The organism is Propionibacterium ruminifibrarum (assembly GCF_900289195.1).
Taxonomy (GTDB): domain Bacteria; phylum Actinomycetota; class Actinomycetes; order Propionibacteriales; family Propionibacteriaceae; genus Propionibacterium; species Propionibacterium ruminifibrarum.
The window spans coordinates 292,464-350,134 of sequence record NZ_OMOH01000003.1 but is presented as its reverse complement, the minus strand read 5'-3'; the positions used below and the strand labels follow the sequence as shown (position 1 = coordinate 350,134).

Below are 57,671 nucleotides of genomic sequence, written 5' to 3'. Positions count from 1 at the left end.
CGGCTGCCGGTGAATCTATCGTTGCTCCACACGACGGAGTGCGCTGTGGCTTCGTCAGGTGCGGGTCCTATGCCCGCCCTCGTACAGCAGAGGAGTTCTTCAGTGATCGTGCTGTTCGCCGCCCTGGTCACCTTCATCGGTGTGGTCCTCCCCCTTTTCCGCACGGACATACTCAGCGGCACGGCTCCCGGCGGACCGGAACTGACGACCGCCGCTTGAGGCGTCGCGCCGCAGTCCGGCCCGCGGACTCGTAATGAGTTGGGTTCTGGCCAGCGCGGAATCGTGGGCAACAGTCCGGGCACAGCGCGCAGACAGCTTGGTTCCTGAACAGCTGGATATGATCCGGCCCATGAGCAGCAGCCCCGACCTAGAGATGCCCCAGCTGAGGCCCATCCGGCCGCGAGGATTACGCGACGACGTCTACGACGCTCTGCTGGACATGCTCACGTCAGGGTCCTTCGAACCGAACTCGCCGCTCACGATCGATGGACTGGCGCGCTATCTCGCGGTGTCGCAGACACCAGTGAGGGAGGCCTTGGCCAGGCTCGAGGACACGGGACTGGTGCGGCGCATGGCGAACCGCGGTTATCGGGTCGCCCCGCCGATGTCAGCGGCGCAGATGTCCGAGCTGATTGAGGCCAGGCTCATCATGGAGACGAGCGCGCTCGACCGTGCGATGAGCAGAAATCTCCCAGGACTGGTCGCAGACCTCGAAACATCTTTTGCCGCCAACATTGAAGCAGCAGACAGGCTCGATGCGGAAGGCGCAATGAGTGACCGAGCGGCGATCTGGAACTATTACCATCGCGACTGGGACTTCCACCAGACGATCCTGAATCACTGCGGCAACAGGTACATCAACAGATCTGTGAACTCCTTGGGTTTCAGCGTTCATTTGATGCGGCAGACGAGTGGGACGGGCAAGGTCGATGCCCCCACGGCGATCGGGGAACACCAGACGATCTTCGATGCCGTGCGTTCAGGCGACAAGGCTGCAGCCATACATGCCATGACCCACCATCTGGCGATGGTCTCACGCCGAATGATCCCCCAGGACACCTGATAGTAGCTCTTCCCAGCATTCACATCAGCCCTTCTCGCTTTTATTTCCTGAGCCAGCTCGACGTGAATCACGAGTCGTGGTGACATCGGCAAATCTGCTCTTGCAGTCATCAAGGGAGTGCACAAGCAAATCAGTGTCAGAAGCAATCGCAAGAAGATTTGCCCCGGCTTCAAGGTAAGTGCGCGCCGTGGCCTCCTCCAACGCGATCGATCCCGCGATGAGACCAGCCCTGCGGATCTTGGACAGACATTCGCAGACGATGGAGTTGAGCTCCTCGATGGGGGGACTCCCCAGCGCGGCGCCGAGGTCAGCAGGGCCGATGAAGACACCGTCAACACCCTCAACCTGCACTATCTCATCAAGGTGGGCCAGTCCCTCGCGAGTTTCCACTTGAAGAATCACACAGAGCTGATCTTCGGTCTCCATCATGTAATTCTTGATCCTGCCCCACTGGCCTGCTCGGGCAATGGACGCTCCCACTCCCCTCGTCCCCCGGGGCGGATACCTAGTACTCGCGACAGCCATCTCGGCGTCTTCTCGGGAGTCAACCATCGGCAGCAGCAGGTTCTGTGCCCCAATGTCGAGAATCTGCTTGATAAGTACCCGGCTCGTCTCAGCGGGGCGTACAATCGGCGCCGTTCGATGAGGAGCGATAGCACGGAGTTGGGCAAGGAGACTTTCGATCCCGTTGGGCCCGTGCTCGCCGTCGATGAGCCCCCAGTCAAAATCAGCACCCGCAGCGATCTCCGTCATTGCCGGTGAGCCACTGCTCAGCCACAACCCCAGCTGAGGTTCATCGCCAACCCGAAGGCGTTCTTTCAATCGGTTAAGGGGAACGTGACTCGTTTCAGTTGACATCAGCTTCTCCATGGTCAGTGCACAAATGGCCTTTCAAGCGGGCATGCGCGATTGAGGTCCACTCCGAAGCCAGGTTTCGTGAGTTCCGCTTTGCTGATCCGCCCGTCAACTGGAACGGGTTCATTGACGAGGAGGGGATCGAACTGGGGCCTGATCTCATCGGCACCCGGGCTCGTCATCAAAAATTCACTGAACGGAGTGTTCACGAACGTGATCACGGCATGGTGGGAGTAGACGGAGGAACCGTGCGGCACCACAAGTTGCCCTTTTGATTTCGCAATCGCCGCGATCTCCACGAGCGAGGTGAGACCACCGCACCATCCCACATCAGGCTGCAGGACGTCGATACCTGTTTCACTCAACGTTCGGAACGCGACAAGGTTTCCAGTGTGTTCACCAGAGGTGACCATCATCCCTGGTGGCATCTGCCGTTTCAAAGCAGCATAACTCTCATATTGCGCAGCCGGGAACGATTCTTCCAGCCACTTCACGCCGAACGGAGCCACTGCATGGGCAAGTTTGACAGCATAATTGACATCCTGACTCATCCAGCAGTCAAACATGAGCCAGAAATCTGGCCCCACCAGACCCCTGAACCTCTTGACCCGCTCCACCTCTGCCCGAATTCCCGCATCCCCGTCATGCGGTCCGTAGTGCGTGGGTATCTTGCCACCAATGAAGCCCATCTCGCGTGCCAAGTCCGGACGGGAACCAGTAGCATAGAACTGAATCTCATCTCGCACCGCACCGCCCAGCAGGCTGTACACGGGCTGCTGCACAACCTTGCCGAACAAATCCCACAGCGCCAAGTCGATGCATGAGATCGTGTTGATGACAACGCCACCACCACCGGAATAGAAATGCGTGGCGTTGGTCATCTGATCGTGAATCAATTTGATGTCATCAACGCGCCGACCGATGAGGAACCTGGATAGATGATGCTCGGCTATGAAACAGCCTATCAAGCCCGCCGTAGAAATAGCGAACCCAATCGTCCCATCACTTGCCTCGACCTCAACCACAAGCGTACCAAGCACGTTTATGCCAAATGATTGACGAGACTGTTCGTATTGCGGATACTTGCTCATCGGAGTGGCGATGTGATCGTCAATCCAGTGCCCAGATCCTTGATCGTGATAATCACCACCTCCTTGGCCGCCACTCGAAGAACTCGCTCCGCCCATGAAATAAGCACGGATATCCGTGATCGTCGGAAGTGTCATGATCCCTCCTCCTGTTTCTCAGGTACCCCGGGTGGCGGGCACTATTGAGGCAAGACCCGCCACCCAGATACCACTCAGTGCATCTGCTTACCACCGTCAACATTCAGCGAGACGCCATTGACGAACGAGGCGTCAGCAGAAAGGAGGAAGGACACCACGGCAGCAATCTCCTCGGGCTGGCCGACACGACCCACTGGAATGTTCGAGGACATCTGCTTCTTGCGCTCGTCCGTGAGCTTACCGCCCATGATGTCGGTGTCGATCGGACCGGGCAGAACCGCATTGGTTGTAATGCCGTAGGGTCCGAGTTCTCGAGCACCACCCTTGGTAATGCCAAGAACCCCAGCCTTTGCCGCCGCATATGCGAATTTCGAGAAAGTGCCTCCGCCATCCAGAGCAGTAATGGACGAGAAGTTGACGATACGTCCGATCCCATATTCTTTCATATGCTCAGCCGCGTACTTCATCATCAACATCGTGCCGCGGCAGTTGACCGCCAGAACCTTGTCGAAGAGCGCGGCGTCCAGTTCGAGCAACGGCACAGGACAGGCAATTCCCGCGATATTTGCAAGACCAACCACGGGCGGCATCTCCGATTTGATCCGAGCGAAGGCATTTTTCACCTGATTCTCGTCAGAGATGTCGAGCTGGATTGCCAGGGAGTCTTGCTCAGGATATTCCCGGGCAAGTTCATCCCCGAACTCCAACACCTTGTCGGAAAGATCGACAACCACGATGTCCCAGCCCTCGGCGGCTAGCCTGTGGGCAGTCTTGCGGGCGATCCCTCGAGGTGCTCCCGCACCACTCACAACGGCCGTGTGACGATCTGGGAATACAGCCTTCTGATACTCTTTCATCTTTCCAATCCTCCTTGTCAGATATTCTCCATGATTCACTTGTCCAAGGATTCCCCGCTCTGCAGGGAAAGAGCTTCACGTTCTTCTACTGATTTCTTGAAGAAATTGAGTCCGGTGACGAGCAGAACACCGACGACACCCGCCATGCCGAGCACCACGAGACCAGCCGCTTCATTTGGGCTGTCTGCGGTGCCGAATGCGCTCTGAGTCGCCCAAGTACGCAGCAGCGGAGCAGCCCAACCGCCCAGGTTTCCGACGGCATTGATCAAGCCAGTGGCACCGGCGAGTGCCGCACCACTGAGGTACCTGGTCGGGAGCTGCCAGAAGATGGGTTGCGCACAGGTGAAGCCGATCGCCGCAATGGACAGCAGCGCCAGCGCCGGCACGAGCTGATGAAGAAACAGTGCGGATCCCATGATCCCCATTCCAGAGAAGGCCAGCATGAGCCCCGACAGCAAACGGTGGTTCTGTCGCCGGTCAGCGACTTTGGGGACAATGAGGACTCCGATGAGAGCAACCACCCATGGGATCGCGGTGACAAGTGATGCTTTGAAACCTGCCGTCGTGCCAGTCATCGAGGTGACCTGTTTCGGCAAGAAGAACGTAAGTCCATAGACAGAGGCCTGGATGCAGAAGTAGATCAGGCAGAAATAGAGGATGCGTGGATCTGCCAGTGCCCTTCCCCAACTGATCGGCTTGGCCTTTTGCTTTGCCGCTTCCTCGAGTTCGATTTGCTGGGTGAGGTCCCGCTGCTCCTCTTCAGTCAACCATGACGCCTTGCTGGGACGATCGACGAGAACCCACGGGCAGATAATGCCGACGACCACGGCCAATGCTCCTTCGACCAGAAACATCCAGTGGATGCCGTCCATACCCAGAACACCGTCGAGCTCCAGCAGGCTCCCGGACAGGGGATTCCCGAACATATTGGCGATGGGTAGCCCCATGTAGAACAGCCCGGTCGCCCATGCCCTGCGGGCAGCAGGGTACCAGTAAGTCAGGTACAACATCACACCGGGGAAGAAGCCGGCTTCGGCGACACCCAGCAGGAATCGAAGGGCATAAAAAGTCTTGGGTCCTTGGACGAACATGAAGCATGCCGCCACGATGCCCCATGTGATCATGATCCTGGTCATCCACCAGCGCGCCCCGACCTTGTGCATGATCAGGTTCGAAGGCACCTCGAAGACGGCGTAGCCCACGAAGAACAAAGTGGCGCCGAATGTGTAGGCAGCGGTGGATATCCCATAGTTAGCCTCCCATTCCTGTTGCGCCCAGCCAAGATTTGTCCGGTCAACGAACGCAATCACGTACATGAGTAACAGGAATGGGATGAGATGCTTGGTCACCTTGCCAAGGGCACTGTTCACGGTCGCTTCATCTGGCGCCACACGAGAAGTCAGTTCTCCCGCCATGATGGACCTCCTTGTCACATAGCTGAACTAAAACTTGGTGAACCCGCCGCCCGTTTCGGCGACTGGTGTGAACGAGGCCATGGCGCTTCAGAGCGCATGGCCCCATCTTTTCTGAGACGCGGAGCACACCACGGTGTCTGCCTCGCCGAGCCCGACTCGCGTGCTGCGATTCAGCAGGTGGGGCCCAGGACCAAGAACCATCCGGTCAGCAACCTGGCCATCCCCAGCGTGCGCATGGGGCGATGTCGTGCACCCGATGCGCCATGCATCCGTCGTGTGCATATGTCCCTCCGATCAGGACGTCATCGTCGATCAGATATGCCACATCATAGATCATATAGGACGCTAACGCCAGTAATTCCTCATCTGTCTACAGCCCCTCGCGCATCCATGGGGCACAAGGCGACACCTATCGGCGATCGACCAGAGGCCTGCCGTTGCGATCCATCCGGCAGCAGACCCGCGACCACCACGGTTGGCTCCGGACACCGAACCGCCTGATCACGATCCTGCCCAGCCACATCCATCGCGCACGGGCGCCTCCTCCACCGGCTTCGCTTCACCGATGGAGGAGGCGCCCGTGCTCCAGTTGCGGTCCCGCGTCAGGCCTGATGATCGGCCAGGTACTCAGCAATCCTCGTCATGTGGCGGGCGAAGGAGATCGCCCCCGGGTCGGGATGGCCGAGTGAGGCGTCGCCGTGCGTCGTGGCGCGGCCCTTGCGGGCCACGAGGTCCTTGGTCGCCTCTGCCCCGTCAGTGGCGGCCCTGGCCGCGGTGGCGAAGGCGCCCGGCAGGTCATCACCGGCATCGCGCAGCGCAACGGCGAACGGAGTAGTGGCGTCGACCATCGTCTTGTCGCCTGGCACGGCGCCGCCGCTGGCAGCCACGGATTCGGCACCGGCTGCGACAGCGGCGATCACTGTGGCCGCATCGGCCGCCGCGTCATCGGACAGGCCCGCACCCACGGCCTCGAGCGCGCGACCCCACAACGCCCCCGAGGTGCCTCCTGCGCCTTCCGCCCATGCCAGACCCGCCTGCTTCAGGACTGTCGCGGCACCGGCCCCCGCATCCGAGGCGACAGCAGCAGCCTTCGCCGCGGCACGCGAACCGAGCACCATGCCCTGCCCGTGATCGCCGTCGCCGGCGATGGAGTCGAGCCTGCCGAGGAAGTCGGCATCGGCTACGGCCGTCTCGGCCATGAGGGCCACGATCGTGGCGAGTCTGGCGCCCTGCGCCGCCGACTCCGGCGAACCGGCCGCCAGCTCGGCGCTCTCCTCGGTGGAGACCTCGCGCCGAGGACCGCCGTGTTCAACGGCGCCACGGGTGTAGGCCGGTGTCAGAGCCGGGGCGAGCAGGAGCTTCTCGAGCTCGTCGTCGAGGAAGCAGACCGACAGGGAGACACCGGCCATGTCAAGACTGGTGACCTGTTCGTCGACGATCGGGACGACGATCTGCAAGCCGGCGGCCTCGAGCAGCCGAGCCACTCGCCCGTACAGGACGAACATCTCCTCGTACTTGGTGCAGCCCAGGCCGTTGACCAGGACGCCGACTCGTCGCGCATCGGCAGGCTTCTCGGCGAGGAGGCCCTCGACGAGGGTCTTGGCGATATCATCGACCCCGCTCAGCGGGTGCGAGGACAGGCCGGGTTCGCCGTGGATGCCCAGACCGAGTTCGTAGTGCCCCTCGGGCACGGTGAACAGGGGCTCGGCAGCACCGGGCAGGGTCGGGGCGTCGAAGGCGATGCCCAGGGTCTTGGTGGCTGCGTTCGCGCGACGGGTGGCCTCTACGAGACCGTCGAGGTCGTAGCCCGCCGCGGCGGCAGCGCCGGCAATCTTGACGACAAAGAAGTCACCGGCGATGCCCCGGCGCTCGGCCCACTGCTCGACGGGGCGCGAGGCCACGTCATCGGTGATCGTCTCGATGCGTGTGGCGATGCCCTCGGCGTTGAGCACCTCGGCACCCTTGCCGAACTGAAGGCAGTCACCGGCGTAGTTGCCGAACAGCAGCAGGACGCCCCCGCCGTTGTCGGCCGCCCTCGAGACCGACACGACCTGCGAGTCCGACGGCGAGGCGAAGATGTTGCCGCAGACGGCAGCGTGGGCCATGCCCGGGCCAACCCAGCCCGCGAACGCCGGGTAATGACCGGAACCCCCGCCGACGACGACGGCCACCTCGCCCTGCGGTGAGGCGTCGGCGCGGACCACGCCACCGTGAACCGCCTGGACCAGATCAGAGTGCGCGGCCACGAAGCCCGCAAGACTGTCAGCCGCGAAATCCAGCGGCTCGCCAACCAGGTACGTCATTGTCTCTCCCATCTCATGGTTGTGCTCATCGTTGAGGGCCCAGCGGCCCGAACCATAGGGTTAGTTCCTACAGGATATAGGGATGGTGGCCTCCTTGACGAGACCACCATCCCTCTTTCTTCGCCGATCCGACAGTCGGTCAGTGCCTGACCTTGTCGAGCTTGAGCATCTTGGCGATGACGATGTCGAGGTCGTCATCGTTGAAGATGCGTTCCCAATCGTCCTTGATGATGGCCTCGCGGCCGTAGTCCATGGCCAGCAGGCAGGCGTCCGAGAACGGGTTCGAGCCGCGCAGGGCATTGGTCAGGGCGATCCAGATGTGGCCATGGATCATGGCTGTCACGGTCGCCTCGTCCATGTCGGTGTGGCATACCGTGGCGTCGATGGCGTCCTTGAGGAACTGGCCGATCATGCAGCCGATGGTCTCGTTGAGGGTGGGTTCGAGCACGGCCAGGTCGTGCACCGAGGTCCAGTAGACCTTGATGACCGGACCGTACATGGTCGAGATGATCTTCTCGGCGAGCGGCTTGATCGACTCGTCGCCCTGCTGCAGCGCCGCGACCGAGTTCTGCGGGGCGGCAACACCACCGAAGGTGTCGGCGTACTCCTCCGGCGTGTGGCGCTCGAGGAACACCGACGGATGCGTGGGGTGGGCCACGACATAGTCGAGATCATCGCGCATGGTCAGCAGGCCGGCATAGGCCGCCGCCGGGTCGAGGGTCAGCACCATGGCGCCGGACTTCATCTTGGGGACGACGTCGGCGGTGACGGGCTCAAGGGCCACGTCGGGCACGGCCAGGATCGCGACGTCGACGTCACCGATGACATCGTCGGTCGGCACGACCTCGCGGCCCGCCTCCTGCACGCGCTGCCTCCCGGCCTCACCGTTCTCGCAGTAGAACACGGTCCAGTCGGTGCGCTGCAGGTTGTTGGACACGCGCATGCCCATCTTGCCGCCGGCGCCGACGACTGCGATCTTCAGGTTCTCACTCATGGTTCAGTTCTCCTTGGTTTCGATGTAGTTGCGGATGTAGTCGAGGCTCCGGCGTGTCCACTGCCGCTCCAGCGCGACGGTGGACTTCGGGTCGCCCTGCCAGGTGAGCCAGTGCTCGACGATCATGTTGATGCCCCGTTCGAGGGGACGGACCGCCTTCATCTCGGCGTCGAAGTCGAGCAGCCCCTCCCCCATCGCCGCCCCCGCGTAGGTGAACCCCACCCAGCCCGCCTGGCGGGTGAAGGCGAAGTCCTTCACGTGCAGGTTGAGCGTGTACGGCGCACAGCGACCGATCACGTCACCGGGCAGTTCGAGCCCGGCGACGCAGTTGGCGGGGTCGAGGCAGATGCCGACGTGCGGATCGTTGACATCGGTCACGAACTGCACGAGACGCTCGCTGGGCAGCTGTTCATAGGTCTCGAAGGCGATCGAGACGCCGTTCTCGTGGAGCCGCGCCAGCAGTCCCCGGACCGAGGCGAGGGACTCGTCGAGTGTGGGTTCGCCGGCGCCCACGCGCACCATGGAGCGCAGCATGTGGGCGCCCAGCGTCTCGGCGATGTCCAGGTACCTGTTCAGGTGCTCGGAGCGTGTGCCACGGGTGCCCAGCTCGAGCTCCAGGCCCAGCCCACGAGCCTGGGCGGCGATGTCGTTCAGCTGATGGACGTCCATCGTCTCGATGAGCGGGTAGTCGCAGATCTGAAAGACATCGCAGTCGAGTTCGGCCGCCACGTCGAGCATGCCCGTCAGGTCGATGGGATGCTCGACCGCCTCAGACCACTCCCAGAACAGGGCGTAGGTGCCGATCCCCAGGCCCATTGTCCTCACTTCCTTTCCAGTTTCCCGGCCCCTGACGATCAGGAGGCGTCGGCGACCCTCACCTGGCCGCGACGGGCCAGCAGGACCATGAGCGTCGCGGACACGATCATGAAGCCGCCGACGACGAACATCGGGACGGTGTAGCCGCCGGTCCAGTCATGGATCGCGCCGGTGATGTATCCGGCCGAGAACCCGGCGATGTTGCCGATCGTGTTGATGAGGGCGACGCCGGCAGCCGCGGGGGCTCCTGTGAGGAACTGCGTGGGAAGCGTCCAGAAGTTCGGCAGCACGGCGAAGATCGACATGGCGGTGATCGAGATGACCCCGATGGCGATGACCGGCGAACCGACGAACAGGGCGACCGGGATCGAGACACCGCCGATGGCGGCGGGAATGGCGATGTGCCAGCTGCGCAGGCCGCGACGGGTGACGTCCTTCGACCAGACGTACATGGCGAGGGCGGCGAAGGCGTACGGGATGGCCGTGACCAGGCCCTGCTGGAGGATCGACAACTCGATGCCGAACTGTTCGCCGAAGCCCTTGATGATCGTGGGCAGGAAGAAGCTCAGGGCGTACAGGCCGTAGATGAAGCCGAAGTAGATGAGCGAGAGGACCCACACCCGGCCACTGGTGAGCGCGGCCACGACGTTCTTCTCACCCTTCTCGCCGCTGTTGGCCGCAGCCTCGGCATCCAGCTGAGTGCGAAGGCTCGCGACCTCCTCCGCGGTGAGCCATGGGCAGTCCTCTGGCTTGTCCTTCAGATAGAAGAAGGCGACGATGCCGACGATGATGGCCGGAGCGCCGACGCACAGGTACATGAAGCGCCAGCCCTCGAGCCCGAGGGCGCCGTGGTGCTGGATGAGCCAGCTGGCCAGCGGGGCCCCGACCACGCTGGTGAGCGGCTGGGCCAGGTAGAAGAGCATGAGGGTACGGCTGCGATGCTGCGAGGGCACCAGCATGCTCAGGAACAGGATGGCCCCGGGGAAGAAGCCGGCCTCGGCGACGCCGAGCAGGACACGCAGGGCGTACAGCTGGCCGCTGGACTGGACCCAGGTGAACAGGACGGCGACGATGCCCCACGACACCATGATGCGCGACAGCCAGACCCTGGCGCCGAATCGGTGCAGCGCCAGGTTCGAGGGGACCTCAAGAATGATGTACCCGATGAAGAACACCCCCGAGGCCAGGCCGAACTGGGCGGCCGTCATGCCCAGGTCCTGCTGCATCCCGTTGGGGCCCGCATAACCGATCGCAGTGCGATCGAGGAAGTTGATGAAGAACATCAGTGCGACGAATGGCACCAGCCGCACGGAGATCTTGTGAACCGCCGACTTCTCAGCAGCCGGGTTCACGGTTGTAGCACTCGACACGTGACCTCCTCGTCATCGTTCGGACGACTCGCGCAACGCTGCGCGGCGTCGGTATGGGGACGAGATTAGAAGAACACCGGTAAACCTGTCAACCGGTTAACATGTAATCTTTTCGTGCTCGGCACCGGCCACGTCACGCCTAGTAGATTGACGGCATGCCCGCATACGCATCCGGCCCTGCCGACGAGTTCCTCCAGGAGATGTCGACGCTCCCCCGCGGGACCACGGCCGCCGAGGTCGCTCAGCACCTGCTGGCTCACTTCGGCACCGGCCCCCTGTCGACGGGCGATCGGGTGCCGCCGGAGCGCGCACTGGCAGAGAAGCTGGGGGTGGGGCGCTCGGCCGTCCGCGAGGCGCTCGCCGCCCTCGAGCTGCTGGGCCTGGTCGAAGTGCGCCCCGGGGCGGGCACGTACGTGCGCGGCACGACATCGGATCTGCTGCCCAAGACGCTGACCTGGGGCATGCTGCTCGGCGAGCACGACACGCAGCAGCTGCTCGAGGTCCGTTCGGCACTCGAGGTCGAGGCGGCACGTCTGGCCGCCGAACGCGCCGACGAGCAGGCCATCGGCCTGCTCCAGGACAACATCGAATCAATGCGCGAGGCACTCCCCGACGTGCAGAAGACCATCCCCATCGACTACCGCTTCCACGTCATCCTGGTCGACAGTTGCGGCAACACCCTGACCGCCGACATGCTGCGCACCTGCCGCACCCTGCTGAGCATCTGGATGGATCGGGCACTGAGCAGCGTGGCCGACGCCGTCGAGTCCCTGGGCGAGCACGAGAAGATCCTGCGGGCACTCGAGAAACACGACGTCGAGGCCGCCGAACAGGCCATGCGGGCCCACATGAGAACCGCGACGAAACGCCTCACGGCCCAGATGTGACACCGCCGTGACCCGTTGGCGCCTCACTCGCCGACGACATCTCCCCGGAGCGCCACTCGGGGAGGAAGAACACCGGACTCACAGTGCGCAGCACTGGCAGGAACCGCCGGGCATGGTACCGGCGGCTCCTGCCAGTGCGTCTGGGTTCGAGAAGCGGGTCACGGCTCCGTTCAGACCACCGCGCGGTCACGGGCCTCCTTGGCGACCGAGACGAAGGCGGCCGGGTCGTGGGCGAAGCGTCCCAGGAAGAGGCCATCGATCGCCGGGTCGAGCGTACCGAGCAGGCCGGGGCCGGCCGAGCCGCCGTACAGCAGGCTCAGGCCGGGCACGTCGCCGAGACCCTCGCGGATCAGACGACACACGCCCGAGACGTACTCGGACGGCGCCGGAGCCGGAGCGCCGATCGCCCAGTAGGGCTCGTAACCGAGCCAGAGATCGTCCGGCCGGGTACCGGCCAGGGCGGAGCGCACCTGGGCGATGCACTTGGCGGCCGCCTCCGCCTCGGTGGAGCGCTCGGCCTCACCGATGCACAGCAGTGGGATGATGCCGTTGCGGACGGCCGCCGCGGTCTTCGCGGCGACCATCGCATCGTCCTCGCGGTAGATCGTTCGGCGCTCGGCGTGGCCCACCTCGACGACCCCGACGCCGAGAGCCGCCAGGTCGGCGCCTGACACCTCGCCGGTGCGCGCACCGCGGTCGTCCTGGCAGAGGTCCTGGGCGCCGAGCACGATGCCCGAGCCGTTGAGAATGGTCCCGGCCTCGGCGATGGTCAGGAAGTCCGGCAGCACGGCCATTCGCACGGCCTCGGACAGGCCCTGTTCGGCGCCGACCAGCTCGACGAGCGAGCGGGCGTAGTCGAGCGTGCGGGCCCGCTCGAAGTACATCTTGAGACTCACCGCGACGATCGGTTCACTCATGTCCAGATCCCGGCTTCCCCGCACCGCTCAGTGCTCGTTCTCGTATTCGCGGATACGCGCGACCTTGACGCCGCTGCGCGAGTTGGGGTCGAACTCGTTGGCCAGGTAGTTCTCGAGCAGGACCTTGGCCGTCTCGATGCCGAGCACCTGCGAGCCCATGGCGATCAGGTTCGCATTGTTCGACAGGGTGGCCCGCTGGGCCTGGTAGACGTCGGCGACGCAGGCGCAGTAGGCGCCCTTGACCTTGTTGGCGGCGATCGAGACGCCGATGCCGGTGCCGCAGACGACGACACCGCGATCGGCCTTGCCCGCCACGACGTCCTCGGCGACCTTGGTGGCCACGTTGGCGTAGATCGGGTCGTCGGCGCCGTAGTCCTCGACCTCGTGGCCGAGCTCGACGGCCTTGGCCATCAGGCCCTTCTTGAACTCGGTGGCGTTGGGATCGCAGCCGAAGATGAGCTTCATGATGTGTTGTGTCCTCTCCTCGTCACGGACGGTGTGCGTGTGAGCTGGATGCCCAGGACCGCCCCACGGTTGACGGCGGGTTCCGGCCTCAGTGCCGGCCCCGCCGTCAACCCTATAGGACGGTCAGCGGGCGGGTTCTGCGGGCGAGCGCCTCAGGACTGCTCCGCCTTGGCCTTCGCGTCGATCTGCATCTGGGAGTAGACGGCGGCCACGCGGGTGGACTCGATCATCGACTCGCCCTGGGCGATGCCCTTGCCTGCGATGTCGAACGCTGTCCCGTGATCGACCGAGCTGCGCATGAAGGGCAGGCCGAGGGTCAGGGTGACGGCGTTCTGGAAGTCCAGCGTCTTGCAGGCGATGTGCCCCTGGTCGTGGTACATCGACAGAATGGCGTCGTAGTGGCCGTCGAGGTTGAACGCGAAGATCGCGTCGGCCGAGTCCGGGCCGTGGGCATTGATGCCTAGCCCTTGGGCGTCCTTGACGGCCGGGGCGATGTGCTCGATCTCCTCGGTGCCGAACAGACCACCCTCGCCGACGTGCGGGTTGAGGGCCGCGACGCCGATCGACGGGTGCTCGAAACCGAACTTCTTCAGTTCGGTGTCGATGTTCTTGAGGAATTCGAGAATGCGGTCGTGGTTGGCCAGGTCGCAGGCCTCGCGCAGCGAGACGTGGCGGCTGACGAAGAAGACACGCAGCTTGTGCACGTTGAACATCGTCAGGGCGTAGGGCGAGTTCGTGAGGGCCTGGTAGATCTCGGTGTGCCCGATGTAGGGCACCTCGGCCTGTTTGAGGGCCGCCTTGTTGATCGGCGCGGTGGAAACGCCGTCGATCCGGCCGGCCATGCCGAGTTCGATGGACTTCTCGATGTAGGAGTAGGCCCGCTTGGCCGCCGCGACCTGGATCTGACCGAACTCGATCTGGGCGTCGGGCTCGACGCCGGTCTCGAGCAGGTCGATGGTGCCGTACTGGTTCCGTGCCTGCTCGGGCTCGGTGATGACATTGATGTCCAGGTCCTTGACCCCCTGGATCTCGGCCGCCTGCTGAAGGGAGTCGGCGCTGCCGATGATGAAGGGATCACAGATGTCGTAGATCCGCTTGTCCTGGATGGTCTTGAGGGTGATCTCCGGGCCGATGCCGGCGGGATCGCCCATGGTGATCGCCATGACGGGCTTACGCGTTTGCGCCATGAGTGCGCATCCTTTCGTCGAGGATTCGGTTGACAGATTGGATGGCGGTGACCTCGGTGCCGGTCAGACCGCCCTTGCAGACGACGGGCAGCCCCTCGAAGGGGCCACCGGTGATGGTTCCCTGGTCGATCTGCGGGATGACGTAGTCGACCAGCGTAATGCCCTTGGCCTCGAAGGCCTCGCAGCTGGCGACCATGACGTCACCGCCGGTGAGGTAGACACCGGCGCAGTCCTCCGCTCCGAGCACGTCGAGGATGCGCCGGGCAAGGCCGCCGAAGCGGACGGTGAGCTGTTTGGCCGGTTCGGGGCCAGTGAGACCGGACAGCTCCTCCATGACGGCTTTCGGGGTGGTGGTGCCGGCGTAGACGGTGTCGAGCGCGCAGACCATCACGCGAGGCGGCGTGGCTGCCTCATCGAGCAGGCGCCTCGCCTCGGCCTCGGCCCTGCGGCACTCGGCCTCGTAGACACTGGTGTCCTTGTCGAGCATCGCCAGGACGTCGATCGAGAGCGTGACGACCCCGGGCTCCCGGGTGAGCCGGGTGATCTGGTTGTGCGTCACCTTGGTGGCGCTGCCCGCCACGACGAGAACAGTGCCCGTCTCGCCCGGCACCGGGTCGATACGGGTGACGCGCTGGGGCACCTCCGCCGGCTCGATGGCCCCTGAGTGCACGGCGACACGATCGGTGAACGGCCCCGGGTCGACGCAGACGATCCTCCAGCCGAGGTCGACGACCGCCTGGGCGATCTGGTCGACGTCGTCGATGCTCAGCGCGTCCATGAGGAAGATCCTGGTGCCCTCGCGGCGCAACTCGACGAGTTCATGCTTGATGGCCTGTTTGCCAGCCATGACGGGCTTGATGTTCACATGGCCGAGCTTCGCCTTGAACTGCGCCTTGAAGAGGGTGGGCAGATGGGCCTCCCGTACCGGCGTGCGCACGTCCTGGGCGACGCCGGTACGGGTCAGGAGCACCGAGTCGATGAGCGAGTAACCCTCGAGGACGACCCGCCGCGACTGGGGCATGGCCGGCACGATGACCGCCATGTAGTCGGGGCCGAGCGCGGAGAGCATGCCCTCGACCTCGGGCCCCACGCCGCCGCGGACCGTGGTGTCGATGCGTTTGGCGAACATCGTGGCTCCCCTGCCCTTGAGGGTCAGGGTTGCCCTGCGCACCCGGTCGTAGGCCACCTCTGCGGGCATGGCACGTGAGTCGGTACTGACGATCGCCGCGGCGTTGTCCGGCAGGGGCGTCGTCTCGACGTATGACGGGTCGAAGAACACGGTGGCGGGCACGCCCTCGCGGGCGATGAGCGCGCCGACCGTCGTCCCGCCGGTCAGGTCATCGGCGACGATTCCAACATTCGCCATCTCTGGGCACCTCCTTGTGCAGGGTCCATCGTTGCAGAGATCAGGCCTGCGCCGCTGCCGCGGCCTCCGGCTTGGACTGCGGACGGGCCTCGGTGAGGGTCAGGATCAGCACGAGGCCGATGATCAGGACCACGACGAAGTAGCTGAAGGCCACCGTGTAGTTACCGGAGAAGGCATCCAGCAGGGCCCCGACGATGATCGGGGCGAAGAAGCCGCCCAGGTTGCCGCCGGAGTTGATGACCGAGATGGCGAAGGGATAGGTCTCGTCGGTCGTCAGGTTCATCGCGTAGGCGGTGAACATGGGCCACCCGATGTTGAGGAAGAAGCCGGTGAGGATCAGCGAGCCGACGACCAGGACGGTGTTCTGCGGGACGACGAGCACGATGACCATCATGACGGCGGTCATGAGGGCGGTGATGAGCATGGTGGGCTTGCGGCGCCCGCGGAAGACGCGGTCGGAGACGATGCCGCCGATGAGGGCGCCGATCAGGCCGCCGATCGACGGGGCGGAGGCGACGAAGCCCATCTTGATGAAGTTGTAGCCGCGGGCGGCGACCAGGTACGAGGGGATCCAGGTGAGCATGCCGTACAGCACGTTGTTCATGAAGAAGTAGGCGATCGTATTGCCCCAGATGTTCCACGACCGCATGATCTTGCCGTTGGTGTCGAGCGGTTTGACGTCGCGCAGCCGGATGAGGCGGTCGATCCACCCCATGTCGCCGAAGTCGGCCTTCTTCTTCACGTCGGAGACGCTGGTGTCGTTGATGTGGGCGAGCTCTGCCGCGTTGACGCGCTTGGACTCACTCGGACGGGTGCGCTGGACGAGGAAGAAGACGACGGCCATGATCACGCCGGGCACGGCGAACCAGTGGAACACCGAACGCCAGCCGTGGGCGTTGGCCAGTGCGACGGCGATGATCGGCACGATGATCGGGGCGAACTGCGTCGAGGCGATGTAGACGCCGGTGGCGGTGCCCTTCTCCTTCGGCGGGAACCAGGCGTTCACCGTGGACGTCATGCCGACGGGTGTCGGCCCCTCCATGAGACCGAGCAGCAGGCGCAGGACGAGCAGCGCCACGGCGGTGGTCGCGAAACCCATGCAGAAGGTGATGATCGAGAAGAGCAGGACGGCCAGCGAGACGATGTGCCGGGTGCCCTTCTTGGTCATGACCAGGCCGGCCGGGATCTGTGAGATCGCGTAGCCGAGGAAGAAGAAGCTCGAGATGGCGCCGGACGCGAAGTTGGAGATCTCGAACTCTCCCTTGATCATCGGCAGGACGGCTCCGATGTTGGAGCGGTCCGCCATGCAGATCACGTAGGTGATGAAGATGACCGTGAGAACAACCCACCGGTAGTGCGTGGGACGTTCGGTCGTGATGGATGTCGGCGATGACATGCACGTACCTCGATGTGTGAGTGACGAACAGTGAAGGACTGCTCGGGGCGAACCTCGATGCAGACGCAGCTTACACAATTTCTCACCTTTTGCGCCACAAGGAGGGTCATTTGTAAGAAGAACGGGAAAATGTCGCATTGTTGACAGTGCAGCGTTATGCTTGGCTCGTCTCAGTGACGAGGCTGAGCGCCAGCCGTCCCCGATCCAGGAAGCCACCCGTATGACGACCGAACAGCCGAACCGGCCGCGCAGGGCACTGCGGCCCCTGGAGCGGGCCAGGTTGGCCGACGCGGCCGAGCTCTACTGGGTGCAGGGCAAGAAGGTCGAGGAGGTCGGCGCCCAGCTCGGGGTCTCGCGCTCCACGGTCTCGCGCATGCTGGCCAAGGCCCGCGAGACGGGCATCATCCAGTTCACCGTGCACCGGGACGAGAATCCCATCGACCTGCTGCGCCGCCAGGTCGAACAGCGCTACGGGGTACGCGCCATCGTCGCCCCGGTCGAGCAGCCGCAGAGGGCCTCGGCGCGCATGCTGGCCGTCGCCAGTCAGGCCGCGGCCTGGCTCGATGCCTTCGTCCGGCCCGGGGTGATCCTCGACGTCGCCTGGGGCAGCACCGTCGAGAACATCTCACTGCAGCTGCGCCCGCACCCCGTTCAGGACATGCAGGTCGTCCAGCTGCACGGCTCGGGCAATGTGGCCACCCTCGGCACGAACTACGCCAGCCTCATCCTCGACCGCATCGGCAGCGCGTTCGACGCCCGGGTGCACTACTTCCCCGTGCCGGCGTTCTTCGACTCGGCGAACACGCGCGCCGCGATGTGGCAGGAGAAGTCGATCCAGCAGGTCCTCACGCTGCGGGCCGAGGCCGACCTGCTGTTGACCAGTGTCGGCACGCCGGACGGTGACCTGCCGGGCCACCTGTACGACTCCGGCTACCTGACCAGCGCCGACATGGCGCAGATGGAGCGCGAGCACGTCGTGGGCAACCTCGGCGGCATCTTCTTCCGCACCGATGCCAGCACCGACAAGATCAACGTCAACGAAAGATCGACCGGGCTCCCCTTCGACGAGCTGCGCCGCATCAGGCAGCGACTGCTCGTCGCGGCGGACCCGGCCAAGGCCCCGGCCATCAGCACGGTCCTGGAGGCCGGGCTCATGACCGATGTCGTTCTGGACGCCGCGACGGCCCGGGCCATCGTCGGCGACTGAGGCGGGACGAATCCCCGGGCCGGTGCCGGGTACGAGGCGGTCGCCCGCCGCGGGCCCGGGGGCTCAGACCCGCGCCGAGAGGAACTGCAGGACGGATTCGAAGAACCGGCGGCCGTCGAGCGAGGTCCCGATGAGCTCGTCGACATTGTGCTCGGGATGGGGCATGAGGCCCACGACATTGCCGCCCTCATTCGTCACGCCCGCGATGTCGTCGCGGGATCCGTTCGGGTTGCCGAGGTAGCGGAAGACGATCTGGTTGTTGTCCTGGAGCGACTTCAGGGTGTCGTCGTCGCACATGTAATTGCCCTCGCCGTTCTTCAGCACGATGCTGATCTCCTCACCCGGGGCGAAGGCGCAGGTCCAGGTGGTGTCGTTGGTCTCCACGCGCAGGCGCTGCTCCCGGCAGACGAACTTGCGGTGTTCGTTGCGGATCATGGCGCCCGGGAGCAGGTGTGACTCGCACAGCACCTGAAAACCGTTGCAGATGCCGAGGACCGGCATGCCCTTGCGGGCCTGGTCGATGACCTGGCCCATGACCGGCGCGAAACGGGCGATGGCGCCGCACCGAAGGTAGTCGCCGTAGCTGAAGCCGCCGGGCAGGACCACTGCGTCAACCCCCTGGAGATCATCCGAGGCGTGCCACAGGCCGACCGGCTCTGCGCCGCAGATCCTGATGGCCCGCAGCGCGTCCTGATCGTCCAGGGTGCCGGGGAAGGTGACGACCCCGATCCGCACCATGTCAGTCCTCCTCGACGCGGACGGTGAAGGCCTCGATCACCGTGTTGGCCAGCAGTTTCTCGGCGGCGTCACGGATCTGGTCCAGCCGCTCCTCGGTGAGGTCGCCGGCGACCTCGATCTCGAAACGCTTACCCTGCCGGACCGACAGCCCCTCGAAGCCGAGCCGCTGGAGCGACCCGGTGATGGCCTTGCCCTGAGGATCCAGGATCTCCGGCTTGGGCATGACGTCCACAACAACTCGTGACATGCCAGAACCCTATCGTGCGTGTCCCGCCGTCAGACGACCAGGTGCTCACCGGTCAGGCGCTCGTAGGCCTCGACGTACCGCGCGCGGGTCGCCTCGACGATCGCATCGGGCAGCGCGGGGGGCCGAGCGCCCGAGCCACGGTCCCAGCCGGACTCGTTGAGCAGCCAGTCGCGCAGGTACTGCTTGTCGAAGCTGACGAGCGTGCCGTCCTCGTCGTAGGCCTTGGCGTCCCAGAAGCGAGACGAATCGGGGGTCAGCACCTCATCGGCCAGCACGATGCGGCCGTCCGAGAGCTTGCCGAACTCGAACTTGGTGTCGGCCAGGATGATGCCCTGTTTGCGGGCCACCGGCTCGGCGGCGCGGTAGAGGGACAGCGTCAGGTTGCGGATCTGCTCTCCGTCGTCGGGCACCTCGAGGCGGTCGACCATCTCGTCGAAGGTGACGTTCTCGTCGTGCTCGCCGACCGGGGCCTTCATGGCCGGGGTGAAGATCGGCTCGGGCAGGGCGGAGCCGTCATGCAGTCCCTCGGGCAGGCGGACGCCGCAGACCATGCCGGTTTCCCGGTACTCCTGCCAGCCGGAGCCGGTGAGATAGCCGCGGGCGACGCACTCGACGGGGATCATGTCGAGTTCGTGCACGATGACCGCGCGGCCCCTGACGGCCTCGGGCACGTCGGTGCTCGCCACATGATTGGCGACGATGCCCGACAGGTGGTTGAACCACCACAGCGACAACTGGGTGAGGATGACGCCCTTGTCGGGGATCGTGGAATCGAGGACGTAGTCGAAGGCCGAGATGTTGTCCGTGGCGACCATGAGGATCCGGCCGGGCTGGTCGGGCAGCGAGTAGAGCTCGCGGACCTTTCCGGCATGGATGAGGGGGAGGCCAAGATCTGCGTACTGGGCATCAGTCACGGACACATCCTATGCCGTGCGGGCCCGGGGGCCGCACGCACGCTCAGGATCGGCCTGCGGCGCTCGCCGCGATGTCACCATCGTGCTGGCGGCGGTCAATGCCCAGTTCGGTGAGGGGACCGATCGTCTCGAGTTGTTCGACGAATTGCCCGGAGGCAGCCATGAACCGGACGGCCTCCAGGGTGTAGCGGCCGAGCAGACGGCGGGGCTCATGGGCGATGCGCCAGGCCCACCCCAGACGCAGGCGGTGCACCCAGGCGGGAAAGTACCGCTCCGACCGGTCGAGCTGGTCGATCCAGCCTCCGGCGGTGGCGACCGAGGCGCTGGGCAACCACTCGTGGACCTGCAGTGCGACCCGCTCCTGCAGCCCGGCACCCAGACCGATGATGACCAGGCGGGGTCCGAAGTCGATGAGCCGCTGGGGGTCTGACTGGAGGGCCCTGAGCTCGCCGTAACCGTCGAAGGCGACCGCGGGATGGCGGCCGAGACGACTGGCCGCGGCACCGGCCGCGACCCCGGGCGCCGCGCCGATGAGAGCGACCGGGGCCTCCGGGTCGAGGACCTCGTCCAGGACGATGGGCAGCACCAGGTCGGCGGAACTGCGCCCGGCCCTGTGGCCGTGACGGGCGAGCACCATCTGCAGGAGAGTGCCGTCGAAGCCGATGAGACCCATCGCGCTCAGGGCTGCCGGGTCGGCATGCAGGAGCGACCAGTGGTTCAGCCAGGTGACGACGGATCCTGGGCGGCCCACCTCACGCGCGAAACGCGTGAGGAATGCCGTGTCCAGGCCGCCACGTGCGTGCCGGTCCGTCATGGGTCAGCGCTCCAGGGTCGCTTCAGCGTCGAAGGTGAGCGAGAGCGTCGCCATGTAGTTGGCGTGGGTCTCGACACCGATGCGGTTGACGCCGTCACGCAGCACCGAGGAATCGAGCTCGATGGTGAGCATGTTCTCGTCCTTGCTCGCCTCGACGGTGCTGATCGCCTGGGTGGCGCTGTCGGTGAACTGGATCACGTTGTCGGGCCTGCCGTCGCCGTCGATGTCCTCGGACTTCATGCGCAGCCGGCCGACCTCTGTGCCGTTGACGAAGACCACCGCGCCGTCGTCCGCCCTGACCTTGAGGATCAGTTTGGTGGTGTCGGTGACGGTGCCCAGGTCGATGTCGCGGCTGAAGTACGCCGTCCTGGCCAGGCCCCGTTCGAGCGGGGTGTTGATCGTGCTGTTCCTGCTGTCCCAGCCGATCGGGCCGGCGCCGGTCTTCCACTCGCCGAGGTCGGCGTCATCGTTCCAGCCGTCCTCGGCCTTCGTGGTCTCGTAGCGGTAGGACCACTGCGAGCCGGCCGGGATCACCTCGCCCGTGGCGTTCGTGGCGTCGACGGGCTGGAGGGGGTCGACGGGCTCGGGTGGGGTCGTGGCCTCACCGGCGGGTTCCGCTTCAGGATCGGCGGGCTCGGCCCCGGGTTCCTCCGCGGGGTCGGCGGCCTCACCGCCAGCGGGTTCGACCCCCGGATCAGCGGGTTCGGCCGCCGGATCGGGTGCGGGCTCGCCGGCCATGTCGGCCTGGTCGACGCGAGTGACCATGGCCTGCATCGTCATGGACGCGCTGGAACGGTAGTTCACGTGCGTCTCGACGGCGATGGTGTTCTCGCCGTCTACGAGCGCCGAGGCGGGCACCGTGACGACCGTGCGGTCGGCCCGGGCCGCCGCCGTCTTGACGACCGCATTGGCGCGGGTGGTCGCCGTGACGGCTCCGTCATCGAGGCGGGTCCGGCTGACCTCGGTGCCGTTGACGTAGACCACGGCCCCGTCGTCGGCGACATAGGAGACGGACACGCCGCTGATGGCCGAGACGTCGCCGACGGTGAACGAGCTGCGGAAGTAGGTGGTGACCGGGCGGCTCAGCGCCGGCGCCGGGGTGATCGCCGTGTTCAGTTCGGCGTCGCCGTAGCCGATGGGGGCCGCACCGGAGGACCAGGACGAGTCGTCGTAGTCGGCGCCGGTCCAGTTCTCGGCGGGGACGGTGTCAGCTGACAGATAGGACCATGTCGCGTCGTCCTCGAGCAGAACAGGGCTGGAGTCGTCGGCCGCGCCGGATTCCGGGGCGACGACGACCGGCGAGGAGGCGCTGATGTTGCCGTTGCCGTCAACGGTGCGGACGAAGTAGCGCTGGTTGCCGGCACGGGGAACGGTGACCGAGGTGGCGGTCGTCGTGGCGATCGTGCGGTCGTCGAGCAGCACCTGGTAACCGGTGGCGTCGGGGACGGCACCCCAGGCCAGGGTCACGGTGTCGTCATCCGAGCCGGTGACGCGCAGCAGGCCGGGCGCCTCGGTGGGGGTGTTGTCGCGCGGACCGTACAGGGCGAACCCGCCGTTCCACTGCTGGCCGGTGGGCGAGGTGTACGAGTTGTTGAAGTCGCCGCCGGCCCACAGGATGCCGCTGTCGGTGACCTTGAGCGCCCAGGCGCCGGTGGAGCGGGTGGAGCTCAGGTTGTAGGGGGTCCAGTTCAGTTGTTCGCCGGTGGCGCTGTCCCAGGCGCCGACCCAGCGGATCGGATCGGCCTCGGTCCAGGCCTCTTTGGTCAGTTCATCCCAGCTGTAGGCATCCTGGTAGGCGAAGTCGGAGCAGTGGCAGGACGCGTAGGTCACGCCGTTGTTCGACTCGATGGCCTGGATGTCGCCGCCGTTGGCCAGCGTGATCGAGCCGGACTGGCGGTTCATGGTGGCGATGTCGTAGCGGAACAGGTTGTGCTCGGAGCCGCCGAAGTAGACGTTGCCGTCCACGACGTCGACGGCCTGCTGGTAGGACTTCTTCGGGTTCGTGTACGTGTAGGTGTAGCCCGTGACCGAGCTGACGAAGGTGAACGAGTCATCGACCCGGGCGCCGGGGGCCGTGAAGATCGAGGCCGCCCACTTGACGTCGGTGGTTCCCGACTTCGAGAAGTAGCCACCGGCGAAGTACTTGCCGGTGTCGGTGTCGACGCTGGAGCCCCACACCGAGCCGTTGAACTCGGGGTTCCACGAGCGGTCGGGCTTGCCGGTGGACACGTCCACGCGGGCCGCGGCCCGGCCGTAGGAGTTCTGGACGCCCTGGCCGGACAGGTGCGTGAACGCACCGCCCAGGTAGACGTAGGTGCCGTCGGTGGTGAGGGTCTTCACGGTCATCGTGCCGCTCGAGAGCCGATTGACGATCTGCAGGTCCCAGGACTCGTCGACCGCTCCGGTGGCCGGGTCGATGACGACGGTGCCCGCATGGGCCGAGCCGTTGACGGTGGTGAAATCGCCTGCGACGAGGAGCCTGCCGTCCGGCAGGGCCAGCAGGTCGTGCACCTGGTTGTCGAAGCTGAAGGTGAGCGCGCCGTTCCACTCGCCGGTGTTCGCATCGAAGGCGGCGAGGGCCGTCGTGTCGTGCACCTCCCCGTTCGAGCCGCGCTGCACGCCGGTGAAGTTGCCGCCGACGAACATGGTGCTGCCGATCTGGGCGAAGGCCTGCACCTGAATGCTGCCCTCGGTGACCGAGCCGGTGAGGTTGCCGCTCACGCCCCAATTGGTCTTCTGGGCGTACTCGGAGGCTGCGTTGTCGGTGCGAGAGGGGATCGCGGCGGTGCCGGAGTCGGCGATGGCGGCGAATCCCGGATCGTCCGAGGTGACCTGCGGCCGGACGTACATCTCGGCGAAGGGCAGGTACTGGCTGCCGCTCTTGGGCTGGGTGATGAAGGTGCCGGTGCGCAGGAATGCGAACTTCGAGTAGGCCCAGCCGGCCTTGAAGCCGTTCTCCGACTTCGACCGCACGTCGATCGACTTGGCGCAGGCGGTCCAGTAGCAGTTGGGCAGCAGCTGTTCGTCCATGGTGGTGCCGTAGTTCCAGCCACCGTTGTCGAAGCGAGCTCTGTACGTGGTGTAGGTCTTGAACGGCCAGACCCAGCCCTGAGTCTGCGTGGGGCGGATGTCGATGGTCTGCCACTTGGTGCCCTGAGCGTTCGCGGCGCGCACGACGCGGTAGCCCGAGTCGAGGCTGGCGACCGGCTGGTTGTTCAGCAGGCCGTCCACGGTGGCGGCCGGCAGCTGGGCGACATCGAGGTTGGCGCCCGAGCGATCCCGGGTCAGCAACAGGGACTGGTCGCCCCAGCCCTGAGTGTAGCTCTGCCAGCCCTCGCGGCCGCGCCCGATCATGACCCATCCGCCGCCATCGGTGGTCTGGTCGCAGAAGAACTGCCCCGGAGCGTCCATGGCTGGCGTCTGCAGCCAGTAGGTGCCGTCGGCCGAGCCGGGGTCGTTCTGCTTGATCTCCCAGCAGGAAGCGGCCGCGGTGGCCTCGGTCCTGCCATCGTGGGCGAGCGCCGTGGCGCTGGTGGTGACGGCGGTGTCATCGTCCGCGGCCGGATCGGCGGCCGCGGAGGGGAGGGCCGACATGATGGACGCGATGATCATGAGCGGGACAGCAAGGGCTGCCCCGCGCGTGCGGAGGTGGCGCATTTCTTCCTCGGGGGTGCAGACGGCTCAGTGTCAGAACTGCTTACGCGCACATCATGCCACGTTTGAAGGTTCACATAAAACTGTTGTGAACATTGGGTCGCGCTGGGTATTGCCTATGAAAACACCCCTACGGGTTACCCTCAGCTGTTCCTGGTCTTTGACTTTAGCATTGATCCGAGCCCTGACAAGTGCAAAGGCTCCCGCAGCAGTCGGCACATGACGGCGAAGCAGACCAGGGCGGCCACGACCCCGATCCCCATGCCGAGGAACGAATCTCGTCCAAGAACCAGGGCAACAAGGCCGGCCGGGATGCCAACACTGACCCCGACGCCGGCCAGCGGCCGCAGGACGTCGACGACGTTCGGCCGCACGTCGAGGAAGTGGACGACCTGAATCGTGGCCAGCGCGGCGTCGACGACCATGCACACCGCCCAGCTGAGCGCCGCCCCGTTGATCCCCAGGACCGGGATGAGCACGAGGTTGCCGATGATGTTCGTCACCAGGACGACGGCCTTGTTGAAGGCGGCCCAGCCGCTCCGCCCGCTCATGATGAGCAGCGAGTGAATGTTGCCGGCGCAGAAGGTGACGATCGCTCCGCAGCACAGGATGACCAGCACCCACGAGCCCGGCAGGAACTCCGGGCCGAGGATCAGCATGAGGCAGGGCGCGAAGATCGCCATGAGCAGGTGGATCATGGTGGCGAAGAGCACCAGCCAGATCGTCGCCGTCGAGTAGAGGGCACGCAGCTCATCCATCTTGTTCGTGTGCATGAGCCTGCTGAACTGCGGCGAGACGACGATGCGCAGAGCGGTGTCCACGATGAGCCCGGCCTGGATGTAGCGGCTGGCCCCGCCGTAGATGCCTGCCGCGGCGTTGCCGGCGAGCGCGCCGACGATGAGGACGTCGAGCCAGGTCAGCCCCTGCTCGAGGGTGGCGGAGAGGGTGCGGGGCAGGGCGAAACCCATGATGGCGCGCCGGCGCCGGGCGCCGGGCCAGCGGGGCTGGGGACCGGTCTCGGCTTCGGGGGGCAGGTGGCGCAGCAGGAGGAACCAGCTGAGCAACAGGACGACGACGAACGGCAGCGCCCAGGAGACCGACACGGCGGTCAACGAGCCGCCCAGCGCGACGGCCACGGCGACGAGGACCGGGCGCAGGACGGGCAGGGTGATGTTCTGAACCAGGACGTACTCGCGCATGTTGCCGAGGGCCCGCAGGGCCGCGGCCGCGACGACCGTCAGGGAGCCGACGGGGATGAACCACATGATCGCCCGGACGGCGTTGAGCACCGACGGGTCATCGGCCCCCCAGATGCGCGGCGCCACGATCTCGAGCACGAGGACGACACCGAGTGAGATGCCGACCGTCAGGGTGCCCATGTAGGTCAGGCAGGAACGGATCTCCTCGGGACTGCCGATGCGCAGGCGCGGCATGAGGTAGATCGCGGCCGAGTCGAAGCCCAGCTTGGCCATGGCCATGATGAGCGAGAAGACCCCCGTGGCCTGCGTGACGACGCCCGACCCGGCCGAACCGAGCAGGCGGGCCAGCAGCACGGAGAGCAGGAAGCCGAGCACGGCGCTGAGCGTTGCGCCGACGAAACCGATGATGCCGCCCCGGGCCAGGGCCGTGCGATCCTCTTTGTGCTCACTCATTCAACAATCCTTCTCCTGGGGTAGCATCTGAGCCCTAGTCCCCCCGTTTCCCACTGACTGGTGTGTCCCATGGCCTTCACGACGGTTCATTCACGCAGGCGGCTGGTCGTCGCAGTGATCTGCGCAGTGCTCCTGCTCGTCCTCATCGTCACGGCGGTCCGCTTCCTGCGGGCGACGCCCGGGGAGGACTCGGAGGGCTCCCCGTCCAGCGCCCCGTCGACCGTCGCCCCACCCGAGAACGCCACGCCGGGACGCACCGCGCCCGCCACTCCCCTGACCGACGGAGAGGCCGCGGACACGACGCTTGAGGCCCTGACCCGCACGGCCACGGCCCTGTCGGACCCGGGCAACCCCGTCGACCTGTCCGATGTACTCACCGGCAGCGCGCTCGACGAGTACCTGGCGCAGTCCGAGGAGTTCATGAACACCGGCGTGCACCAGGAAGGCGCCCCGACGATCGAGAACGCCCGGATCACGAACACCTCCGAGGACGGGACGAGCCTTGAGGTCGAGGCCTGCGTCGACTCCTCGGCGGTGCAGGTGCTCAACGACCAGGGCACCGATCTGCGCGCCTCGCAGCCGAAGCGCTCGCTGACCATCTTCACGCTCACGAATCCCGATGGCTCCTGGAAACTCGCCAGCGAGACCTTCCCCGACGATCCGACGTGCTGACCTGCCCTCGCAGCGGGCCAGTGGTCTCGCCGGTCTCACGCTGACGCACCAGGAGGGCGACGGCGACGAGCGAGACCATCAGGCCCGTCGTCATCCCGTAGTAGAACGACTCCACGAACGTGGCCACTGCGATGCCGCCGAGGACCGCGCCGTAGGTGTCCGTGGAGCGCCAGGCGTACACGGCGGCGGCGACGAAGGTGGCCATGAACAGGATCGCGCCGACGACCCCGTGCGAGAACAGGACCGTCCAGAACTGGCCCTGGGTGCCGAGCGAGGGCAACCACGACGCGGTGGACGGGCGCGGGGCGCCGAAGCCCAGCAGGGGCGACTCGCGGAGTGTGTTGACCGTCTCCAGGTAATTGATGAGCCGGTCCTCGGTCGATGTGCTCGTCTGGACCCGGCTGAACAACGACCGGCCCATCGGTGAGACGACCCAGACCAGCACTGCGGTCATGGCGACGACGAACCCGGCGAGCACCTGGCGGGTACGGCCGGTCCTGGCCTGCTGGACGCCCACCCACAGGGCGATGACCGCCAGGCCGACGAGCATGCCACGGTTCTGCGTGGCGGCCGCCGGGATGAGCGAGCCGACGGCGAGGATCGTCACCGGCCAGCGACGCGGCGAGTACTCGCGCCACAGTTGCACGGTATGGACCAGGACGATCGGGAAGACGAGCGAGAAGACGTTGCCCCACGTGTTCGCGTAGACGAATGGGGCGCTCGGGCGCGGATCGGTCTGCACCCACGAGTTCTCGATCCACTGGGTGGTGGAGCGGTAGACGAGTTCGTGGACGAAACTGTTCGACGTGAGCGCGCCGGGCAGGACATGAGACAACGGTGTGCTGATCTGGAGTTCGGGAGCGATCATCGCGAGGAGCCCGCCGAGTACGGCGGACAACAGGAACAGGCTCATCGCCGAGCCGACGGTGCGCAGCGTGATGGTGCTGCGGGCGTTGTAGACATAGAAGGCGAAGACGGTGGCGGCGAACAGCATCGCCAGACGGTAGAGCGCACCCAGCGCACGTCCGGCGGTGTCACACTCGACGATCGAGATCGTCGCCCAGAGCAGGAAGAAGGCCCAGATGGCCCAGCCGCGGGGGAACCGCAGGCCACGCCGCCGCACCATGAGCACGAGCATGACGGCGGCCATGATCGGCCAGATCATGTCCCCGATGCCGACGAACCACCAGATGATGTAGCTGCCGAAGGCCGCGACGAACGGCCAGGCCGGCAGGGACTGCGCCTCGAGTTCCACCGGCCTGCCGGCCCGGCCGACCGCTGGGCGGCGCCACAGCCCCCGGGCCGTCGTACGCTGCCACCGCCCGCGGCCGGGTGAACGGTCCCAGCGGCCGCTCGCGAGTGCTCGTCGAGCCCTCACCGCGCCCGCCTCGCGGACCACGCCGATCGGGCATAGAGCACCGGCCCCTCGAGGAAACCCTTGATCTCCGACCTGGTGAGAGAGCCGGGCGTGTCGTCGTCGGTCCCGGCGACCCGGTCGGACCCGGGCCTGACCCGGGCCGCCACAGCGGGCAGGCGCCCTGCCAGGGTGAGCAGCGTGCTCGGGTGCTCGAGCACCGACTTGGTGAGCAGCGCCGCCGTGCCGGAGCCGTTGCCGCGGACCTGGGTGTCCAGGCCTGCCTCGTCCCGGCGGTGCCGGTGGTGCAGCACCGCGTCGGGGGTGTGGACGATGGCCCATCCGGCGCGCAACACGCGCGCGAACATGTCGAGGTCCTCTCCCCCGCGGGTCGGGGTGCCCGCGCCGAGTGCGACATCGAAACTGCCGGCGCCGGCCAGCGCCTCGGCCCGGTAGGCCATGCAGACGCCGGCGCCGACGCGCGCGGTCGTCACCGGGTACAGCGGGCCGCCCTCACCGGGCGCGCCGAAGTCGCGTACCGGGCGCGGGGCCGGTCGGCACGCCATCCATACGCGCGGTACGTCGTCCTTGGGAAAGCCGCCACGTGACTCGAACCAGCGCTGGGCCCGGTAGCGCAGCTCGGCGGGCAGCACCATCCCGGTCGTCGCGCCGATGACGCGATCGGGGTCGGCTGCGAAGGGGTCGAGCAGGGCGACGAGCCAACCGGGGTCGACGATGGCGTCGTCATCGGTGAAGGCGATGAAGGGTCGGCTCGCCGCCGCCGCACCGGCGTTACGGGCGTGGGAGAGGCCCCGGGCGGGCTGCTCGATGATCCGCATCCTGGCGTCCTCGACATCGCCGAGCACGCGGCGGACCCTGCCCGAGGCCGGGGCGTTGTCAACGACGACGAGTTCGAAGTCGGGATGCGTCTGGGCCAGGAGGGCCTCGACGGCCGGGTGCAGCAGGTCGCAGTCACCTGTCGTGCACAACACCACCGAGGCCGACAGTCCCGCACCGGCACCCTCCTTCCAGGCCCTGTCGGCCGCTGGGGGCAGCGCCCGCACCTCGGGGGCCGTGGCGATGTCCTGGCCGGTGGCGATGGTCACGGCGCCGACGGTGCGGGCGCCGTCGCGCACGAGGACGAGGGTGGTGGCCTGACCGAAGTCGCTGACGACCCTCAGCCGGCCGGTGGAGCGGTCCCACTGGACGATGCGCGAACCGGCCTCGTCGATCTCCCCCGGCAGTGCGTCAGCGGCCGCCATGTTTCCTCCCGCGGTTCTGACGACGGATCATTCTCCGGTAGTCGGCCGCGGATCGGGCCCTGTTGCGCGGCGGCACGGGCCTGTCGTCCTCCTGTCGGGCGGTGCTCTCCGCCGGTTCGGCGGCGGGCTCCGCCCCGCCGGCGGACACGGGCTCCGCGGGGGTGCCGGCATCCGGCGAGGCGTCTGGTCCCCGCAGCGCAGTGGGCTGCTCCGCGCCACCGGCCTCGGTCACGGCGGTCCTCGACATGGGGACTTCCGAGGGGGGAGCCGGGTGCGGGGCTTCGGCCGCGACCTGCGGGGAGAAAGGCGCATCCCCGGCGGTCGTGGCGCTCGCAGGCCCGGTGGGCGGGGACATGACGGGCTGGGGCTCGGGGACTTGCGGAGTCAGCGGGGGTTCTGCGGCGGGCCTCTGGAACGCCGCACGCCAGGACTCGGCGGCGCCCTGGGACGAGGGATTCCGAGGCTCGGTGGGGGTTTGAGGCTGCTGCCCGTTGGTGATCCGCGTGCCCGCCGCGGGGGCATCGCCGTCGAGCATGACGAGACCCACGACGTCGCGGTCGGCAATGGTGAGCTGGTCGAGTAGTTCGTGCAGCTCACTCAGGGAGGCGCCGGTGGCTGTGCCGATGAGGATCCGGCCCTCATCGCCGAGCCGCTCGACGATCTCGGCAAGGGGCATGCGGTTGTCGACGAGGACGGGGGCGGGTGCGGACTGGGCCCTGCGAGCGCGGCCGAGGGCCTGGCCGAAGGCCAGGGCGCGCCGGTCCGACCCGTCGGCCAACAAGATGAGTTCTGAGCCCTTGCCGACGGCCAGGGCGGCCAACTGGGCCGGGGCGTCCCACTGTGCGCCGGGGCCGGCACCATCCTGGGCGCCCCAGACGGGCAGGCCGGTCAGGTCGGAGAGCTGGCGGGCGGCCAGCACGTGCTTCTCGCGGCGCTCACGAACGAAACCGATGGCCAGGCCGAGGACGAGGCCGATCAGCAGGCCGGCGACGAGGGTCCTCATCCTCGGTGGATCGGTGACGTCCGGGGAGTCGCCGGCGTCGGTGAGCACCCGCGCGGCCGTGACGTGGTAGGAGGCGAGCTGGTCCTGCTCGGTGAGCAGGCCGGACAGTTCGGACTGGATCGCGGCGGAGCGGACCTGCCCCGCAGGCGTCCCGGTGTCGAGACCGGCGGCCTCCTCGTTCAGGGCATTGATCTTCTCGGTGACGGTCGCCAGCATCTCGTCCGCGCGCTGCTCGGTGAGGCCCGTGCGCTGCTCGATGTAGGCGGCGGTGATCGCATTGGTCACTGCGACGGCCTGATCACGATCACCACCCGACCAGGCGACCGTCACGATGGTGCCATTGGTGTCCCCCTCGACCTCGAGGCCTGATTCGAGGTCGGCGAGGGTCAGGTCCTTCTCGTCCAGGGAGTTGAGGGCCTGGCGCAGCGTGGTCGCCGACGTGGCGATCCCCTTCTCGGTCACCATGTCGGTGCTGGACAGCGAGGAACGGGCGGCGGGCTCGGGGCTCGACGAGGGGTTCGTGATCGCGACGGTCGCCGTCGCCGTGTGCGAGCTCGGCCCGATGATGAGGGACAGCCCCGCGAGCAGGCCGCCGATGAGAACGCCCGCGAGGATCTCCCTCCAGCGGCGCTGGAGTTCGTGCCACAGGATCTGGGGGCCGCCGGTGGGAGGCGGGGTGAGGGTACTCATTCGGTCTCTCCTTGGAGATTCTGCTCGGAAGGACTCTTCTGGTTGCGCAACCAGGACTGGCGGGCCTCGAGGCGTCTGTTGAGGGGGGCGGCCCGCCGGGGGCCGAGGGCGTCGATGGCCGGTCGGACCGCCGCCGCGAAGAGGGCCATCTCCGCCTCGCGCTCGGCGGGGGGCAGGGCACTCATCGAGACGATCCGGCGCAGGCGGGCGCCGGTGAGCCGCTCGGACAGGTCGGCGAAGGCCTGCGCCTGGCGCTCATCGGCCCACGAGGCGTCCCGCCAGCTCCGGGAGGCGGTGATCTGCGCCGGGTGGACGCGGTAGATCAGGCCCCAGCGGCCGAGACGGCGCAGGCGCCCGCCGGCGGCGGCCGACCTCAGCCACAGGTCGTAGTCCTCGGCGGGCACGTCACGGTACCCGCCCACCCGGTCGAGAAGTTCCCGGGTCGCCACCATCGTGGGGTGGCAGACCGGGTTGGTCAACAGCAGGTGAAGACCGAACTCGTCGGGGCTGATCGGGTAGGGCGCGCGGGGCACGATCCGGCGCCGCGTTCCGCCGTCCGCCGGTTCGCGGAGTTCGATCTGCTGCTGGAAGACCATGTCGTCGCCGCGGCCGATGGATCGCAGCGCGGCACGGAACCGGCCGGGCAGGCAGATGTCGTCGGCATCCATGCGCCCGACCAGCGCCGAGTCCGAGACGTCGAGCAGCCGGGTGAGGACGCGCGTGATGCCGCCCGGGCCGGGAGCGACCTCGACCATGCGCAGCCTGGGGTCGGTGACGCCCCTGCGGGTCGCTGCGGCCAGGACCTGCTCGGCGGTGCGGTCGGTGGAACCGTCGTCGCCGACGAGGAGCTCTGCGTCGGCGGGCATGGCGGACAGCGTCGAGCGCACCGCCCCGGCGACGGTCCGCTCGGCATTGCGCGCCGGCAGGAGAACGGACAGGCGCGGCACGTCAGCCCCCCTGGGCGGCCGCGTCGAGGGCCCGCAGGTCGCGGTAGCGGCGGCTCAGCGACAGCAGCGAGTGGCAGACGGCGATGACGGCGAGCAGCGTGTAGACCACGATGAAGGGTGCTCCGAGGCCGTACAGGACGAACGACCAGCACAGGGTGCCGGGGTCGGTCGGCAGCAGGACGAAGGAACGCAGGGTGCCGCCCCGGGTCTGCTTGCGACCGGCGGCCCGCACGAACTGCTCGGCGAGGATCTGGGAGAGGAACTGGCCGGATGTGACCCACGCGTAGCCGACGGCCACGAGCGCGAACCAGAGGCGGTCGGTGTGGATGACCGTGGTGACGGCCAGGCACAGGTGGATCGCCGGTGACCGGAAGGCGTCGGCGACGTGATCGATCCACTCCCCCGTCTTGCTGGAGGCGTGCGTGACCCGCGAGACCTGGCCGTCGGCGGAGTCGAACAGGTAGCCGAGGGCGAGGAACACGGCGGCCACGACACCGACCCACACCGCGGGCCGGCAGGCGATGAGGACGACCATGCCGAGGGCGGACAGCAGGAACGACATCGCGCTGACATTGTTCGGCGTCCATCCGGTGGCGGCGGCGAAGGCCGCCACGACCCGGGCGCCGCGGCGGTTGACCCAGCGCGTGTAGGCGGGAACGCCATTGCCGGGTTTCTGGGCCGCGTCGAGCTCGGCCCGATAGCGGCTGAACCGCTGCCCCCAGGTCTCGTCGGCGGTCTCGGACTGGGCAGGGCTCACCTGACCTGCACCCCGCTCGGCACGGCCCCCTCGGCGAGGACGTCCTCGTCAGTGAAGTCCTCGGGGGCGATGAAACGACGCAGCTTGGTGCTGGACGTGCTCGGCGTGTAGGGCAGGTAGAACACGGTGGCGCCGACCTCTGCCATCTCGGCCTCGAGCTTGTCCCCCTTGGGGGTGCCCTTCCAGTCATCCCCCTTGAACAGGATGTCGAAGGGCTGAAGACGCCAGGCGAGGCGCTTGTCCTGGTCGAGGTCGACCACGACGGCGTCGACGAACCGCAGCGAGGCCACGAGTTCGCAGCGCTCGCGCAGGGGGATGATGGGCATGCGACCCTTCATGCGGTACAGCGATTCGTCGGCCGCGACGCCCACGACCAGACGGTCGCAGTGCTGGCGGGCAGCGCGCAGGACGTTGAGGTGTCCGATGTGGAACATGTCGAAGCCGCCGGGAACGTAGCCCGTGACACGGCCCTTCTTCTCTTCAGGGGTGTGCACCTGTCCATTCTGCCAGACATGAATTATTCAATTGACAGGCTGGCCATAGCTTGTTCACAAAGATGCCATTCAATGAGAAACACGGTCTTCACAGGTCATTCACAAAGCTGTAGTCATGGCCGGTGTGTGATCCTCTCCGCTGGGGCCACATTCAGCCGCTAGGGTGATTGCGGAGGTTTGCATCGTGGACACACTGGCGCTCGTCGTGCTCATCGTCGGTATCGCCGCCGTCGTCGTCGCGAGTACCGCGGTCATCCGTTCCCGCCGGCTTCGAGCCGATGACGAGCAGATCCCGGTGAACCGTCCCGGACTCATCGAACCCGAGCCGGTCACCACGTCCCCGGCGGGCCTGACGCCGGGCATGGTCAACACCCTGTTGAAGGAGTCGACGACCAGCAGGGACGTCCTCATCACGCTCATCGACCTGGCCCAGCGCGGTTTCCTGGCCATCACCGTGCTGGCGCATCCCGACCGTCCCGCCCATGACTGGGTGCTCACCCGCACGACGAGGCGGACCGACGGCGAGAGGCTGCACGGTTTCGAGCACTTCCTGCTCAACCAGGTCTTCACCGGCCCCGACGACTCGGTGACCCTCTCGAGCGTCGTCACGTCGACGGGGCAGGTGCTGTCGCGCACCAAGCGCCAGCTGCGCGAGGACACGATGGGCCGCGGCTGGTTCCAGCATGGTTCCACGGTGAACAACCGCTGGGGATGGGCGGGCGGTGTCGTCATCGTCATCGGGCTCGTCCTGGCGGTGCTCGGGGTCATTCAGGTCATGGCGACGGGCCACTGGGGCGTCCTGGTGGGGCCGGTGCTCATCGTCGTCGCAGGCCTGGAACTGGCCTCGCTGGGGCGTCTCATGAGCAAGCGCACCGACGAGGGCGCCAGCACTCGCGACGAGTTGCTCGCCTACCGGCGTCACCTCGACTCGCTGAGCCCCGAACAGATCCCCGTTGAGGAGGCCTCGGGAATCCTGCGGGACTCGCTCAGCTATGCGCTCGCCTTCGACACGGCCGAGCAGCTGGGGCTGGTCATCGAGCAGGTGGTCGACCGCGCCGAGCGCTGGGGCGCGCGGATCGACCTGGGTCTGGAATGGTTCCGCACCCCCGAGGGCGACCGCCCGGTGAGCGCCTTCGTCGTGACCGTCGCGGGTTTCGTCGACGCCGGCGCCCGCCTGGCCGACGAGCGCGGCGGGGAGTTCTGAGAAACGGCGGCGGGTGCGCCGCGACCAGCCCCCGGACCGCCCGATATGACTCTGGACCGGGGCTGCGACACGAAGACATGCTTTTTCTCACAGGATGTGGCATGTCCTGCCCTGGCACGCCGGGTACGGGTCGCCTGGCGCGCCGAGCCGCTAGAGCACTGCGCCGGGCCGGTAGGCGGCCGCCTCGGGGTCGGCTGCGACGATCGGTTCGATCCGGGCGATGACCCGGCCGACCTGGTGACGGGCGGCGCCGGTGAGTTCGAGCGGGGCGCTCACCAGCTCGGCGAGTTCGTCGCGGCTCAGGCGCAGGCGGCCGTCGTCGGCCAGCCGGTCGAACAGCGGGTTCGTCCCGGAGCCGGTCTCGCGCAGTTCGAGCGCCACGGCGACGGCGTTCTCCTTGATGACCTCGTGGGCGTCCTCGCGGCCGACGCCCTTGCGGACCGCGGCCATCAGGATCTTCGTCGTGGTGAGGAACGGCAGATAACGGTCGAGTTCGGCGGCGATCATGGCGGGGAACGCCCCGAAGTCGGCGAGCACGGTCAGGAAGGTCTCGAACAGCCCGTCGAGGGCGTAGAAGGCGTCCGGCAGGGCCACGCGGCGCACGACCGAGCACGAGACGTCGCCCTCGTTCCACTGGTCGCCGGCCAGTTCGCCGATCATCGAGACGTAGCCGCGAACGATGACCGCCATGCCGTTGATGCGTTCGCAGCTGCGGGTGTTCATCTTGTGCGGCATGGCCGAGGAACCGACCTGGCCGGGCTTGAAGCCCTCGGTGACCAGTTCGTTGCCCGCCATGAGGCGGATCGAGGTGGCCAGGTTGGACGGGGCGGCGGCGGTCTGGGCCAGGGCGGACAGGGCGTCGAGGTCGAGGCTGCGCGGGTAGACCTGGCCGGTGCTCGTGAGCACGTGGTGGAAACCCAGGTCCGAGGCGATGCGCTGCTCGAGCTCGGCGAGCCGCTCCAGGTCGCCGCCGAGCAGGTCGAGCATGTCCTGGGCGGTACCCATCGGCCCCTTGATGCCACGGGCCGGGTAGCGGGCGATGAGGTCGTCCAGTCGGGCATGGGCGATGAGCAGCTCATCGGCGCAGGTCGCGAAGCGCTTGCCGAGGGTGGTCACCTGGGCGGCCACGTTGTGGCTGCGGCCGGCGATCGGCTGGTCGGCGTAGCGTGCGGCCAGCTCGGCCAGCCGGGCCAGGGATGTGACGACGCGGGACCGGATCAGTCTCAGGGCGCCCAGCACCTGCGCCTGCTCGATGTTCTCGGTGAGGTCGCGGCTGGTCATGCCCTTGTGAACGTGCTCGTGGCCGGCCAGGGCGTTGAACTCCTCGATGCGGGCCTTCACGTCGTGGCGGGTCACGCGCTCGCGAGCGGCGATCGAGTCGAGGTCGACCTGCTCGACGACCCTGCGGTAGTCCGCGATGACGACGTCCGGGTCGTCGCCGCCGAAGTCGACGCCCAGGTCGCGCTGGGCCTCGAGCACGGCGATCCACAGCCGGCGCTCTGAAACGACCTTGTGCTCGGGCGACCAGATCCGGCGCATCTGCTCCGAGGCGTAGCGGGTGGCCAGCACATTGGGAACGCTCACTGTTCTCTCCTGTCTCGGCCCAGGCGGGCGGCGATGGCGTCGAGGCGGGCCTGCGAGGCGATGTCGGTGCGGGCGAAGCCGTCGGCGAAGTCGATCCGGTCGATGTGGGCGTAGGCCCGCTCGCGGGCGTCGGCGATGTCGGATCCGGTGGCGACGACCACCAGGACGCGACCGCCGGCGGCGACGAGCCGCCCCCGGGCGTCCAGGGCGGTGCCGGCGTGGATGACGTGGACGCCCTCGGGCTCGTCGGGCAGGGTGATGACGCAACCCTTGGCCGGGGTGGCCGGGTAGCCCTTGGCGGCCAGGACGACACCGACGCAGGCGTCCCCGGAGACTTCGAGGGGCGGCTGCTCGGCGAGCGCGCCGGTTGCGGCGGCGAGCAGCAGGGTCCCCAGGCCGGTGTTCAGACGGGGCAGGATCGCCTCGGTCTCGGGGTCGCCGAACCGGGCGTTGAACTCGACCACGCGGGGGCCGGCCTTGGTGAGGGCGAGGCCGACGTAGAGCAGGCCGGTGAAGGGCGCACCGAGGTCACGCATGCGTGCCAGGGTGGGTTCGACGACCTCGGCCATGACCCGTTCGACGGTGCCACCGGGAAGCCAGGGCAGCGGGGTGTACGAGCCCATGCCGCCGGTGTTGGGCCCCTCGTCGCCGTCGCCCACCCGTTTGAAGTCCTGCGCGGGCGGCAGCGGGACGGCGGTGACCCCGTCGGTGATGACGAACAGGCTGGCCTCGGGGCCGTCGAGGTACTCCTCGATGACGACCTGGCCGCACTCGGCCGCATGATCGAGGGCCGTCTGGCGGTCGTCGGTCACGACGACGCCCTTGCCGGCTGCCAGGCCGTCGGCCTTGACGACGTAGGGGGCACCGAACTCGTCGAGCGCGGCAGCCGCCTGCTCGGGCGTCGTGGCGGTGCGGGACCTGGCCGTCGGCACGCCGGCGTCGGCCATGACCTGCTTGGCGAAGGCCTTCGAGCCCTCGAGCCGGGCGGCGGCAGCACCCGGGCCGAAGCAGGCGACGCCGCGCTCGCGCACGGCGTCGGCGACGCCGGCCACCAGCGGAGCCTCCGGGCCGACGACGACCAGGTCGACGCCCAGGTCGACGGCGAGCGCGGCGACCGCCGGGCCGTCGAGGATGTCGACCGGATGATTGGTGGCGAAGCCGGCCGTACCGGGATTACCGGGCGCCACGTGGACGGCGGCCACGGCAGGATCCTTGCTGATGGCGAGGGCCAGGGCGTGCTCGCGGCCTCCCGAGCCCACGACGAGAACGGTGATGGCATCAGGTCCAGAACTCACGACGGCAGTCTACGGCGAGCGGCGCCGCTGCAGAGTGTCTCGTCCAGCATTGTCCGGCGGGACGGGGCAGTTCGTGGTCGTCGGTCGCCGCCACGGTTCCCGTGCCGTGCGGCCGCGTGTCTCAACGATCAGATGAGCTCGTTGACGATGATCGTCTGCTCACGTCCCGGCCCCACGCCGATACCGGAGATCCGGCAGCCGACGTGGTCCTCGAGGTAGTGCACGTAGGCCTGGCAGGTGGCCGGCAGCTCGTCGAAGGTGCGGGCCGACGAGATGTCCTCGCTCCAGCCGTCGACGTACTCGAAGATCGGCGTGGCCCGGGACAGGTCGTTCATGGTGGTGGGCCAGTGGTCGAAGCGGGTGCCGTCGACGTCGTAGGCCACGCACACCGGGATCTTCTCCCAGCCGGTGAGCACGTCGAGTTTGGTCAGGAAGATGTCGGTGCAGCCGTTGATCTTGGCCGACTGCTCCACGACCAGCGCGTCGAACCAGCCGCAGCGGCGGGGACGACCGGTCGTGGCACCGTACTCGCCGCCGTCCTGCCGCAGCCTCTCGCCGGCCTCGTCGAACAGCTCGGTGGGGAACGGGCCCTCGCCGACACGAGTGATGTAGGCCTTCGAGATGCCGATGACCCGGTCGATACGAGTGGGGCCGACGCCCGACCCGGTGCAGGCGCCGCCAGCGGTCGGGTTCGAGCTCGTCACGTACGGGTAGGTGCCGTGGTCGACGTCGAGGTGGTGGGCCTGGGCGCCCTCGAAGAGCACGACCTTGCCCTCGTCAAGGGCGTCGTTGAGCAGCCGCCCCGTGTCGACGATGTAGGGGGCGAAACGGTCCGCATATCCCAGGAGCTCCTCGGTGATCTGTGCGGCGTCGATGGGGTGCCGGTTGTAGATCTTGGTGAGGATCTGGTTCTTCTGCCCGAGGCTCGCCTCGACCTTGTCGCGCAGCCCCTCGGGGTCGAGCAGGTCCTGCATGCGCAGGCCGATGCGGTTGACCTTGTCGGAGTAGGCGGGGCCGATGCCGCGACCGGTCGTGCCGATGCGGCGCTTGCCGGCGAAACGCTCACTGACCTTGTCGAGGGTGCGGTGGTAGGGGGCGATGATGTTCGCGTTGGCGCTGATCAGCGGATGCGCGACATGGACGCCGCGCTTGTCGAGCTCGTCCAGCTCGGCGGCCAGCACCTCGAGGTCGATGACGACGCCGTTGCCGATGACGCAGGTGCAGCCCGGGTTGAGGATGCCCGAGGGCAGCAGGTGCAGGACGAACTTCTCCCCGTTGACGACGACGGTGTGGCCCGCGTTGTTGCCGCCGGAGTAGCGGACGCAGTAGTCGACACGCTCACCGATCTGGTCGGTTGCCTTGCCCTTGCCCTCATCGCCCCACTGGGCGCCGATCACCACGATGCCTGGCATGTGTTTTCTCCCTGTCTGGTGGCCGGGACGGGTGCCCCGGCGCACGAAAGCCCGCTGTGTGCGCAAGCGCAACGCATCGGGCTCTTGCACACAGATTCTAAGGTCCTGCAGGCACTGCTGCCACGTCCGCCCCGGATCTGGACAGGGTCGCCGCCCTGGCACGGCTCCTCCGGGTCCTTCCGGCGCACCGACATCACCTGGGAGAAGGCCGCCGACATCCCTGCTCCCGGCGGGGCCACAATGGGGTCCATGACGGGCAATCGCACGCCGGTACGGCTCATCGCGGACGTGGACACGGGCATCGACGACGCGCTGGCGCTGATCTATCTCGCCGCGCGCCAGGACGTCGACCTGGTCGGCGTCTCGACGACGACCGGCAATACGACCGCCGCCCTGGCGGCCCGCAACAGCGCCGCGGTGCTGGCGCTCGCCGGCCGCGGCGAGGTACCGGTGTGGACGGGCGGGGGCCGGCCGCTGGTCGTCGAACCGGCGACGACGCCGTTGACCCACGGCGACGAGGGGCTGGGCCATGCGGAGCTGCCCGACGCCGCCGACGCCCTGCGGCCCGGCGATCCGATCGCGCAGCTGTGGCTGCCCCAGCTGCGCGAGCACCCAGGCGAGACGACCCTGCTCGTCACCGGCCCGATGACGAACCTGGCGCTGGCGCTGCGCGCCGAGCCGCGCCTGCCCGAGCTGGTCCGGCGCATCGTCATCATGGGCGGGGCCTTCAACCACCCGGGCAACACGCTGCCGACCGCCGAGTGGAACGCCTGGTGCGACCCGCACGCCGCCCACGAGGTCTACGCCGCCTTCGAGTCGATGCCGGTAGACCGGCTGCCGATCATCTGCCCGCTCAACGTCACCGAGACCATCGAACTGCACCCGGCCCTGCTCGACACGGCGGCCGCCGCCATCGGAGTACCGGCGCCCCATCTCAACCCCGGCGACCCTCGCCGCAGGGGCCCCTCGGCCACCGGGAACGCCCTGTTCGACCTGGTCACCGATGCCCTGCGCTTCTACTTCGAGTTCCACGCCGACCACGGCTACGGCTACCTGGCGCAGGTCCATGACCTGCTGGCGGCGGAGATCGCCGCCGACGAGCCACTCGGGGCGCGCTACGAGCCGCTGTGGGTCGACGTCGAGGCGGGCTCGGCGCTGACCCGGGGCACGACGGTCGCCGACGTGCGGCACCTGCTGGACCGCTCCCCCAACGCCCGGGTGCTGACCGCCGTCGACGCCCAAGCCGCGCTTCGCGCGCTGTCGGACGCCCTCGAGGCCCTGGCCGGTCGCTGACCGGCCGTGACGGGCTGAGGGGCCCGGCCCCGCATCACGGGTCCGGGCCCCTCAGTCAAGTACTGGGAGATCGCGCCGGGTCACTCCCACTGGAAGCCGGGCACCTGCTCGGCCCAGGTGGTGAGGAACTCGACCGAGGCGTCGAGGGCGCTCTCGGTGGACGCCCCGACCTTCTCCTCCAGGGCGCGGCCGAGTTCACGCAACTCCTGGGTCGAGCGCAGTGAGTCGAGCACCTGACTCTCGATCTGGGCCCACATCCAGTCGATCTGCTGGTCCGCGCGGTAGCGCGCCAGGCCGACTGTCTCCTCGATCCAGGCGCGGTGCTCCTCGACGGCCTTCCAGACGTCGTCCAGCCCGTCGCCGGTCAGGGCCGAACAGGTCATGACCGGGGTGCGGCGCCCGCTGGACTCGTCATTGATGAGCTTCATCGCGATGGACAGGTCGCGGGCCGTCAAGCGGGCGGCCGGCGCGTTGTCGCCATCGGCCTTGTTGACGGCGATGACGTCGGCGAGCTCGAGGATGCCGCGTTTGATGCCCTGCAGCTGGTCGCCCGAACGGGCCAGGGAGAGCATGAGGAAGGTGTCGACCATGCCGGCCACCGCGACCTCGGACTGGCCGACGCCGACGGTCTCGACGATCACGGTGTCGTAGCCGGCCGCCTCGACGATGATCATGGCCTCACGGGTTGCCCGGGCCACGCCGCCGAGATGGCCACCGGACGGTGACGGGCGGATGTAGGCCGAGTCGGACTCGGCGAGCTTGCCCATCCGGGTGCGGTCGCCGAGGATCGAGCCGCCGGTGCGGGTGCTCGACGGGTCGACGGCCAGAACCGCCACCTTGTGGCCGCGGTCGATCAGCCGGCAGCCCATGGCGTCGGTGAACGTCGACTTCCCGGCGCCGGGAACACCGGTCAGGCCGACGCGCGTGGCGTTGCCCGCGTACGGGAGCAGCTGGGCGAGCAGTTTGCGCGCCAGCGGCCGGTGCGCAGGCAGGGCCGACTCCACCAGGGTGATCGCACGGGCAATGCCAGTGCGCTGGCCGGCCAGGACCTGGCCGACCAGCGCATCGACGTCGATGCTCCTAGGCATCCGCCGGGGCCTCGTCCGCGTCGAGGGAGCTGATCAGTTCCTTGAGCAGACGCACCGCCGAATCCGGGATGACCGTGCCGGGCGGGTAGATGTCCATGGCGCCCGCATCGCGGAGGGCCTGGAAGTCGTCCTCGGGGATGACGCCGCCCACGACGATGAGGATGTCCTGGCGACCCAGGGCGTCGAGCTCCTGACGCAGCGCCGGGACGAGCGTGAGGTGGCCGGCGGCCAGCGACGACACACCCACCACGTGCACGTCGGCCTCGATGGCCTGACGCGCCGTCTCCTCCGGCGTCTGGAACAGCGGGCCCACGTCGACGTCGAAACCGAGGTCGGCGAAGGCCGTTGCGATGACCTTCTGGCCGCGGTCGTGGCCGTCCTGGCCCATCTTGGCGAGCAGGATACGAGGGCGACGGCCCTCGAGCTGCTCGAACTTCTCCACGAGCTCGTGTGCCTCGTCCACCTCAGCCGAATCCTTCACTTCCTTGGCGTACACGCCGGAGATCGTCCGGATCTGCGCGGTGTAGCGACCGAAGCTGCGCTCCATGGCGTCGCTCATCTCTCCCACGGAGGCCATCGCGCGACCTGCGTCGATGCACAGCTTGAGCAGGTTGCGGTCGGGGTCGGTGGGATCGGGGTTCGCAGCGGCCCAGGCGAGCCTGTCGAGGGCGGCCTGGGTGGCCTCCTCGTCCCGTTCGGCGCGCAGCTTGACCAGCTTGGCCTTCTGCTCGGCGAGCACCTGGGAGTTGTCGACCTTGAGGACCTCGAGCGGGTCCTCGTGGTCGAGACGGTACTTGTTCACGCCGATCAGCGGCTGGTTCCCGGAGTCGATGCGCGCCTGGGTGCGGGCGGCCGCCTCCTCGATGCGCATCTTCGGGATGCCCTGCTCGATGGCCTTGGCCATGCCGCCGGCCGCCTCGACCTCCTGGATGTGACCCCAGGCCCTGCGCGCCAGCTCCTTGGTGAGCTGCTCGACGTAGGCCGAGCCGCTCCACGGGTCGACGACACGGCAGGTGCCCGACTCCTGCTGCAGGAACAGCTGGGTGTTGCGGGCGATACGGGCCGAGAAGTCGGTCGGCAGCGCGATGGCCTCGTCCAGGGAGTTCGTGTGCAGCGACTGGGTGTGCCCCTGGGTCGCGGCCATGGCCTCGACGCAGGTGCGGACCACGTTGTTGTACACGTCCTGAGCGGTCAGCGACCAGCCGGAGGTCTGCGAGTGAGTACGCAGGCTCAGCGACTTGGGGTTCTTCGGACCGAACTGGTTGACGAGCTTGGCCCACAGCATGCGGGCCGCGCGCATCTTCGCGACCTCCATGAAGAAGTTGGTGCCGATGGCCCAGAAGAACGACAGGCGCGGGGCGAACTGGTCGACCTTGAGGCCCACGGACTCGCCGGCGCGCAGGTAGTCGACGCCGTCGGCCAGCGTGTAGGCCATCTCGATGTCGGCCGTGGCACCGGCCTCCTGCATGTGGTAGCCGGAGATGGAGATCGAGTTCCACTTCGGCATGTTCGCGCTGGTGAACGCGAAGATGTCGGAGATGATCCGCATCGACGGCTGGGGCGGGTAGATGTAGGTGTTACGAACCATGAACTCCTTGAGGATGTCGTTCTGGATCGTTCCCGCCAGCTGCTCCATCTTGGCGCCCTGCTCCTCGGCGGTCACCACGTAGAGGGCGAGGATCGGCAGCACCGCGCCGTTCATCGTCATCGACACGCTCATCTGGTCGAGCGGGATGCCCGAGAACAGCTCACGCATGTCGTAGATCGAGTCGACGGCCACACCGGCCATGCCGACGTCACCGGGGACGCGCGGGTTGTCCGAGTCGTAGCCGCGGTGGGTGGGCAGGTCGAAGGCGACCGACAGGCCCTTCTGGCCGGCCGCGAGGTTGCGGCGGTAGAAGGCGTTGGACTCCTTGGCGGTGGAGAACCCGGCGTACTGGCGGATCGTCCACGGCCGGAAGGCGTACATGGTGGCGTACGGGCCGTGGGTGAACGGCGGCAGGCCGGCGTAGGTGTCCAGCCAGTCGGCGCCCTCGTAGGCCTCCTCGCCGTACAGGGTGCCGACGGGGATCTGCTCCGGGGTCACCCACTGCTCGCCGGTGCCTGCCTCAGCGGCCAGGCGGGCGAAGTCCTCGGCGGCAGAGGCCGGGACGGCCCCCGCACCGAGTTCGACAGAATCAAAACGAGGAAGAGCACTCATTCCGTCACCCCCATGACATCGAGCGTGCGCGTGAGGATGTCGACGACATCCATGCCCATGAACAGGCGACCGTCGAAGATCTCGGCGGCCTCGTCGTCCGAGATGCCCAGTTCCTTGTAGGCACCGGACAGGTAGACGGCCTTCGCACCGGCCTGGCGGAGGGCCTTGGCGACCTCGACGCCCTGCTCGGCGTAGACCTTGGCGGACGAGCACAAGTCTACGACCTGCGCGCCACTGTCCTTGAACGCGGCGACGATCTCGTCGACCGTGCCGCCCTCGACCTCGGGGGTCTCGATACCGCCCACGTGCCAGACGGGGGCCGAGAAGCCCTCGCGGCCGCCGAAGTCACGGCGCGTGCCGAGGCAGGCCAGGAAGACCTTCGGCCTCTCGGGCAGGGCGGCGGAGCGGTCGACGAGCTTCTCGAAGACCTCGGAGTCGCGGTGCCACTCCAGGCCGCCGCGGGCCGGGGCCTCGGGATTGGGCTTGACCTCGACGGTCCGGGCGTCGAGCATCGGGAACTCGCTCACGGCCGTGATGGGCTGTCTGCGGCTCGCCAGGCGCTTGGCGCGCTCGGTGTTGCACTCGGACAGGACCTCGGCGACGTGCCCGCCGACCAGGGCGGCGGCCATGCCGCCGGCCGCCTCGGTCTTCTGGAACTCCGCCCAGCCGGCCTTGGCCAGGGCGTCGGTCAGGGACTCGACGTAGAAGGAGCCGCCGCCCGGGTCGTTGACCCGGCCGATGTTGACCTCCTCGGCCAGGATGATGCCGGTGTTGCGGGCGATCCTGCGCACGAAGTCGTCGGGCAGGCCGAAGGCGGCGCAGAACGGCAGCGTCGTGATGGCCTCGGCGCCGCCGACGGAGGCGGCGAAGGTGGCGATCGTGCCGCGCAGGATGTTGACGTAGGGATCCTCGCGGGTCAGCTCCCGCCAGCTGGTGACGGCGTTCTGACGGGCGCCGCGGTTGGCCTCGTCGACGCCGAAGACCTCACCGATCCGCTGCCAGCAGGTGCGCAGCGCGCGCAGCCGGGCGATGGTGAGGAACTGGTCGTGGGTGGCCGTCACGCGGAACTCGATCGTCCGGAACGCGTCATTGACGTCGACGCCCTGCTCGACGAGGGCCCGCACGTACTCGGCTCCGGTGGCCAGGGCCCAGGCGAGCTCGGCGACGTCGCCGGCGCCGGCGTTGTGGTAGATCGTCGAGTCGACGGTGATCGCGCTGCCCTTCGGGTAGGCGGCGATGCGCTCGACCCAGGCGCCCAGTCCGGACAGGTCGGCGGCGGTGCCCTGCAGGGCGGCCAGGCCGATGGGGTCGAGACCGAGGTTGAAGGCGAGGTGGTCCTTGGGCTTGTCGCTGGCCTCGTAGACGGCGAGAAGGGCCTCGGCGGCCGCCTGCTGGTCCTCGCGGGAGGAGACCTCGACCTTGACCATCTCGAGGAGCACGTCGGACAGCACGGTGGCCACGTCGGCCGGGTTGACGGCGTCGGAACCGGTGCGCAGCCAGATGGAGGTGACGCCCCGCTCCAGATCAGTGAGGATCGCCTTGGCGGTGAAGTCCGCGTCGGGATCCTCGTGGAGGGCGCGCACGTCCCATGCATCCGCCTCGCCATTGCGCACGGTGGTGCCGCGCGTGAACGGGGCGACGCCCGGATAGCCCAGCGGGCCGGGGACGTCATCGCGCCGGTACATGGGCTTGATGTCGATGCCGTCGACGGTGTGAACCGTCAGACGCTTCATGCTCTGCTCGACGGAGAGCTGCTTCTCTGGTGGACGACCGCGGTTGAGAACCTTGGCCACCTCGATCTCCCACTGCTCCTCAGTGACTGCCGGGAAATCACCGGCGAGGCTGAGCTGAGCGGGCGTGGCCTCTTCGGCCGCGGTGGCGCCCGATTCGGTGTTGCTCATTCGACTCCTGCTCCTGAAAGGGTCAGGGTGCGCCGGGTGGGGCGCACCGGGGACTGGCTGCCAGCCGGTCATCGGCGGGCGACGGGCGTGAGCCCGGCACCCACCTGGCATGGCCCCGGCGCTGACGTCGGGGGCTGGTGGCTCCGGTGCGGCCCTGCTGGTTCGTCCGGTGGTCGCCCACCGGCTCGCCAGGCAGGCGTTCGCCGGAACCGCTGGCACTGATCTTCGTGACCGGACCCGGTGATGATGCGCATCGCCGGGCACCGATCGCTCCGATCCGTGGACCCTCCGCGGGGCACGTTCCGCAGCGGCTCGCGCCGCTGCGGCTGGCAGGTCTTCGGGCTCATGGGCACTCGGGATCGCTCCCGGTTCCTACACCACCGCTTCCCAGGCCATCGGGCCCAGTGCTCGTTGTGACGTTGTTCCCATACACCGCTGCGGGACAGCTCCGGCCTCTCACCGGAATTCCCTCTTACGACAGCCCATCTGACGATGGGCTGAACCAGCACTTCTCAATGTACACAAACCGGCGCGCCCCTTGCCCCCGGGGCTCATGAATCGTCCGGAAAAGCCGTCCTCCCCCGCGCCCCGCGGCGACGCCGCCGGCTCCGATCCCGGCCTCGGCAGTGACGCCCGGGGGACCCGAGGGCGCCTCCGCACAACCGGCCACCGTCACCGCCCGGCGCGGCCGGGCGCCCATGCGTTCCCGGCGTCGAGGCAGTGAGGAGTTCTGCGGGCCGGGGCGGGGCTTCGGACGGCAGACCGCCGGACCATATCATGCAAGGTTCGCCTGACCTTATGTGCTAGAACCGAACACGCTTGTGAAAAAGCAAACTTTTTTCACAAAGATCTTGTTTTTTTCTGGCTGGTCATGGATAAGGTGACCGCGTTCGCATCACCGCAGGAGGCCGCCATGTCCGTCACCAGCCGTCGCCGCGCAACACGCAGGGCACTCGCTGCGGTGCTCTGCGCAACGATGTCGATGCTCGGCGCGAGCTGCTCGGCCGGCCAGCAGGACCCGCCGCCCGGCGATGAGCCGTCGGCAGCCGCCGACGCCGGCCCGATGCCCATGACGAGCACCGAGTTCCCGCTGAGCATCACCGATTTCAGCGGCCGGAGCGTCGACTTCGACTCGGCGCCGCAGCGGGTGTGCATCCTGGCGGGCACCGCCATGAACATCTGGTATGACGTGGGCGGCACGGCCGTCTGCTCGGTGCAGATCACCGACAACGTGAAGACGGTCCCCGAGAACGACGCGGCGATGCGCGCGGTGCCGACGGTCGGCGCCACCTCGAACGTCGACATCGAGGCCGTCAGCTCGTACGAGCCCGACCTGGTCATCGTCATGAGCGGCGCCCAGGACACCGTGCTGTCCAGGCTGCGCGAACTGGGGATCCGGGGTCTTCAGGTGAGGGCCCGCTCCCAGGCCGAACTCGAGGCGATCTACCGGGCGTTCGGCGTGCTCACCGGCCACCCGGACACGGCGTCCGAACGCATCACCCAGATCGGCGACCGGGTCGACGAGGTCGTCGACCGGTTGCCCGAGGGCTCCCCGTCCGTCGTCATCGTCTACGTCACCGCCACCTCGCTGGCCGTCAAGCTCGACGACTCGATCGCCGGGCAGATCGCCGGCACCCTGCGCCTGACGAACATCGCCTCGGGCCTGACCCCGGACAATCCCGGTTCGGAGACGACGCCCCTCGACATCGAGGCCATCGTGGCGGCCCAGCCCGACCATGTGCTCGTCACGAGCATGGTGGAGACCGACGCCGACGCCCAGGCGCGCATGGACGAGGAGTTCGCGTCCAACCAGGCCTGGCAGGCGGTCGACGCCGTGCGGGAGGGCCGCATCTCCTATCTGCCGCAGGAGTACTTCCTGCTCAACGGCGGCCCCTACTACGGTGACGCGGTGGCCTACATGGCCGCCTGCATCCATCCCGACGTCTACGGCGACGCCCAGCAGTACGCATGAGCGCGACGATCACCGGCCGCGCCGGGGTATCCCCGGGCAACGGCCACCACGGCCTCGCCGGGCGCGGCTGGTTCCGCGTCGGCGTCTTCATCGCGCTGGCCGTGCTGCTCGTCGCGGGGGCCCTGTACGCGATCGGGGCGGGCTCCATCCACCTGTCGGCCGGTCAGGTGCTCGACGCCCTGACGGGCCGCGACGCCTCGCTGCGGCGGATCGTCTGGGACATCAGGCTGCCGCGCATGCTGCTCGCCGTCCTGGTGGGCATGAACCTGGCCGTCAGCGGCGTCATCCTGCAGGCGGTCATGAGCAATCCCCTGGCGGATCCGAGCATCATCGGCGTCTCCTCGGGGGCCGGGCTGCTCGGGATCGGCATCATGCTCGTCGCCCCGAGCCGTCTGGCGCTCGTCACCCCGGCGGCCTTCGCCGGTGCGATGGGGGCGGCCGCGGCGATCTTCCTGCTGGCCTGGAAGGGAGGCATCCAGCCGCTGCGGATCATCCTGGCCGGGGTGGCCGTCTCGGCGCTGTGCGGGGCGGGCATCTCGGCGCTCATGGTGCTCTTCTCCGACCGGGTGGCCGGAGCCCTCATGTTCATGAACGGCGCGATGTCGATGCGCGGCTGGACCGAGGTGCGCGGGCTGTGGCCCTATTCACTGGTCTCACTGGCGCTGGCCTGCTGCTTCGCGCGGCGGCTGAACGTGCTGGTGCTGGGGGATGACGCGGCCGGCTCGATGGGCATGAACGTCCAGGCCAACCGCGTCTTCTTCACCGCGCTCGCGGCGGTGCTCGCGGCGAGCGCGGTGAGCGCGGTCGGGCTGCTCGGTTTCGTCGGGCTCATCGTTCCGCACATCATGCGCATGGTGCTGGGCCCGGACCACCGGCTCACCGTGCCCGGCTCGATCCTCGCCGGCGCGGCCCTGCTCGTCGTGAGCGACACCCTCTCGCGCACGGTCTTCTCCCCCGTCGAGATCCCGGTCGGCATCACGATGACGGTCCTGGGCGTGCCCTTCTTCCTCTTCCTGCTGAGGAGGGCGCTGTGAGCGGCGCCGGGCTGTCGATGCGCGGACTGGTCGTCGAACTGGGCGGCCGGGAGATCCTGCACGGCATCGACCTCGACCTGGCGCCGGGCCTCGTCCACGGGATCATCGGGCCGAACGGCTGCGGCAAGACGACGCTGGTGCGCGCGGTGTGCGGCACCGCGCCGGTGCGGGGCCGGGTGCTGCTGGGCGGGGAGCCGGTCGCCTCGATGAGTTCGCGGCGACGAGGCCGGGCGATGGCGGTGGTCTGGCAGAACGCGCAGGCGGGCCCCGAGGTGCGGGTGGCCGACATGGTCGGCTACGGGCGCTACGCGCACCAGGGCTGGTTCACGGCCCGTGACGCCGGCGGGCGAGCCGCGGTGGCCTCGGCGCTGGAGCGCACCGGCCTCGTCCCGTTCGCGGATCGGCGGATCGGGACGCTGTCGGGCGGCGAGCGGCAGCGCGTCTGGCTCGCGGCGGCCCTGGCCCAGGAGCCGCAGCTGCTCCTGCTCGACGAGCCCACCACCTACCTGGACATCGCCCACCAGCTCGAGATCCTCGACCTGGTCCGCGAGCTCAACACCGAGCGCGGGCTGACCGTCGTCATGGTGCTGCACGACCTCACCCAGGTCGCCCGCTACTGCGACAACGCCGTCCTCATGTCCGACGGGCGTGTGCGGGCGACCGGCGCGCCCGGACGGGCGCTGGACACCGGCGCCATCGAGCAGGTCTTCGGCGTCGACGCATGGATCAGCGCCGACCCGGTCAGCGGTCAGCCGGTCGTGGCGCCGCGGTCACGCCGGACCGGCGGCCACAGATCCTCACCCAACCCCGCCCGCCAGGCGGGAAAACCTCTGGACAAGGAGAAATGATGAACGCACGAGTACTGGTCCCCCTCCTCGCAGCGGCCCTGGCGCTGCCCCTGTCGGCCTGCTCCGGGTCGTCCGGCGACAGCCAGGACAGCGCCTCGGCGCCTCAGAGCACCCAGGCCGGCACGACGAGTGCGGCGCCGAGCCCCGGTGGGTCCTCGACCGCAGCGCCGAGCGCGACGGACTTCGAGACCGCCGACGGCGTGCTCACCGCGACCGACCTGGGGGCCGATCTGGCCGAGGGGGCCGGGGTGCGCATCACCATCGAACCCGGCGCCGACGGCACGGCAACCTTCCAGCTCGTCGATCCCGCCAGCGGCGACGACTACAGCGACTACTTCATCTTCAACTACGCCGACCGCACCTTCGTCCGCCACCACCACGTGGCCGCGCGCGGCACGACGTACGACTACACGATGGGACTGGACGACCAGGTCCTCACCGGCATCACGGACGACGAGGGCAACGACGCTTCCGAACCGGTCCGCCAGCACGGGCGCTGGGACTCGGCGCAGGCCGAGACCGCCGAGCTGATGACCGCCACGCAGGAGTACTTCCAGAACACCTACGGCGTCACGATAGAGGAGAAGGTCACGGGCTGAACCGACGTCACGCCATGGTGTTCTGGACCCGGACGCGCAGGCCGGCCCGGATGTCATCGCCGTCCCGACCCGGGCACGGCCCGAACCTGGCGGGGGCCGGCCCGCGGGGTTCAGGCCGCGGCCAGCGCCGCCTGATAGCTCGGCTCGCGCTTCTTGATCGCCGTGATGATGCGCCCGGTGAGCGGCATGAGGGCGTACTGCAGGGCGATCTTGTACAGGTAGCCGACGATCGTGTAGTTCACGACCTGCCCGGCCGTGGTCAGGCCGATCGCGCGGGCGGCGATGAGGCAGAACAGCAGCGTGTCGATGAACTCGCCGACACCGGTCGACGAGACGAGCCGCCCGTACAGGCCCTTCTCGTGGTGGCGCCGCTTGCCGAGCCACATGATGAAGGAGTTGGCGCTCTGCCCGCCCGCGAAACCGACGACACCGGCCAGGACGACCTGCCACACCGGACCGAGAGCCAGCCGGAAGGCCGCGTCGCGGGCCGCGTTGTCGCCGTCCGACAGGCCCGGCAGCACGATGATCACCCAGTAGATCATCGAGCTCATGATGTTGACGACGAAACCCGTCGTAATGGCCTGTCGGGCGGCCCGGGGACCGTAGATCTCGGTGATCGAGTCACCGAGGATGTAGCTGAACGGGAAGATGAAGAAGGCGCCGTCGGTGAGGATCGGGCCGAACTGGACGGCCTTCGAGCCGCCGATGCCCGACAGCACGATGACGACGGCCATGGCCGCCAGCATGATCGGGTAGAACCGGGCTCCCGTGCTCGCATAGGCCGGGCCCGGGCGGCCCGTGGCCGGGGCGCCGTCCCCGGCCGGGGACGCAACGTGCCGGGCCTCAGTGGGTTCATCTGTCACGGGCGGCAGTGTAGGCGCACCGCCCTGGCCCCGGGAGCGGATCGCGTCCGCGTCCCGGACGAGCCGGCGCCGGGCGGGCGGCGACCGACGAACCGACCACCGGCCGCCACGAGTGCGGCCGGCCCCGAGGAGGAGTGATCATGCGCATCACGATCATCAGCGTGTGCCCGGACCTGCTGTCGGCCCTCATCGCGGTCGACCAGGATCTGGCGAGGACCCATCCGGGCGCCTGCGAGCTCCGGCTGTTCAACGCCACCGATCCCCCGTCGCCGCAGGACGCGGCGCGACTGCCCGGGGCGGTGTCGAGCAGTGACTTCCTGCTCATCGACCTGAGCGGCGCGCCGCAGGCCTGGGCCGACGCGCTGGCCGGGCCGGTGGCGGCCTACGAGGGCGATCTGCTGCCGCCCGGGCACCTGTTCACCGACAGGCTGCGTCTGGGGACCGTCCGTCCCGCCCCCGGCGGCGTCCCCATCGGGCCGGCCGGGCCGGGCGCCCGGCCCACGAGCGCCGAGGGCGCCGACCCGGAACGATTCGCGGCCGACCTGGCCAACCTGTCGACGCTGCTGCGCTGCTTCCACGCGATGAGCCCGGTGCACGCCAGGGCCTTCCTCACGCTGCTGCTGCACGAGTACGGCGGCCACCCCGAGGTCGTGGTGACGTCGGCCGAGTACCCGGCCGACGGCGTCGTCGCGGTCGACCTGGCGGGCGGGCGCGAATTCACCGACGTGAGGCGCTACATCGAGGCCGTCGGCGGGCCCGGCGACCGGCAGATCGCACTCGTGCTGTACCCCGGCGACGGCTACCCGATCGACTCGACGGCCGCGACGAGGGCGGTCGCCGAGGCGCTCGGCGCGCACTGCTGGGTGCTGCCGCTGGCGGTGCGCAACGCCACCCGCACGGTCGACGACCTGCGGCGCCTCATGGGCGAGGCCGGCATCGTACCCGATGTCGTCGTGAACATGCTCAGCCTGCGGCTGGGCACGAGTTACGGCGGCGGCAGGGCGGGCGCAGGGGCGGAACTGCTCAACGAGTGGGGCGCCGCGCACGTGCACCCGATCCTGCTGACCCGCATCACGATCGAGGACTGGCTCCGGGCCGCCTCCGGGCTGAGCCCGGCCAAGGTGATGGTGTCGATGATGCTGCCGGAGCTCGACGGCTGCATCGACGAGATCCCGGTGGCCGCGATGAGCGCCCCGCGTGTCGACGAGCGCTACGGGGTCGCCCTCAACGCGCTCACCCCGATCCCCGAGCAGGTCGACCGCCTGGCCGGACGCGTCGCAGGTCTGCTGCGGCTGCGGCGCCTCGACCCGGCCGAGGCGCGCGTGGCGATCATCGGCTACGACTACCCGGCCGGCGAGAGCAGGCTGCTGGGCGGCTCCTTCCTCGACGTCGCCGCCTCGATGTCGGCAATCCTCGCCGAGCTGGCACGCACCGGCTACCGGGTGGGCACGCCCGAGCCCGACGAGCTGCTGGACCAGTTGCTGTCCCGGGCCGTGAACTCGCCCCGGTTCGACGCCCCGGACGCCCCGTTCGTCTACCCGCGGGCGCAGGCGCGGGCCGACCTCGGCGACGAGCGGGCCTGGGCGCAGGTCGACCAGGCGTGGCCGGCCGACGGGCCGGCCGCCCCGATGACGACGCCGGAGGGCGACTTCATCATCCCGGCCCTCGAGTTCGGCAATGCCCTGGTCGGCATCCAGCCCGGGCGCGGCGGCGGTGCGACGGCCGACTCCCAGGCCCACGACAAGACGGCCCCGCCCCATCCGCAGTACCTGGCGTTCTACACCTGGCTGCAGAGCGTGTGGCGCCCGGACGTCGTCGTCCACGTCGGCACGCACGGGACGCTGGAGTTCCTGGGGGGCAAGGAGAACGCGGTGAGCACCCGCTGCTACCCGGACATCATGATGGGCTCCGTGCCGCACGTCTACCTCTACTACGCCGGGAACCCGGCCGAGGGGCTCATCGCGGTGCGCCGCTCGCACGCTCAGATCGTCAGCTACCAGCCGGTGGCGATGGTGCCCGGCGGGCTGCACGACACGCTCGCCGAGCTGGACGAACTGGTGGCCGAGTACCGGCGCAGCCTCGCGCTGTCGCCGGCGACGAGCGGGGAGCTGCTCGAGGAGGTGCGCAGGCGCGCGGAGGCCGAGCACCTGCCCACCGATCCGGACGAACTGGAGCCCCACCTGGACCGCCTGGCGCAGTCGCTGACGCCGATGGGGCTGCACGTCTTCGGCCGGGCGTGGACCCCGGAACAGACCCGCACGATGGTGCACGGCGCCCTCGGGCACGGCGGCGCCGAGCTGCCGCCGGCCGTCGAGGTCGTCGCGGAGGCGCAGGGCCTGGACCCGGACTCGCTCGACCGGCTGCCGCGCACCGAACTCGCCGGGCTGCGCGCCCTGGCGACGCGACTGATCGACGAGGCGCTCGACGCGCCGGAACCGGCCGCCCCGGCGGCCGGCGACCGGCCCGGGGCCGGGGCGCCCGCGGCCGGCATGCCACCACAGGTCGCCGAGATGCTCGGCCTGGCCTCAGACGCGGCACCGGCCCGCCCGCGGGGGGACGAGGCGCTCGGCGCCCTGGCGGCACGGGCCCGCGAACTCAGGTCGACCCTCGGCCGCAACGACGAATGGGATGGGCTGCACCGGGCGCTCACCGGCCGGCACCTCACCGCCCGGCTGGGCGGCGACGTCATCCGCGACCCGCAGATCATGCCGTCCGGCCACGGCGTCTACCAGTTCGACCCGCGCCGCATCCCCACCCCGGTGGCCCGGCGCCGCGGCGAGCGCATCGCCGAGGACGTCCGCGCCGCCTGGCGCGCCGAGCACGACGGCGCCGAACCGCGCTGCGTCGGCGTCGTCCTGTGGGGGCTGGAGACCACCCGGACCCAGGGCGAGGCCTTCGCGCAGATCCTGTCGCTGCTGGGCGCCCGCCCGGTGGCCCGGCCCCGGCCCGGACGCCCGCGCTTCGAACCGATCCCGGCCGCAGAGCTCACCGCGCCGCGCGTCGACGTCGTCGTGACGATCTGCGGCTTCTTCCGCGACCTCTTCTCGGGCCTCATCGCCGAGCTGGACGAGCTGGTGGCGGCCATCGCCGCCCTCGACGAACCGGCCGAGATCAACCCGATCGCCGCCTCGGCGCGCGCCCTGCGCGCCGAGCTCATCGCCGGCGGCCACGACGCCGACGAGGCCGGCGAGCTGGCCGGCAGCCGGATCTTCGGGCCGGCCAGCAGCTACTACGGGACCGGCATGACCGACACCGTCGAGGCGGGCGAGTGGGACGGCACCGAGGACCTGGCGCACGAGTTCACCCACGCCAACGACCACGTCTACTCGCGCCGCCGGTCCGGGGAACGCGTCGACGGGCTCTACGCCACGAACCTGAGGCGGGTCGAGGTGGTCTCGCAGGTGCGGTCCTCGAACGAGTACGCCATCACCGACTTGGACCACTACTTCGAGTACCTGGGCGGTTTCTCGGCGGCCGTGGCGCAGGTGCGCGGCGAACGCCCCCTGACCCTGGTCGCCGACACCAGTGGCGCCGCGGTGCACACGAGCACCGCGGGCGAGGCCACCGCCGACGGCCTGCGCACCCGGCTGTTCAACCCGGACTGGCAGGACGCCATGCTCGCCCACCGGCACCGTGGCGGCACCGAGATCTCCAAACGGGTCACGAACCTGGTCGGGCTGGCGGCGACGACGGGGCAGGTCGAGGACTGGATGTTCGACGAGGTGTTCGACCGCTACATCGGCGACGAGCAGATGCGCGAACGTCTGGTCGCCAACAACCCGCACGCGGCGGCCGACATCGCCCAGCGCCTCACCGAGACCTCCGAGCGCGGCCTGTGGGCCGCCGACGAGCACCGGCTCGACGCACTCGACGCGATGGGTTTCGACCTCGAGGCCGCCCTGGAGGGCGACGGGACCGAACCGCAGTGAGCCCCCGCGCCCCGGCCGGGCCGCCCGCGGGGGCCCCGCTGTACCCGTTCACCGCCGTCGTCGGTCAGACGGCGATGCGGCACGCCCTCGAACTGGTGGCCGTCTCGCCCGGGATCGGCGGGGTGCTGCTGCGCGGCGAGAAGGGCACCGCGAAGTCGACGATCGTCCGCTCCCTGGCCGCCCTGCTGCCGTCGGGCCGGGTGCGCACCCTCGCGCTGGGCGCCACCGAGGACCGGGTGGTCGGCGGGCTCGACCTGGAGGCGACCCTGGCGGGCGGTGCGCCGCGGCTGATGCCCGGACTGCTGACCGAGGTCGATGGCGGCATCTGCTACGTCGACGAGGTGAACCTGCTCGACGACCACCTCGTCGACCTGCTGCTCGACGCGGCCGCCTCCGGCCTGCTGCGGGTCGAACGCGAGGGCCTGTCGGCGAGCCAGGAGACGGCGTTCTCGCTGGTGGGCTCGATGAACCCCGAGGAGGGGGCGCTCCGCCCGCAGCTGCTCGACCGCTTCGGCCTGTGCGTCGACGTGCGGGGCGAGACCGATCCCGGGGCCCGCGTCGAGGTGATCCGGCGGCGTCTGGACTTCGACGCCGACCCGGACGGTTTCCTCGCCCGGTGGGCGCCGCAGGAGGAGGCCCTCGCCGGGCGCCTGCGCGAGGCCCGCGCGCTGGCGCCCCGCGTCGGGCTGCCGAGTCCGGTGCGGGACATGATCGTCGACGTGTGCCGTCGGGCCGGGTGCGCCGGGCACCGCGCCGATGTCGTCATGGCCCGGGCGGCCCGGGCCGAGGCCGCCCTGGCCGCCCGCACCGAGGCCACGGCCGAGGACGTCGAAGCCGTCGCCGAGTTCGTTCTGGCCCACCGACGCCGCGCGGCACCGCCCACTCCCCCGGCACCGCAGAACCCGGACCGGCCCCACCAGGACGCCCCGGGCGAGCAGCGCGGCGAGCCCGAAACCGGCCCCGACCAGCAGCAGGACCATGGGGCCCGGGACAGCCCGCCCGGACCGGCCCCGGAGCGGACCGCCGAGATCGGCGAGACCTTCACCGTCCGCGACCTGCGGATCGGCCCCGACCAGGTCCCGCGCACCGGCTCGGGACGCCGCCAGGAGACGATCAGCGGCGACGGGCGCGGCCACTACGTCACGGCACGCCCCGGCCGGGACGCGCGCCGCCTGGCCCTCGACGCGACGCTGCGCGCCGCGGCCCCGCACCAGCGGGACCGGCGGGCCGGTCTCGGGCCCGGCGACCCGCGCCGCAACCTGGCCGTCATCGTCGAACCGGACGACTGGCGACAGGCGGTGCGCACCACTCAGGTCGGTTCGGCGGTGATCCTCGTCGTGGACGCCTCCGGTTCGATGGGCGCCCGCGGGCGCATGGTCGCCTCCAAGGGCGCCGTGCTGAGCCTGCTGCTCGACTCCTACGTCCGCCGCGACCAGGTGGCGCTCGTCACCTTCCGCGACACGGGGGCCGAGGTCCTCGTGCCACCCACCTCATCGGTGGAGCTGGCCGAGCAACGCCTGCGCCGGATGCCGGTGGGCGGGCGCACCCCGCTGTCGGCGGGGCTGCTCGCCGCCGACGGGCTGGCCGCCTCGCTGCGCGCGACGAACCCCGGCCAGCGGCAGATCGTCATCGTCGTCACCGACGGCCGCGCCAATGTGGGGCTCGACGGCCGGGTCAGCCGCGGCGCCCAGGACGAGACGATCACGGTGGCCGCCCGCCTCGCCGGCAACGGCTGCACCTGGCTGGTCGTCGACACCGAGCACACCGCCGGGCGTCGCACCCGGGCCGCCGCCGGCCTGGCCGCGGCCCTCGGGGCGCGCTGCCTGACCCTCGAGGAGCTGCGCGCCGACGAACTGGCCGGCCTGGCCCGCACCGCCCGCCGGGCCGCGACCCACCCGACATCACCACCGGCAAGGAGCTGAGGAGCATGGAACGACCCGTCTACCCGTTCGCCGCAATCGTCGGCCAGGACCAGATGCGCCTCGGGCTCATCCTGGCGGTCATCTGCCCCGAGCTCAGCGGCATCCTCATCCGCGGCGAGAAGGGCACCGCGAAGTCCACGGCCGTGCGCGGCCTGGCCGCCCTGCTGCCCGAGCGCGACGAGGTGGTCGGCAACCCCTACCACCTGTCCCCCGACGAGTTCGCGGTGTACGCCGACGGGCTCGGCCTGGACACGGCGGCGCCGCCGAGCGTCGAGCGACGCCGGGTGCAGATCGTCGACCTGCCGGTCGGCGCCACCGAGGACCGGGTCACGGGCAGCCTCGACGTCCAGGCCGCGCTCACCCAGGGCTCGCGCCGCTTCGAGCCGGGTCTGCTGGCCGCAGCGCACCGCGGCATCCTCTACGTGGACGAGGTGAACCTGCTCGACAACCACGTCGTCGACCTGCTGCTCGACTCGGCGGCGATGGGGGTGTCCACCGTCGAGCGGGAGGGCCTGTCGGTGACGCACCCGGCCAGGTTCTCCCTCGTCGGCACCATGAACCCCGAGGAGGGCGAGCTGCGCCCGCAGCTGCTCGACCGCTTCGGGCTGTGCGTCACCGTGTCCGCGGAGACCGACACCGCCTCCCGCATCGAGGTGATCCGCAGGCGCCTGGCCTACGAGGACGACCCGGTCGCCTTCGCGGCGTCCTGGCAGGCGGCCGGCGACGAGCTGGCCGCCCGGATCGACCGCGCCATGCGGCTGCTCCCCGGGGTGCGGGCCGACGACGACGCCCTGGGACGGGTGGCGGCCACCTGCATCGAGGCGGGCGTGGACGGCCACCGCGCCGACATCATGATGGTGCGGGCCGCCCGCGCGCTGGCCGCTTGGGACGGACGCACCCGGGTGAGCGACACGGACCTCGACCGCGCGGGCCGCCTCGTCCTGCCGCACCGCATGCGCAGGCTCCCCCTGGAAGGCATCGCACAGACCTGAGCCCGGATACCCT

Annotated in this window: 43 protein-coding genes, 1 pseudogene and 1 riboswitch; of the genes and pseudogenes, 13 read left to right on the top strand and 31 right to left on the bottom strand. The window is 68.7% G+C overall.

The annotated features are described in order from the left end of the window. Positions 1–349: 349 nt before the first annotated feature. Positions 350–1,063: a GntR family transcriptional regulator gene (locus tag PROPJV5_RS05240; protein WP_239018401.1), complete on the top strand. Its 714-nt coding sequence runs from the start codon at positions 350–352 to the stop codon at positions 1,061–1,063. 24 nt (positions 1,064–1,087) lie between these two features. Here the strand turns inward: PROPJV5_RS05240 and PROPJV5_RS05235 are convergent, their stop codons facing one another. From PROPJV5_RS05235 to PROPJV5_RS05200, 8 genes are all read right to left on the bottom strand, one after another. Continuing rightward, complete coding sequence (locus PROPJV5_RS05235) at positions 1,088–1,921, bottom strand: HpcH/HpaI aldolase family protein (protein WP_119715316.1); 834 nt, start codon at positions 1,919–1,921, stop codon at positions 1,088–1,090. A 14-nt stretch (positions 1,922–1,935) separates the two neighbouring features. Next, on the bottom strand, positions 1,936–3,144 hold the full coding sequence (gene rhmD, locus PROPJV5_RS05230) for an L-rhamnonate dehydratase (protein WP_119715274.1): 1,209 nt from the start codon (positions 3,142–3,144) through the stop codon (positions 1,936–1,938). 74 nt (positions 3,145–3,218) lie between these two features. Continuing rightward, positions 3,219–4,001, bottom strand: coding sequence for an SDR family NAD(P)-dependent oxidoreductase (locus tag PROPJV5_RS05225; RefSeq protein WP_119715273.1), 783 nt, complete (start codon positions 3,999–4,001; stop codon positions 3,219–3,221). Between the two features lie 35 nt (positions 4,002–4,036). Next, positions 4,037–5,416 (bottom strand): MFS transporter, encoded by a 1,380-nt coding sequence (locus PROPJV5_RS05220; RefSeq protein WP_119715272.1) that lies wholly within the window; start codon positions 5,414–5,416, stop codon positions 4,037–4,039. A 602-nt stretch (positions 5,417–6,018) separates the two neighbouring features. Then, entirely contained in the window at positions 6,019–7,719 is a 1,701-nt protein-coding gene (locus PROPJV5_RS05215; RefSeq protein WP_119715271.1) for a dihydroxyacetone kinase family protein, read from the bottom strand. A 139-nt stretch (positions 7,720–7,858) separates the two neighbouring features. Continuing rightward, the gene (locus PROPJV5_RS05210) at positions 7,859–8,713 is read right to left on the bottom strand and encodes a phosphogluconate dehydrogenase C-terminal domain-containing protein (protein WP_119715270.1); all 855 of its coding nucleotides are present in this window, start codon (positions 8,711–8,713) and stop codon (positions 7,859–7,861) included. Positions 8,714–8,716: 3 nt separating this feature from the next. After that, positions 8,717–9,529 carry a sugar phosphate isomerase/epimerase family protein gene (locus PROPJV5_RS05205; protein ID WP_119715269.1) on the bottom strand — a complete coding sequence of 271 codons (813 nt, stop codon included), beginning with the start codon at positions 9,527–9,529 and terminating at the stop codon, positions 8,717–8,719. A gap of 38 nt (positions 9,530–9,567) precedes the next feature. Next, a complete protein-coding gene (locus PROPJV5_RS05200; protein WP_220474337.1) occupies positions 9,568–10,899 on the bottom strand; it encodes an MFS transporter in 1,332 nt (443 codons plus the stop codon). Positions 10,900–11,054: 155 nt separating this feature from the next. Between PROPJV5_RS05200 and PROPJV5_RS05195 the strand changes: the two genes are divergently transcribed. After that, entirely contained in the window at positions 11,055–11,786 is a 732-nt protein-coding gene (locus PROPJV5_RS05195; protein WP_119715268.1) for a FadR/GntR family transcriptional regulator, read from the top strand. Between the two features lie 170 nt (positions 11,787–11,956). On the opposite strand, the gene PROPJV5_RS05190 is transcribed toward PROPJV5_RS05195, so the two are convergent. The 5 genes from PROPJV5_RS05190 to PROPJV5_RS05170 all read right to left on the bottom strand — a co-directional run bounded on the left by PROPJV5_RS05190 (position 11,957) and on the right by PROPJV5_RS05170 (position 17,117). Next, positions 11,957–12,703, bottom strand: a complete 747-nt coding sequence (locus tag PROPJV5_RS05190; protein ID WP_119715267.1) for a triose-phosphate isomerase family protein — start codon at positions 12,701–12,703, stop codon at positions 11,957–11,959. A 27-nt stretch (positions 12,704–12,730) separates the two neighbouring features. Then, positions 12,731–13,168, bottom strand: coding sequence for an RpiB/LacA/LacB family sugar-phosphate isomerase (locus PROPJV5_RS05185; protein WP_119715266.1), 438 nt, complete (start codon positions 13,166–13,168; stop codon positions 12,731–12,733). A 152-nt stretch (positions 13,169–13,320) separates the two neighbouring features. Then, positions 13,321–14,355: a 4-hydroxythreonine-4-phosphate dehydrogenase PdxA gene (gene pdxA / locus PROPJV5_RS05180; protein WP_119715265.1), complete on the bottom strand. Its 1,035-nt coding sequence runs from the start codon at positions 14,353–14,355 to the stop codon at positions 13,321–13,323. After that, on the bottom strand, positions 14,339–15,721 hold the full coding sequence (locus PROPJV5_RS05175) for a four-carbon acid sugar kinase family protein (protein WP_119715264.1): 1,383 nt from the start codon (positions 15,719–15,721) through the stop codon (positions 14,339–14,341). Before PROPJV5_RS05175 ends, pdxA begins: the two co-directional genes overlap by 17 nt. Before the next feature lie 40 nt (positions 15,722–15,761). Continuing rightward, entirely contained in the window at positions 15,762–17,117 is a 1,356-nt protein-coding gene (locus PROPJV5_RS05170) for an MFS transporter (RefSeq protein WP_220474336.1), read from the bottom strand. A gap of 220 nt (positions 17,118–17,337) precedes the next feature. Here PROPJV5_RS05170 and PROPJV5_RS05165 point away from each other — a divergent pair, with 220 nt between their 5' ends. Continuing rightward, positions 17,338–18,324, top strand: coding sequence for a sugar-binding transcriptional regulator (locus PROPJV5_RS05165; protein ID WP_119715262.1), 987 nt, complete (start codon positions 17,338–17,340; stop codon positions 18,322–18,324). Between the two features lie 63 nt (positions 18,325–18,387). Here PROPJV5_RS05165 and purQ read toward each other — a convergent pair whose 3' ends face one another. The 5 genes and pseudogenes from purQ to PROPJV5_RS05135 form a co-directional block, all read right to left on the bottom strand. Beyond that, entirely contained in the window at positions 18,388–19,062 is a 675-nt protein-coding gene (gene purQ, locus PROPJV5_RS05160; RefSeq protein WP_119715261.1) for a phosphoribosylformylglycinamidine synthase subunit PurQ, read from the bottom strand. Position 19,063: 1 nt separating this feature from the next. Continuing rightward, a pseudogene (locus PROPJV5_RS05150) lies at positions 19,064–20,223 on the bottom strand (phosphoribosylaminoimidazolesuccinocarboxamide synthase). Between the two features lie 43 nt (positions 20,224–20,266). Then, complete coding sequence (locus PROPJV5_RS05145) at positions 20,267–21,037, bottom strand: WecB/TagA/CpsF family glycosyltransferase (protein ID WP_119715258.1); 771 nt, start codon at positions 21,035–21,037, stop codon at positions 20,267–20,269. Positions 21,038–21,040: 3 nt separating this feature from the next. Then, on the bottom strand, positions 21,041–24,649 hold the full coding sequence (locus PROPJV5_RS05140; protein WP_220474335.1) for a fibrinogen-like YCDxxxxGGGW domain-containing protein: 3,609 nt from the start codon (positions 24,647–24,649) through the stop codon (positions 21,041–21,043). A gap of 185 nt (positions 24,650–24,834) precedes the next feature. Further along, on the bottom strand, positions 24,835–26,343 hold the full coding sequence (locus tag PROPJV5_RS05135; protein WP_119715256.1) for an oligosaccharide flippase family protein: 1,509 nt from the start codon (positions 26,341–26,343) through the stop codon (positions 24,835–24,837). 69 nt (positions 26,344–26,412) lie between these two features. On the opposite strand from PROPJV5_RS05135, the gene PROPJV5_RS05130 reads away from it, so the two are divergent. After that, positions 26,413–27,015: a hypothetical protein gene (locus PROPJV5_RS05130; RefSeq protein WP_119715255.1), complete on the top strand. Its 603-nt coding sequence runs from the start codon at positions 26,413–26,415 to the stop codon at positions 27,013–27,015. On the opposite strand, the gene PROPJV5_RS05125 is transcribed toward PROPJV5_RS05130, so the two are convergent. From PROPJV5_RS05125 to PROPJV5_RS05100, 6 genes are read right to left on the bottom strand one after another with little or no spacing between them, the layout of a single operon-like run. Further along, positions 26,951–28,393, bottom strand: coding sequence for an O-antigen ligase family protein (locus tag PROPJV5_RS05125; RefSeq protein WP_147385355.1), 1,443 nt, complete (start codon positions 28,391–28,393; stop codon positions 26,951–26,953). The genes PROPJV5_RS05130 and PROPJV5_RS05125 overlap by 65 nt on opposite strands. Next, complete coding sequence (locus PROPJV5_RS05120) at positions 28,390–29,631, bottom strand: glycosyltransferase (protein ID WP_119715253.1); 1,242 nt, start codon at positions 29,629–29,631, stop codon at positions 28,390–28,392. Before PROPJV5_RS05120 ends, PROPJV5_RS05125 begins: the two co-directional genes overlap by 4 nt. After that, positions 29,618–31,324: a hypothetical protein gene (locus PROPJV5_RS05115; RefSeq protein WP_119715252.1), complete on the bottom strand. Its 1,707-nt coding sequence runs from the start codon at positions 31,322–31,324 to the stop codon at positions 29,618–29,620. Before PROPJV5_RS05115 ends, PROPJV5_RS05120 begins: the two co-directional genes overlap by 14 nt. Continuing rightward, positions 31,321–32,271, bottom strand: a complete 951-nt coding sequence (locus PROPJV5_RS05110; RefSeq protein ID WP_119715251.1) for a glycosyltransferase family 2 protein — start codon at positions 32,269–32,271, stop codon at positions 31,321–31,323. Before PROPJV5_RS05110 ends, PROPJV5_RS05115 begins: the two co-directional genes overlap by 4 nt. Position 32,272: 1 nt before the next feature. Next, a complete protein-coding gene (locus PROPJV5_RS05105; RefSeq protein ID WP_119715250.1) occupies positions 32,273–33,028 on the bottom strand; it encodes a CDP-alcohol phosphatidyltransferase family protein in 756 nt (251 codons plus the stop codon). Continuing rightward, positions 33,025–33,522: an FAD synthase family protein gene (locus PROPJV5_RS05100; protein WP_239018400.1), complete on the bottom strand. Its 498-nt coding sequence runs from the start codon at positions 33,520–33,522 to the stop codon at positions 33,025–33,027. Before PROPJV5_RS05100 ends, PROPJV5_RS05105 begins: the two co-directional genes overlap by 4 nt. A gap of 184 nt (positions 33,523–33,706) precedes the next feature. Between PROPJV5_RS05100 and PROPJV5_RS05095 the strand changes: the two genes are divergently transcribed. Further along, positions 33,707–34,726 carry a DUF2207 family protein gene (locus tag PROPJV5_RS05095; protein WP_182858580.1) on the top strand — a complete coding sequence of 340 codons (1,020 nt, stop codon included), beginning with the start codon at positions 33,707–33,709 and terminating at the stop codon, positions 34,724–34,726. Positions 34,727–34,876: 150 nt separating this feature from the next. Here PROPJV5_RS05095 and purB read toward each other — a convergent pair whose 3' ends face one another. The 3 genes from purB to PROPJV5_RS05080 form a co-directional block, all read right to left on the bottom strand. Next, on the bottom strand, positions 34,877–36,310 hold the full coding sequence (purB, locus tag PROPJV5_RS05090) for an adenylosuccinate lyase (protein ID WP_119715248.1): 1,434 nt from the start codon (positions 36,308–36,310) through the stop codon (positions 34,877–34,879). Next, positions 36,307–37,584: a phosphoribosylamine--glycine ligase gene (gene purD, locus PROPJV5_RS05085; protein ID WP_119715313.1), complete on the bottom strand. Its 1,278-nt coding sequence runs from the start codon at positions 37,582–37,584 to the stop codon at positions 36,307–36,309. The genes purB and purD overlap by 4 nt, the downstream gene beginning before the upstream one ends. Positions 37,585–37,733: 149 nt before the next feature. Beyond that, on the bottom strand, positions 37,734–39,017 hold the full coding sequence (locus tag PROPJV5_RS05080) for an adenylosuccinate synthase (RefSeq protein WP_119715247.1): 1,284 nt from the start codon (positions 39,015–39,017) through the stop codon (positions 37,734–37,736). Between the two features lie 249 nt (positions 39,018–39,266). Here PROPJV5_RS05080 and PROPJV5_RS05075 point away from each other — a divergent pair, with 249 nt between their 5' ends. Then, positions 39,267–40,310: a nucleoside hydrolase gene (locus tag PROPJV5_RS05075; RefSeq protein ID WP_119715246.1), complete on the top strand. Its 1,044-nt coding sequence runs from the start codon at positions 39,267–39,269 to the stop codon at positions 40,308–40,310. An 80-nt stretch (positions 40,311–40,390) separates the two neighbouring features. Here the strand turns inward: PROPJV5_RS05075 and meaB are convergent, their stop codons facing one another. The 3 genes from meaB to mutA are packed head-to-tail and all read right to left on the bottom strand — an operon-like array spanning position 40,391 to position 45,499. Next, the gene (gene meaB, locus PROPJV5_RS05070) at positions 40,391–41,398 is read right to left on the bottom strand and encodes a methylmalonyl Co-A mutase-associated GTPase MeaB (protein WP_119715245.1); all 1,008 of its coding nucleotides are present in this window, start codon (positions 41,396–41,398) and stop codon (positions 40,391–40,393) included. Next, positions 41,391–43,598 (bottom strand): methylmalonyl-CoA mutase, encoded by a 2,208-nt coding sequence (gene scpA, locus PROPJV5_RS05065; RefSeq protein WP_119715244.1) that lies wholly within the window; start codon positions 43,596–43,598, stop codon positions 41,391–41,393. Before scpA ends, meaB begins: the two co-directional genes overlap by 8 nt. Then, the gene (gene mutA / locus PROPJV5_RS05060; protein WP_119715243.1) at positions 43,595–45,499 is read right to left on the bottom strand and encodes a methylmalonyl-CoA mutase small subunit; all 1,905 of its coding nucleotides are present in this window, start codon (positions 45,497–45,499) and stop codon (positions 43,595–43,597) included. The genes scpA and mutA overlap by 4 nt, the downstream gene beginning before the upstream one ends. 311 nt (positions 45,500–45,810) lie before the next feature. After that, positions 45,811–46,021, bottom strand: a riboswitch (cobalamin riboswitch). Between the two features lie 391 nt (positions 46,022–46,412). Between mutA and PROPJV5_RS05055 the strand changes: the two genes are divergently transcribed. From PROPJV5_RS05055 to PROPJV5_RS05040, 4 genes are read left to right on the top strand one after another with little or no spacing between them, the layout of a single operon-like run. After that, complete coding sequence (locus PROPJV5_RS05055; RefSeq protein ID WP_182858579.1) at positions 46,413–47,471, top strand: ABC transporter substrate-binding protein; 1,059 nt, start codon at positions 46,413–46,415, stop codon at positions 47,469–47,471. Continuing rightward, positions 47,468–48,505 carry a FecCD family ABC transporter permease gene (locus PROPJV5_RS05050; protein ID WP_119715241.1) on the top strand — a complete coding sequence of 346 codons (1,038 nt, stop codon included), beginning with the start codon at positions 47,468–47,470 and terminating at the stop codon, positions 48,503–48,505. The genes PROPJV5_RS05055 and PROPJV5_RS05050 overlap by 4 nt, the downstream gene beginning before the upstream one ends. 17 nt (positions 48,506–48,522) lie before the next feature. After that, a complete protein-coding gene (locus PROPJV5_RS05045; protein ID WP_119715312.1) occupies positions 48,523–49,353 on the top strand; it encodes an ATP-binding cassette domain-containing protein in 831 nt (276 codons plus the stop codon). Then, on the top strand, positions 49,353–49,952 hold the full coding sequence (locus tag PROPJV5_RS05040) for a hypothetical protein (protein ID WP_119715240.1): 600 nt from the start codon (positions 49,353–49,355) through the stop codon (positions 49,950–49,952). The genes PROPJV5_RS05045 and PROPJV5_RS05040 overlap by 1 nt, the downstream gene beginning before the upstream one ends. A gap of 110 nt (positions 49,953–50,062) precedes the next feature. Here the strand turns inward: PROPJV5_RS05040 and PROPJV5_RS05035 are convergent, their stop codons facing one another. Continuing rightward, entirely contained in the window at positions 50,063–50,815 is a 753-nt protein-coding gene (locus PROPJV5_RS05035) for a queuosine precursor transporter (protein ID WP_239018398.1), read from the bottom strand. A 140-nt stretch (positions 50,816–50,955) separates the two neighbouring features. Between PROPJV5_RS05035 and PROPJV5_RS05030 the strand changes: the two genes are divergently transcribed. The 3 genes from PROPJV5_RS05030 to PROPJV5_RS05020 all read left to right on the top strand — a co-directional run bounded on the left by PROPJV5_RS05030 (position 50,956) and on the right by PROPJV5_RS05020 (position 57,658). Further along, positions 50,956–54,744: a cobaltochelatase subunit CobN gene (locus tag PROPJV5_RS05030; protein ID WP_147385354.1), complete on the top strand. Its 3,789-nt coding sequence runs from the start codon at positions 50,956–50,958 to the stop codon at positions 54,742–54,744. Positions 54,745–54,818: 74 nt separating this feature from the next. Next, entirely contained in the window at positions 54,819–56,666 is a 1,848-nt protein-coding gene (locus PROPJV5_RS05025) for a VWA domain-containing protein (protein ID WP_119715310.1), read from the top strand. Between the two features lie 5 nt (positions 56,667–56,671). Next, positions 56,672–57,658, top strand: coding sequence for a magnesium chelatase ATPase subunit I (locus PROPJV5_RS05020; protein WP_119715238.1), 987 nt, complete (start codon positions 56,672–56,674; stop codon positions 57,656–57,658). Positions 57,659–57,671: the final 13 nt, after the last annotated feature.

Bases quoted from the DNA above. Each gene is read 5' to 3' on its own strand.
- PROPJV5_RS05130 (WP_119715255.1), top strand. From the start codon at position 26,413: ATGGCCTTCACGACGGTTCATTCACGCAGGCGGCTGGTCGTCGCAGTG.
- PROPJV5_RS05225 (WP_119715273.1), bottom strand. From the start codon at position 4,001: ATGAAAGAGTATCAGAAGGCTGTATTCCCAGATCGTCACACGGCCGTT.
- PROPJV5_RS05075 (WP_119715246.1), top strand. From the start codon at position 39,267: ATGACGGGCAATCGCACGCCGGTACGGCTCATCGCGGACGTGGACACG.
- PROPJV5_RS05170 (WP_220474336.1), bottom strand. From the start codon at position 17,117: ATGTCATCGCCGACATCCATCACGACCGAACGTCCCACGCACTACCGG.
- PROPJV5_RS05115 (WP_119715252.1), bottom strand. From the start codon at position 31,324: ATGAGTACCCTCACCCCGCCTCCCACCGGCGGCCCCCAGATCCTGTGG.
- PROPJV5_RS05055 (WP_182858579.1), top strand. From the start codon at position 46,413: ATGTCCGTCACCAGCCGTCGCCGCGCAACACGCAGGGCACTCGCTGCG.
- PROPJV5_RS05185 (WP_119715266.1), bottom strand. From the start codon at position 13,168: ATGAAGCTCATCTTCGGCTGCGATCCCAACGCCACCGAGTTCAAGAAG.
- PROPJV5_RS05195 (WP_119715268.1), top strand. From the start codon at position 11,055: ATGCCCGCATACGCATCCGGCCCTGCCGACGAGTTCCTCCAGGAGATG.
- PROPJV5_RS05135 (WP_119715256.1), bottom strand. From the start codon at position 26,343: ATGAGTGAGCACAAAGAGGATCGCACGGCCCTGGCCCGGGGCGGCATC.
- PROPJV5_RS05120 (WP_119715253.1), bottom strand. From the start codon at position 29,631: ATGGCGGCCGCTGACGCACTGCCGGGGGAGATCGACGAGGCCGGTTCG.
- purQ (WP_119715261.1), bottom strand. From the start codon at position 19,062: ATGGTGCGGATCGGGGTCGTCACCTTCCCCGGCACCCTGGACGATCAG.
- PROPJV5_RS05140 (WP_220474335.1), bottom strand. From the start codon at position 24,649: ATGATCATCGCGTCCATCATGTCGGCCCTCCCCTCCGCGGCCGCCGAT.
- PROPJV5_RS05190 (WP_119715267.1), bottom strand. From the start codon at position 12,703: ATGAGTGAACCGATCGTCGCGGTGAGTCTCAAGATGTACTTCGAGCGG.
- PROPJV5_RS05205 (WP_119715269.1), bottom strand. From the start codon at position 9,529: ATGGGCCTGGGGATCGGCACCTACGCCCTGTTCTGGGAGTGGTCTGAG.
- PROPJV5_RS05235 (WP_119715316.1), bottom strand. From the start codon at position 1,921: ATGTCAACTGAAACGAGTCACGTTCCCCTTAACCGATTGAAAGAACGC.
- PROPJV5_RS05240 (WP_239018401.1), top strand. From the start codon at position 350: ATGAGCAGCAGCCCCGACCTAGAGATGCCCCAGCTGAGGCCCATCCGG.
- PROPJV5_RS05080 (WP_119715247.1), bottom strand. From the start codon at position 39,017: ATGCCAGGCATCGTGGTGATCGGCGCCCAGTGGGGCGATGAGGGCAAG.
- PROPJV5_RS05220 (WP_119715272.1), bottom strand. From the start codon at position 5,416: ATGGCGGGAGAACTGACTTCTCGTGTGGCGCCAGATGAAGCGACCGTG.
- PROPJV5_RS05165 (WP_119715262.1), top strand. From the start codon at position 17,338: ATGACGACCGAACAGCCGAACCGGCCGCGCAGGGCACTGCGGCCCCTG.
- PROPJV5_RS05175 (WP_119715264.1), bottom strand. From the start codon at position 15,721: ATGGCGAATGTTGGAATCGTCGCCGATGACCTGACCGGCGGGACGACG.
- mutA (WP_119715243.1), bottom strand. From the start codon at position 45,499: ATGAGCAACACCGAATCGGGCGCCACCGCGGCCGAAGAGGCCACGCCC.
- PROPJV5_RS05030 (WP_147385354.1), top strand. From the start codon at position 50,956: ATGCGCATCACGATCATCAGCGTGTGCCCGGACCTGCTGTCGGCCCTC.
- PROPJV5_RS05040 (WP_119715240.1), top strand. From the start codon at position 49,353: ATGAACGCACGAGTACTGGTCCCCCTCCTCGCAGCGGCCCTGGCGCTG.
- PROPJV5_RS05025 (WP_119715310.1), top strand. From the start codon at position 54,819: ATGCGGCACGCCCTCGAACTGGTGGCCGTCTCGCCCGGGATCGGCGGG.
- pdxA (WP_119715265.1), bottom strand. From the start codon at position 14,355: ATGGCGCAAACGCGTAAGCCCGTCATGGCGATCACCATGGGCGATCCC.
- PROPJV5_RS05210 (WP_119715270.1), bottom strand. From the start codon at position 8,713: ATGAGTGAGAACCTGAAGATCGCAGTCGTCGGCGCCGGCGGCAAGATG.
- meaB (WP_119715245.1), bottom strand. From the start codon at position 41,398: ATGCCTAGGAGCATCGACGTCGATGCGCTGGTCGGCCAGGTCCTGGCC.
- PROPJV5_RS05050 (WP_119715241.1), top strand. From the start codon at position 47,468: ATGAGCGCGACGATCACCGGCCGCGCCGGGGTATCCCCGGGCAACGGC.
- rhmD (WP_119715274.1), bottom strand. From the start codon at position 3,144: ATGACACTTCCGACGATCACGGATATCCGTGCTTATTTCATGGGCGGA.
- scpA (WP_119715244.1), bottom strand. From the start codon at position 43,598: ATGAGTGCTCTTCCTCGTTTTGATTCTGTCGAACTCGGTGCGGGGGCC.
- PROPJV5_RS05145 (WP_119715258.1), bottom strand. From the start codon at position 21,037: ATGACGGACCGGCACGCACGTGGCGGCCTGGACACGGCATTCCTCACG.
- PROPJV5_RS05045 (WP_119715312.1), top strand. From the start codon at position 48,523: ATGCGCGGACTGGTCGTCGAACTGGGCGGCCGGGAGATCCTGCACGGC.
- PROPJV5_RS05020 (WP_119715238.1), top strand. From the start codon at position 56,672: ATGGAACGACCCGTCTACCCGTTCGCCGCAATCGTCGGCCAGGACCAG.
- PROPJV5_RS05215 (WP_119715271.1), bottom strand. From the start codon at position 7,719: ATGACGTACCTGGTTGGCGAGCCGCTGGATTTCGCGGCTGACAGTCTT.